General features: G+C 63.6%; 54 protein-coding genes and 5 tRNA genes (2 of these 59 only partly in view). 36 read left to right on the top strand and 23 right to left on the bottom strand.

Features of this window, described 5'->3' with window-relative positions; translation table 11 throughout:
• Window positions 1–1,064, top strand: partial view of an ABC transporter ATP-binding protein gene (locus ACR65N_RS00580; RefSeq protein WP_440456093.1) — the 3' portion only. 745 nt of this gene lie to the left of the window's left edge; 1,064 of the gene's 1,809 nt are visible here — the last part of the coding sequence; the start codon falls outside the window, past its left edge; the stop codon is at window positions 1,062–1,064.
• A 16-nt stretch (window positions 1,065–1,080) separates the two neighbouring features.
• Here ACR65N_RS00580 and radC read toward each other — a convergent pair whose 3' ends face one another.
• From radC to ACR65N_RS00560, 4 genes are all read right to left on the bottom strand, one after another.
• Window positions 1,081–1,851 (bottom strand): RadC family protein, encoded by a 771-nt coding sequence (gene radC / locus ACR65N_RS00575; RefSeq protein WP_430308077.1) that lies wholly within the window; start codon window positions 1,849–1,851, stop codon window positions 1,081–1,083.
• A gap of 66 nt (window positions 1,852–1,917) precedes the next feature.
• The gene (map, locus tag ACR65N_RS00570; protein WP_440455357.1) at window positions 1,918–2,754 is read right to left on the bottom strand and encodes a type I methionyl aminopeptidase; all 837 of its coding nucleotides are present in this window, start codon (window positions 2,752–2,754) and stop codon (window positions 1,918–1,920) included.
• 33 nt (window positions 2,755–2,787) lie between these two features.
• Window positions 2,788–3,504: a DNA/RNA nuclease SfsA gene (gene sfsA, locus ACR65N_RS00565; RefSeq protein ID WP_440455356.1), complete on the bottom strand. Its 717-nt coding sequence runs from the start codon at window positions 3,502–3,504 to the stop codon at window positions 2,788–2,790.
• Window positions 3,505–3,522: 18 nt separating this feature from the next.
• Window positions 3,523–5,364 (bottom strand): PHA/PHB synthase family protein, encoded by a 1,842-nt coding sequence (locus ACR65N_RS00560; RefSeq protein WP_440455355.1) that lies wholly within the window; start codon window positions 5,362–5,364, stop codon window positions 3,523–3,525.
• A 137-nt stretch (window positions 5,365–5,501) separates the two neighbouring features.
• Between ACR65N_RS00560 and ACR65N_RS00555 the strand changes: the two genes are divergently transcribed.
• The 4 genes from ACR65N_RS00555 to recJ all read left to right on the top strand — a co-directional run bounded on the left by ACR65N_RS00555 (window position 5,502) and on the right by recJ (window position 10,581).
• Window positions 5,502–5,906, top strand: coding sequence for an SHOCT domain-containing protein (locus ACR65N_RS00555; protein WP_430308081.1), 405 nt, complete (start codon window positions 5,502–5,504; stop codon window positions 5,904–5,906).
• A gap of 99 nt (window positions 5,907–6,005) precedes the next feature.
• Window positions 6,006–7,226, top strand: a complete 1,221-nt coding sequence (locus ACR65N_RS00550; RefSeq protein ID WP_440455354.1) for an LL-diaminopimelate aminotransferase — start codon at window positions 6,006–6,008, stop codon at window positions 7,224–7,226.
• A 76-nt stretch (window positions 7,227–7,302) separates the two neighbouring features.
• On the top strand, window positions 7,303–8,622 hold the full coding sequence (locus tag ACR65N_RS00545) for a homoserine dehydrogenase (protein ID WP_440455353.1): 1,320 nt from the start codon (window positions 7,303–7,305) through the stop codon (window positions 8,620–8,622).
• A gap of 156 nt (window positions 8,623–8,778) precedes the next feature.
• Window positions 8,779–10,581: a single-stranded-DNA-specific exonuclease RecJ gene (recJ, locus tag ACR65N_RS00540; protein ID WP_440455352.1), complete on the top strand. Its 1,803-nt coding sequence runs from the start codon at window positions 8,779–8,781 to the stop codon at window positions 10,579–10,581.
• 121 nt (window positions 10,582–10,702) lie between these two features.
• Here the strand turns inward: recJ and ACR65N_RS00535 are convergent.
• The 3 genes from ACR65N_RS00535 to ACR65N_RS00525 all read right to left on the bottom strand — a co-directional run bounded on the left by ACR65N_RS00535 (window position 10,703) and on the right by ACR65N_RS00525 (window position 12,429).
• Window positions 10,703–10,777, bottom strand: a tRNA-Glu gene (locus ACR65N_RS00535).
• 174 nt (window positions 10,778–10,951) lie between these two features.
• Window positions 10,952–11,026 (bottom strand) — tRNA-Glu (locus ACR65N_RS00530).
• Between the two features lie 203 nt (window positions 11,027–11,229).
• On the bottom strand, window positions 11,230–12,429 hold the full coding sequence (locus ACR65N_RS00525; RefSeq protein ID WP_440455351.1) for an MFS transporter: 1,200 nt from the start codon (window positions 12,427–12,429) through the stop codon (window positions 11,230–11,232).
• Window positions 12,430–12,536: 107 nt separating this feature from the next.
• On the opposite strand from ACR65N_RS00525, the gene ACR65N_RS00520 reads away from it, so the two are divergent.
• Window positions 12,537–13,445, top strand: coding sequence for a LysR family transcriptional regulator (locus ACR65N_RS00520; RefSeq protein WP_440455350.1), 909 nt, complete (start codon window positions 12,537–12,539; stop codon window positions 13,443–13,445).
• 52 nt (window positions 13,446–13,497) lie between these two features.
• Here ACR65N_RS00520 and ACR65N_RS00515 read toward each other — a convergent pair.
• The 3 genes from ACR65N_RS00515 to gloA all read right to left on the bottom strand — a co-directional run bounded on the left by ACR65N_RS00515 (window position 13,498) and on the right by gloA (window position 14,930).
• Window positions 13,498–13,572, bottom strand: a tRNA-Glu gene (locus ACR65N_RS00515).
• Window positions 13,573–13,733: 161 nt separating this feature from the next.
• The gene (locus ACR65N_RS00510) at window positions 13,734–14,357 is read right to left on the bottom strand and encodes a hypothetical protein (protein WP_440455349.1); all 624 of its coding nucleotides are present in this window, start codon (window positions 14,355–14,357) and stop codon (window positions 13,734–13,736) included.
• A gap of 132 nt (window positions 14,358–14,489) precedes the next feature.
• On the bottom strand, window positions 14,490–14,930 hold the full coding sequence (gloA, locus tag ACR65N_RS00505; RefSeq protein ID WP_440455348.1) for a lactoylglutathione lyase: 441 nt from the start codon (window positions 14,928–14,930) through the stop codon (window positions 14,490–14,492).
• A 212-nt stretch (window positions 14,931–15,142) separates the two neighbouring features.
• Here gloA and ACR65N_RS00500 point away from each other — a divergent pair, with 212 nt between their 5' ends.
• The 5 genes from ACR65N_RS00500 to ACR65N_RS00480 all read left to right on the top strand — a co-directional run bounded on the left by ACR65N_RS00500 (window position 15,143) and on the right by ACR65N_RS00480 (window position 17,033).
• The gene (locus ACR65N_RS00500; RefSeq protein ID WP_430303451.1) at window positions 15,143–15,721 is read left to right on the top strand and encodes a cold-shock protein; all 579 of its coding nucleotides are present in this window, start codon (window positions 15,143–15,145) and stop codon (window positions 15,719–15,721) included.
• The gene (locus ACR65N_RS00495) at window positions 15,721–16,212 is read left to right on the top strand and encodes a DUF192 domain-containing protein (RefSeq protein WP_440455347.1); all 492 of its coding nucleotides are present in this window, start codon (window positions 15,721–15,723) and stop codon (window positions 16,210–16,212) included. Before ACR65N_RS00500 ends, ACR65N_RS00495 begins: the two co-directional genes overlap by 1 nt.
• Before the next feature lie 84 nt (window positions 16,213–16,296).
• Window positions 16,297–16,373 (top strand) — tRNA-Pro (locus tag ACR65N_RS00490).
• A gap of 222 nt (window positions 16,374–16,595) precedes the next feature.
• Entirely contained in the window at window positions 16,596–16,901 is a 306-nt protein-coding gene (locus tag ACR65N_RS00485; protein ID WP_430303453.1) for an ETC complex I subunit, read from the top strand.
• 55 nt (window positions 16,902–16,956) lie between these two features.
• Window positions 16,957–17,033, top strand: a tRNA-Arg gene (locus ACR65N_RS00480).
• A gap of 257 nt (window positions 17,034–17,290) precedes the next feature.
• Here ACR65N_RS00480 and ACR65N_RS00475 read toward each other — a convergent pair.
• The gene (locus tag ACR65N_RS00475) at window positions 17,291–19,174 is read right to left on the bottom strand and encodes an MFS transporter (protein ID WP_440455346.1); all 1,884 of its coding nucleotides are present in this window, start codon (window positions 19,172–19,174) and stop codon (window positions 17,291–17,293) included.
• A gap of 327 nt (window positions 19,175–19,501) precedes the next feature.
• On the opposite strand from ACR65N_RS00475, the gene ACR65N_RS00470 reads away from it, so the two are divergent.
• Complete coding sequence (locus ACR65N_RS00470) at window positions 19,502–19,828, top strand: hypothetical protein (protein WP_440455345.1); 327 nt, start codon at window positions 19,502–19,504, stop codon at window positions 19,826–19,828.
• Window positions 19,829–20,180: 352 nt separating this feature from the next.
• On the opposite strand, the gene ACR65N_RS00465 is transcribed toward ACR65N_RS00470, so the two are convergent.
• Window positions 20,181–20,333 (bottom strand): hypothetical protein, encoded by a 153-nt coding sequence (locus ACR65N_RS00465; RefSeq protein WP_440455344.1) that lies wholly within the window; start codon window positions 20,331–20,333, stop codon window positions 20,181–20,183.
• Between the two features lie 445 nt (window positions 20,334–20,778).
• Here ACR65N_RS00465 and ACR65N_RS00460 point away from each other — a divergent pair, with 445 nt between their 5' ends.
• Complete coding sequence (locus tag ACR65N_RS00460; protein ID WP_440455343.1) at window positions 20,779–21,450, top strand: hypothetical protein; 672 nt, start codon at window positions 20,779–20,781, stop codon at window positions 21,448–21,450.
• Between the two features lie 94 nt (window positions 21,451–21,544).
• Here the strand turns inward: ACR65N_RS00460 and ACR65N_RS00455 are convergent, their stop codons facing one another.
• The 4 genes from ACR65N_RS00455 to ACR65N_RS00440 form a co-directional block, all read right to left on the bottom strand.
• Window positions 21,545–22,318, bottom strand: a complete 774-nt coding sequence (locus ACR65N_RS00455; protein WP_430303458.1) for an amino acid ABC transporter ATP-binding protein — start codon at window positions 22,316–22,318, stop codon at window positions 21,545–21,547.
• 11 nt (window positions 22,319–22,329) lie between these two features.
• Window positions 22,330–23,487, bottom strand: a complete 1,158-nt coding sequence (locus ACR65N_RS00450; protein WP_430303460.1) for an amino acid ABC transporter permease — start codon at window positions 23,485–23,487, stop codon at window positions 22,330–22,332.
• A gap of 2 nt (window positions 23,488–23,489) precedes the next feature.
• Window positions 23,490–24,686 carry an amino acid ABC transporter permease gene (locus ACR65N_RS00445; RefSeq protein WP_440455342.1) on the bottom strand — a complete coding sequence of 399 codons (1,197 nt, stop codon included), beginning with the start codon at window positions 24,684–24,686 and terminating at the stop codon, window positions 23,490–23,492.
• Between the two features lie 103 nt (window positions 24,687–24,789).
• The gene (locus ACR65N_RS00440; protein WP_440455341.1) at window positions 24,790–25,812 is read right to left on the bottom strand and encodes an amino acid ABC transporter substrate-binding protein; all 1,023 of its coding nucleotides are present in this window, start codon (window positions 25,810–25,812) and stop codon (window positions 24,790–24,792) included.
• A gap of 373 nt (window positions 25,813–26,185) precedes the next feature.
• Between ACR65N_RS00440 and ACR65N_RS00435 the strand changes: the two genes are divergently transcribed.
• A complete protein-coding gene (locus ACR65N_RS00435) occupies window positions 26,186–27,376 on the top strand; it encodes a cystathionine beta-lyase (RefSeq protein ID WP_440455340.1) in 1,191 nt (396 codons plus the stop codon).
• A 24-nt stretch (window positions 27,377–27,400) separates the two neighbouring features.
• Here ACR65N_RS00435 and ACR65N_RS00430 read toward each other — a convergent pair whose 3' ends face one another.
• Both ACR65N_RS00430 and ACR65N_RS00425 read right to left on the bottom strand, forming a co-directional pair.
• On the bottom strand, window positions 27,401–28,567 hold the full coding sequence (locus tag ACR65N_RS00430; RefSeq protein WP_440455339.1) for an FAD-dependent oxidoreductase: 1,167 nt from the start codon (window positions 28,565–28,567) through the stop codon (window positions 27,401–27,403).
• 13 nt (window positions 28,568–28,580) lie between these two features.
• Window positions 28,581–28,826, bottom strand: coding sequence for a zinc-finger domain-containing protein (locus ACR65N_RS00425; RefSeq protein ID WP_440455338.1), 246 nt, complete (start codon window positions 28,824–28,826; stop codon window positions 28,581–28,583).
• Window positions 28,827–28,983: 157 nt separating this feature from the next.
• Here ACR65N_RS00425 and ACR65N_RS00420 point away from each other — a divergent pair, with 157 nt between their 5' ends.
• From ACR65N_RS00420 to ACR65N_RS00390, 7 genes are all read left to right on the top strand, one after another.
• Window positions 28,984–29,763: an alpha/beta fold hydrolase gene (locus ACR65N_RS00420; protein ID WP_440455337.1), complete on the top strand. Its 780-nt coding sequence runs from the start codon at window positions 28,984–28,986 to the stop codon at window positions 29,761–29,763.
• Window positions 29,764–29,887: 124 nt separating this feature from the next.
• Complete coding sequence (gene cysE / locus ACR65N_RS00415; RefSeq protein WP_440455336.1) at window positions 29,888–30,712, top strand: serine O-acetyltransferase; 825 nt, start codon at window positions 29,888–29,890, stop codon at window positions 30,710–30,712.
• A gap of 150 nt (window positions 30,713–30,862) precedes the next feature.
• Entirely contained in the window at window positions 30,863–31,066 is a 204-nt protein-coding gene (locus ACR65N_RS00410; RefSeq protein WP_430303468.1) for a DUF3126 family protein, read from the top strand.
• 338 nt (window positions 31,067–31,404) lie between these two features.
• Window positions 31,405–31,758, top strand: a complete 354-nt coding sequence (gene clpS, locus ACR65N_RS00405; RefSeq protein WP_430303469.1) for an ATP-dependent Clp protease adapter ClpS — start codon at window positions 31,405–31,407, stop codon at window positions 31,756–31,758.
• Window positions 31,759–31,767: 9 nt separating this feature from the next.
• On the top strand, window positions 31,768–34,287 hold the full coding sequence (gene clpA / locus ACR65N_RS00400; protein ID WP_440455335.1) for an ATP-dependent Clp protease ATP-binding subunit ClpA: 2,520 nt from the start codon (window positions 31,768–31,770) through the stop codon (window positions 34,285–34,287).
• Between the two features lie 93 nt (window positions 34,288–34,380).
• Window positions 34,381–35,154, top strand: a complete 774-nt coding sequence (locus ACR65N_RS00395; protein ID WP_440455334.1) for an AzlC family ABC transporter permease — start codon at window positions 34,381–34,383, stop codon at window positions 35,152–35,154.
• Window positions 35,151–35,492 carry an AzlD domain-containing protein gene (locus ACR65N_RS00390; RefSeq protein ID WP_430303472.1) on the top strand — a complete coding sequence of 114 codons (342 nt, stop codon included), beginning with the start codon at window positions 35,151–35,153 and terminating at the stop codon, window positions 35,490–35,492. The genes ACR65N_RS00395 and ACR65N_RS00390 overlap by 4 nt, the downstream gene beginning before the upstream one ends.
• Before the next feature lie 39 nt (window positions 35,493–35,531).
• Here the strand turns inward: ACR65N_RS00390 and ACR65N_RS00385 are convergent, their stop codons facing one another.
• Genes ACR65N_RS00385 through ACR65N_RS00370 form a run of 4 tightly spaced genes read right to left on the bottom strand, consistent with a single transcriptional unit; the run spans window position 35,532 to window position 38,374 of the window.
• Window positions 35,532–35,963 (bottom strand): HIT family protein, encoded by a 432-nt coding sequence (locus ACR65N_RS00385; protein ID WP_440455333.1) that lies wholly within the window; start codon window positions 35,961–35,963, stop codon window positions 35,532–35,534.
• 22 nt (window positions 35,964–35,985) lie between these two features.
• Window positions 35,986–37,173: a GNAT family N-acetyltransferase gene (locus ACR65N_RS00380; RefSeq protein ID WP_440455332.1), complete on the bottom strand. Its 1,188-nt coding sequence runs from the start codon at window positions 37,171–37,173 to the stop codon at window positions 35,986–35,988.
• Entirely contained in the window at window positions 37,170–37,907 is a 738-nt protein-coding gene (locus ACR65N_RS00375; protein WP_440455331.1) for a glycerophosphodiester phosphodiesterase, read from the bottom strand. Before ACR65N_RS00375 ends, ACR65N_RS00380 begins: the two co-directional genes overlap by 4 nt.
• Window positions 37,904–38,374 (bottom strand): RidA family protein, encoded by a 471-nt coding sequence (locus tag ACR65N_RS00370; protein WP_440455330.1) that lies wholly within the window; start codon window positions 38,372–38,374, stop codon window positions 37,904–37,906. The genes ACR65N_RS00375 and ACR65N_RS00370 overlap by 4 nt, the downstream gene beginning before the upstream one ends.
• A 113-nt stretch (window positions 38,375–38,487) precedes the next feature.
• Here ACR65N_RS00370 and ACR65N_RS00365 point away from each other — a divergent pair, with 113 nt between their 5' ends.
• From ACR65N_RS00365 to lpxB, 14 genes are all read left to right on the top strand, one after another.
• On the top strand, window positions 38,488–39,321 hold the full coding sequence (locus tag ACR65N_RS00365; protein WP_440455329.1) for a cell envelope integrity EipB family protein: 834 nt from the start codon (window positions 38,488–38,490) through the stop codon (window positions 39,319–39,321).
• Window positions 39,322–39,552: 231 nt separating this feature from the next.
• A complete protein-coding gene (rpsB, locus tag ACR65N_RS00360; RefSeq protein WP_430303478.1) occupies window positions 39,553–40,332 on the top strand; it encodes a 30S ribosomal protein S2 in 780 nt (259 codons plus the stop codon).
• Window positions 40,333–40,572: 240 nt separating this feature from the next.
• Window positions 40,573–41,499: a translation elongation factor Ts gene (tsf, locus tag ACR65N_RS00355; protein WP_430303479.1), complete on the top strand. Its 927-nt coding sequence runs from the start codon at window positions 40,573–40,575 to the stop codon at window positions 41,497–41,499.
• Window positions 41,500–41,597: 98 nt separating this feature from the next.
• Complete coding sequence (gene pyrH, locus ACR65N_RS00350) at window positions 41,598–42,323, top strand: UMP kinase (RefSeq protein WP_430303480.1); 726 nt, start codon at window positions 41,598–41,600, stop codon at window positions 42,321–42,323.
• A gap of 52 nt (window positions 42,324–42,375) precedes the next feature.
• A complete protein-coding gene (gene frr, locus ACR65N_RS00345) occupies window positions 42,376–42,936 on the top strand; it encodes a ribosome recycling factor (RefSeq protein ID WP_430303481.1) in 561 nt (186 codons plus the stop codon).
• Window positions 42,937–42,991: 55 nt separating this feature from the next.
• Window positions 42,992–43,735, top strand: coding sequence for an isoprenyl transferase (locus tag ACR65N_RS00340; protein WP_440455328.1), 744 nt, complete (start codon window positions 42,992–42,994; stop codon window positions 43,733–43,735).
• Window positions 43,735–44,568 (top strand): phosphatidate cytidylyltransferase, encoded by an 834-nt coding sequence (locus ACR65N_RS00335; RefSeq protein WP_440455327.1) that lies wholly within the window; start codon window positions 43,735–43,737, stop codon window positions 44,566–44,568. Before ACR65N_RS00340 ends, ACR65N_RS00335 begins: the two co-directional genes overlap by 1 nt.
• Window positions 44,569–44,599: 31 nt before the next feature.
• Window positions 44,600–45,721 (top strand): RIP metalloprotease RseP, encoded by a 1,122-nt coding sequence (gene rseP, locus ACR65N_RS00330; RefSeq protein ID WP_440455326.1) that lies wholly within the window; start codon window positions 44,600–44,602, stop codon window positions 45,719–45,721.
• Between the two features lie 186 nt (window positions 45,722–45,907).
• A complete protein-coding gene (gene bamA, locus ACR65N_RS00325) occupies window positions 45,908–48,235 on the top strand; it encodes an outer membrane protein assembly factor BamA (protein ID WP_430303485.1) in 2,328 nt (775 codons plus the stop codon).
• 49 nt (window positions 48,236–48,284) lie between these two features.
• Window positions 48,285–49,346, top strand: coding sequence for a UDP-3-O-(3-hydroxymyristoyl)glucosamine N-acyltransferase (gene lpxD, locus ACR65N_RS00320; RefSeq protein ID WP_440455325.1), 1,062 nt, complete (start codon window positions 48,285–48,287; stop codon window positions 49,344–49,346).
• The gene (gene fabZ / locus ACR65N_RS00315; protein WP_430303487.1) at window positions 49,339–49,806 is read left to right on the top strand and encodes a 3-hydroxyacyl-ACP dehydratase FabZ; all 468 of its coding nucleotides are present in this window, start codon (window positions 49,339–49,341) and stop codon (window positions 49,804–49,806) included. The genes lpxD and fabZ overlap by 8 nt, the downstream gene beginning before the upstream one ends.
• Window positions 49,803–50,618: an acyl-ACP--UDP-N-acetylglucosamine O-acyltransferase gene (gene lpxA, locus ACR65N_RS00310; protein WP_430303488.1), complete on the top strand. Its 816-nt coding sequence runs from the start codon at window positions 49,803–49,805 to the stop codon at window positions 50,616–50,618. The genes fabZ and lpxA overlap by 4 nt, the downstream gene beginning before the upstream one ends.
• 4 nt (window positions 50,619–50,622) lie before the next feature.
• On the top strand, window positions 50,623–51,507 hold the full coding sequence (locus tag ACR65N_RS00305; RefSeq protein ID WP_440455324.1) for an LpxI family protein: 885 nt from the start codon (window positions 50,623–50,625) through the stop codon (window positions 51,505–51,507).
• The gene (lpxB, locus tag ACR65N_RS00300; RefSeq protein ID WP_440455323.1) at window positions 51,504–52,673 is read left to right on the top strand and encodes a lipid-A-disaccharide synthase; all 1,170 of its coding nucleotides are present in this window, start codon (window positions 51,504–51,506) and stop codon (window positions 52,671–52,673) included. Before ACR65N_RS00305 ends, lpxB begins: the two co-directional genes overlap by 4 nt.
• 185 nt (window positions 52,674–52,858) lie before the next feature.
• On the opposite strand, the gene gltA is transcribed toward lpxB, so the two are convergent.
• Window positions 52,859–54,148 (bottom strand): citrate synthase, encoded by a 1,290-nt coding sequence (gltA, locus tag ACR65N_RS00295; RefSeq protein WP_430303491.1) that lies wholly within the window; start codon window positions 54,146–54,148, stop codon window positions 52,859–52,861.
• 315 nt (window positions 54,149–54,463) lie between these two features.
• Between gltA and ACR65N_RS00290 the strand changes: the two genes are divergently transcribed.
• On the top strand, window positions 54,464–55,188 hold the 5' end (the start) of the coding sequence (locus tag ACR65N_RS00290; RefSeq protein ID WP_440455322.1) for a ComEC/Rec2 family competence protein. 1,423 nt of this gene lie beyond the right edge of the window; only the first 725 of its 2,148 coding nucleotides appear in the window; its start codon is at window positions 54,464–54,466; its stop codon lies beyond the right edge, outside the window.

The following is a 55,188-nucleotide window of genomic DNA, read 5'->3' as shown; positions in this document are numbered from 1 at the left end:
GGCATCCCTATACGCGGGCGCTGCTGTCGGCCGTGCCGAAACTCGGCTCTATGGAAGGCCAGGCTCAGCCGCTGCGCTTCCCCGTCGTCGACACGGTGACCGGCGTCACCACCGAACCGCAGCCAACAGTGACACGTCCTGGTCACCGCCAGCCGATCCTCGAGGTCAGGAACCTGGTCACCCGCTTCCCGGTGCGCTCCGGCCTGTTCTCGCGGCAGACTGGTGCCATTCATGCGGTGGAGAACGTTTCCTTCGATTTGCGCCAGGGCGAGACCCTGTCACTGGTCGGCGAAAGCGGCTGCGGCAAGTCGACCACCGGTCGCTCCATCATGCGGCTCATCGAGCCGACGGCCGGCGACATCCAGCTCGACGGCTACAAGGTCAACGGGCTCGGGACGCTGGAACTGCAGCGGATGCGCAAGAGCATCCAGATGATCTTCCAGGATCCCTTCTCCAGCCTCAATCCGCGCATGTCCGTCGGCCAGGCCATCTCCGAGCCATTCCTCAAGCACCGTCTCGGAAACAAGGCGGAAGCCACTGAAAAGACCGCTTATCTGTTAAAGCGTGTCGGCCTTTCTCCGGATCTGATGCGGCGTTTCCCTCACGAATTTTCCGGCGGCCAGCGCCAGCGCATCGCGATTGCCCGGGCGCTGTCGCTCGATCCCAAGGTCATTGTCGCCGACGAGAGCGTCTCGGCGCTCGACGTGTCGATCAAGGCGCAGGTCTGCAATCTGCTGCTCGATCTGCAGGAGAGCCTCGATCTGGCCTTCCTGTTCATCAGCCACGATATGGCCGTCGTCGAGCGGGTCAGCCACCGGGTCGCCGTCATGTATTTGGGGGAAATCGTCGAGATCGGACCGCGCGCCGCCGTCTTCGGCAACCCGCAGCATCCCTATACGAAGAAGCTGATGGCAGCGGTGCCGGTGCCGGATCCGGCGCGTCGCGGCATTCGTCGCGGCATCTCGGACGACGAGCTGAAGAGCCCGGTGCGGCCGGTCGGCTACGAGCCTCCGGTCCGCCAGTACCGCGAAGTGTCTGCGGGTCACATGGTGCAGGTCGCCTAGCAGTGCCAGATGGCGGTCAGATCAGCCTGAGGCCCTTCAGGCTGGCATGGCCGTCCTTGCCAATGATGATGTGATCGTGGACGGTGATTCCGAGAGGCTTTGCCGTATCGACGATGGTTCGCGTCATGTCGATATCGGCGCGCGACGGCGTCGGATCGCCGCTCGGATGGTTGTGGACGAGAATGAGCGCAGTCGCAGAAAGCTCCAGTGCCCGGCGCACCACCTCGCGGGGGTAGACCGGCGTGTGATCGACGGTGCCGCGGCCTTGCACCTCGTCGGCGATCAGCGCATTGCGCTTGTCGAGGAACAGGATGCGGAACTGCTCGCGCGCCTCGAAGGCCATCGCCGCGTGACAATAGTCGATCACTGCCGACCATGAGGCCAGCACCTGCTTGCCGCGCAGCTCGCTCTTCAGCACGCGCGGCCCGACGCTGGCGATCAGCTTCAGATCCAGTGCGACGGTGTCGCCCACCCCGCTCACCTCCTGCAGCAGAGCCGCGGGCGCCCCGAACACGCCGGCAAGATTGCCGAAGCGCTCGATCAGCGCCTTGGCGATCGGCTTGGTGTCGCGGCGCGGGATCAGCCGGAAGAGGATGAGTTCCAGGATTTCGTAATCGGCAAGCGCCGTGTCGCCATGCTCGCGGTAGCGGGCCCGCAGTCGCTCGCGGTGGCCATGATAGTGGGCGGCCTTGTCGTCGCTCTTGCCAAGCGACAGGTCCCTCTTGGCAGGCGTGGCCTTCGCCGGCTGCTCGGAGAAATAGCCCCGCTCGTCCGGAAACAGCTCCATCCGGTCCTCCGGCTCGTCATCAGCGTCTGGCGTCGTGGACGGAGGAACCGGAGGAGATGACATCGATCACCCGTTGAGAGGAGGAAGGCCGGGGCGGTCGAGGCCGCCCGGAGACAGCGTGAATATTTCGCAGCCGGTCGCCGTCACGCCAACGGCATGCTCGTACTGGGCTGACAGCGATCTGTCGCGGGTGACCGCCGTCCAGCCGTCGGCGAGTACCTTTACGTGCGGCTTGCCGAGATTGATCATCGGCTCGATGGTGAAGATCATCCCTTCGCGCAATTCCGGACCTTCGTCGGCACGGCCGTAGTGCAGGATGTTCGGGCTGTCGTGGAACAGTCGGCCGACGCCGTGCCCGCAGAAATCGCGCACGACCGAGCAGCGCTCGGCTTCCGCGTAAGCCTGGATGGCCTCGCCAATGGCACCGGTGCGGGCGCCGGGCCGGACGGCTGCAATTCCGCGCAGCAGGCATTCGTAGGTGACTTCCATCAGCCGCTCGGCGGCTCGTTTGACCTGGCCGACCGGATACATGCGGCTGGAATCGCCGTGCCAGCCGTCGAGCAGGTAGGTGACGTCGATGTTGACGATGTCGCCTTCGCGCAGCGGCTTGTCATCCGGCATGCCGTGGCAGACGACATGGTTGATGGAGGTGCAGACGGAGTACTTGTAGCCGCGGTAGTTGAGGGTAGCGGGAAGTGCCCCGTGGTCCATGCCGAACTCGAACACGAAGCGATCGATCGCACTCGTCAGAACGCCCGGCTGGACGATCGCCGCAAGCTCGTCGAGGCAGCGGGAGGTGAGCTGGCAGGCAGCGCGCATGCCGGCAAAATCCTCCTGGGTGTAGAGCCGGATGGCTCCCGTGTTCTTTTTTGGCGCAGTCGCAGCCTCGATATAGGTCACCATGATATCACACTTCTGTCTTGTCTCTCGTCGGTTTTAACCAGCGGGTCCGCGTTCGTCTATCGGGATCGGCCGGCTCGCCGAAATTCCCTCCGGCGTCACGCGGCAGGCGATGGCATAGGCCTCGACGCCCCGGCTGCGCGCCCGCTCGAAAGCCCGGCCGTAGGCGGGATCCAGTTCGGTACAGATCGACAGACGGTCGCAGTCGTCGCGCTGCACCACGTAGAGCATCGCCGCACGGAAACCGACCTCCACCATGTCGCCCAACTCCTCGAGGTGCTTGGCGCCGCGCGTGGTGACGGAATCGGGAAACTCAGCAAGCCTGGGCGTGCGGGTGAAATGCACGTTCTTGACCTCTATATAGGCAGGCGGCCGGGCCGGATCGAGAAGCAGCATGTCGATCCGCGAATTGCGTCCGTAGCGCTGCTCGCGCTTCAGGTCGGCATAGCCCACAAGCTCGCTCACCATCCCCATCCTCAGCGCCTCCTCGGCCACCCGGTTGGGCATCCCGGTGTTGATCCCGACGAGCGTGCCGTCGGCCTCGACCATCTCGAACATGTGGCGGTATTTGCGTGTCGGACTGTCGTGCTGCGACAGCCAGATCCGCGACCCCGGCGTCGTCAGCCCGCGCATCGAACCGGTGTTGGGACAGGAGCCGGTAATCGCCGTCCCGTCGTCGAGGATGGCGTCGAACAGGAAGCGCTTGTAGCGGCTGACGAGCCGCGCCGGCACCAAGGGCGGATCAAACTGCATGGCTGTCTTTGCGTCCGATCAGCTGCGGACCATGACATAGGTCCCGGGCGCATCGCAGAGCGGCGTCAGGGCCGTGCCGCCGGGTTGGCGCGCCGCCACCCGCTTGTCGCTCTGTCTTTCCATCCAGGCCTGCCAGTGCGGCCACCAGGAGCCGGGCGTTTCCGTCGCCGCAGCCAGCCAGTCATCGAACGAACCGGCGATCTTGTCGCTGGTCCAGTACTGGTACTTGTTCTTCTCCGGCGGATTGACGACGCCGGCAATGTGCCCGGAACCGCTGAGCACGAAGGTTGGGTCGCTGCCGAAATGCTGGCTGCCGAGAAACACCGACCGCGCCGGCGCGATATGGTCCTCGCGCGTCGCCAGGCTGTAGATCGGGATCGCCACGTCCTTCAGCGACACCGTCTTGCCGAACAGCTGCATCTCGTCCTGAGACAGCTTGTTCTGAAGGTAGCAGTTGCGCAGGTAGAAAGCGTGGTTCGCCGCCGTCATCCGGGTGGAATCGGAGTTCCAGTACAGAAGGTCGAAGGCCATCGGCTCCTGTCCCTTCAGATAGTTGGTCACCACGTAGGGCCAGATGAGCTCGGACGCGCGGAGCATGTTGAAGGCGCTCGCCATCTTCGAGCCGGCGAGATAGCCGGTGAGGCTCATCTGCCGCTCGATCGCGGCGATCTGCTCCTCGTCGACGAACACCTTGAGATCGCCCGCGTGGACGAAATCCACCTGCGTGGTGAAGAAGGTGGCGGCGCGGATGCGTCGGTTGCGGCTCTTGGCGTGGTAGGCGAGGGCGGCGGCAAGCAGCGTGCCGCCGACGCAGTAGCCGATGGCATTGACCTGCTTTTCGCCGGTCGCCGTCTCGATCGTCTGCAGCGCGAAATCGATGCCGTCGCGCACATATTCTTCCCAGGCCATCGTCGCATGGCTTTCGTCCGGATTGACCCAGGACACGACGAATACGGTGTGGCCCTGGTCGACGCACCACTTGATGAAGCTCTTCTGCGGCCCAAGGTCGAGGATGTAGTATTTGTTGATCCATGGCGGGACGATCAGCAGCGGCCGCTTGAAGACCGTCTCTGTCGACGGCTGGTACTGGATGATCTCGCAGAGCGGGTTGCGCGCCACCACCTTGCCGGGGGTCACGGCGATGTTGGTGCCGAGCTGGAAGTTCCGGGCATCCGTCTGCCGCAGCCGCAGTTCGCCGCCGCCGGCCGCGACATCTTCGGCCAGCTTCTGCATGCCGGCGACGAGGTTGGCGCCGTTGGTGGCCACCATCTGCCGGTAGACCTCCGGATTGGTCAGCGCGAAATTGGCCGGCGACAGCGCTGCCGTCAGCTGCTTCACATAGAAGGCCGCCTTGTGACGCGTATGCTCGTCGAGCCCGGCGGACCGCTCTACCAGCTTTTCGGCCCAGGTGGCGGTGACCAGGTAGACCTGCCGCATCAGCGCGAAGAACGGGTTGCTGCGCCAGTCCTCGTCGGCGAATCGCTTGTCCTTCGGCAGGCTGTCCGGCTCGCCCACCACCTGCTCACCCGATAGCCGGCTGAGCGTGTTCATCCAGATGCCCATGTAGGAGGACATCAGCAGCGATTGCGCCTCGAGCGTTCGCTGCGGCTCGGTCATCCAGTACTCGATGACCTTGGAGAGGGTCTTGACCATGTCGGTGAGTGGATCGACCACGTCGACGACTTCGCCGCGCTCGCGCGGGCCCAGCCATTCCGTCGCCGCCTTGCCGAGGTTTTCCGCCGCCCGCGCGATGTTCATCGCCAGCGTCTGCGGGTCCTTGACGAGATAGGCTTCGAAATCCGCCGGATCGAATCCGGTGAACTCGTCACCGGCACGGCTCGACTGGTCCTTGCCGCCCATGTAGGTTCCGCTCCCGGTTGCCGGAGACGCTCCGGTCCATGCTTGTTTTGGTTTTTACATTGTGCCCGAAAACGAATACAAGTTCCAGCGATAGCCGCCCGGAGGGGCGCATTCGGTAGCAGGGGTAGGTTGTGAAAATGGTTGATCGGACGTCCCGTTCGGTGCGTGGGCTCGTGGTTGTCGGCATCCTTGCGGCCGCCTCCCAGCTTGGCGCCTGCTCGAGCTCCACGTTCGCGCTCGATGACGGGATCCCCAACACGGCCCCGCCTGCGATCGTCGTCGGTTCGCGCGCGGCACCCCGGCCTATGGCTCTGACCAAGCAGAACAGCGGCACCTATCCGACATTCGGCAAGCCGATGACCGCCGCCAACACGCAGATCGAGGATGCCGAGGCGACCACCAGCGAGGCGCAGCTCTCCGCGCTTGCATCGGCGCGCGCCTCGGGTGCGGTGACCGAAGCCGAGTACGAGCGTCGTGTTGCCGAACTGCGGCGCCTGGCCGCCGAGCACGCTGCCGACGCCGAGAAGCAGATCGCCAATTAAGGCTTGCGTCAAAGCAGATTTGGCCGCAAATCAACTGCCGTGCCGCGCTCTGCGAGATGGGTCCGCGGCCTTGCGTTCAATGCCCTGAAGAGGTTCGCGATGGAAGAGTTCCATAAGGTCCGCAGACTGCCGCCCTACGTTTTCGAACAGGTCAACCGTTTGAAGGCAAGCGCGCGAGCCGGCGGCGCGGACATCATCGACCTCGGCATGGGCAATCCCGATCTTCCGACGCCGAAGGCCATCGTCGACAAGCTGTGCGAAGTGGTCCAGGATCCGCGCACCCATCGCTATTCCTCATCGAAGGGCATTCCCGGGCTTCGTCGCGCGCAGGCGGCCTACTACGCACGGCGCTTTGGCGTGAAGCTCAATCCGGAAACACAGATTGTCGCGACGCTCGGTTCCAAGGAGGGCTTTGCCAACATGGCGCAGGCGATCACTGCGCCGGGCGACGTGATCCTGTGCCCCAACCCGACCTATCCCATCCACGCCTTCGGCTTCCTGATGGCCGGTGGCGTGATCCGCTCCATGCAGGTCGAGCCGGACGACAGCTTCTTTGCGCCGCTCGAGCGCGCCGTGAAGCATTCGATCCCGAAGCCGCTGGCGCTGATCATAAACTATCCGTCCAACCCGACCGCGCATGTCGCTTCGCTGGATTTCTACACGCAGGTCGTGGAATTCGCCAAGAAGCACGAGATCATCGTGCTGTCGGACCTTGCCTATTCGGAGATCTACTTCGACGACAACAATCCGCCGCCGTCGGTGCTGCAGGTTCCCGGCGCCATGGATGTTGCGGTCGAATTCACCTCGATGTCGAAGACCTTCTCCATGCCCGGCTGGCGCATCGGCTTTGCGGTCGGCAACGAGCGGCTGATCGCTGCCCTGACGCGGGTCAAATCCTATCTCGACTACGGTGCCTTCACGCCGATCCAGGTGGCCGCGACCCATGCGCTGAATGGCGACGGGTCGGATATTGCCGAGGTCCGCAACGTCTACAAGCGGCGCCGCGACGTGATGGTCGACAGCTTCGCCAAGGCCGGCTTCGACGTGCCGCCGCCGGCCGCGACAATGTTCGCCTGGGCAAAGGTCCCGGAAAAGTTCCGTCATCTCTGTTCGCTGGAATTCTCCAAGCTGCTGGTCGAGAAGGCCGACGTGGCCGTGGCGCCCGGCATCGGCTTCGGTGAGATGGGTGACGACTACGTGCGGCTGGCACTGGTGGAGAACGAGCACCGCATCCGCCAGGCGGCGCGTAACATCAAGAAGTTCCTGTCGACGGCGGACGAGACGATGCACAACGTCATCTCGCTGAACGCCCACCGCTGAACCTTCCAGCTTTCGTGTCCACCTTCGATGGGCGGCCCCTGGTGCCGCCCGCATCATCTCGATCAGGATAGTATCTATGGCAGACGCCCTCAAAATCGGTCTTGCGGGTCTGGGAACCGTTGGCGCGTCGCTGGCGCGCATTCTGCAGATGCGGGCAAGCGAACTGGCAATCACCTGCGGCCGGCCGATCGAGATCACCGCCGTCAGCGCCCGCGACCGGACACGCGACCGCGGCTTTGACCTGTCGACGGCGGAATGGTTCGAGACGCCGGAAGCCATGGCCGAGCGCGGCGACATCGACGTGCTTGTCGAGCTGATCGGTGGTGCCGAGGGTGCGGCCGACCGCTCAGTGCGGGCAGCGCTTGCCCGCGGCCTGCACGTTGTCACCGCCAACAAGGCGCTGCTTGCCCGCCACGGGGTGGAATTTGCCCAGCTTGCCGAACAGAAGGGCGTCCTCCTCAACTTCGAGGCGGCCGTTGCCGGTGGCATTCCGGTGATCAAGGCGCTGCGGGAATCGCTGACCGGCAACACGGTCAGCCGCATCTACGGCATCATGAACGGCACCTGCAATTACATCCTGACGCGCATGGAGAAGGAGGGGCTGACCTTCGAGGCCTGCCTGAAGGAGGCCCAGCGGCTGGGCTATGCGGAAGCCGATCCGACCTTCGACATCGAGGGCAACGATACGGCGCACAAGCTGGCGATCCTGACGACGCTCGCCTTCGGCACTCAGATTGCCGCCGACGAAATCTATCTCGAGGGCATATCCAACATCTCGATCGAGGACATCCATGCCGCTGCCGATCTCGGCTACCGGATCAAGCTGCTCGGCGTCGCGCAGCGCACCGACAGCGGCATCGAGCAGCGCGTCCATCCGACCATGGTGCCGCATGACTCGGTCATCGCCCAGGTCGATGGCGTCACCAACGCCGTGGCAATCGAGTCCGACATCCTCGGCGAACTGCTGATGGTCGGCCCGGGTGCCGGCGGCAATGCCACGGCATCCGCCGTGCTCGGCGATATCGCCGACATCGCCAAGAGCCGTCCCGGCGAGCAGCGGGTGCCGGTACTCGGCACGCCGGCAGCGTCGCTGTCGCCGTACCGCAAGGCGCAGATCCAGAGCCATGAGGGCGGCTATTTCATCCGCCTGACCGTGCTCGACCGCGCTGGCGTGTTTGCCAATGTCGCGACCCAGATGGCGCAGAACGGCATCTCATTGGAATCCATCGTCCAGCGGGCAAATGGAGCCGCGGCGAGCGAGGCAAAGACCATCATCCTTGTCACCCATGCGACGACAGAGGATTCGATCCGCAAGGCCGTCTCCGGCATCAAGGGCGAGAACTATCTTGCCAGCGAGCCCCAGGTGATCCGCATCGAGCGCCCCAAGGCCTTCTGAGCCTCCAGCCCTCACTCCGGCGCTTGCCCGCCGACCGTACGCTCCAGGGCTCGCGCATCGTCGCGGCCCTGGACGGGCGGACGCCCGAGACGCTTCCATCGGCTTGCGAAAGCCTCTAGAAGCGGTGCATGCCGTCCGCCATCAGACAAGAGCCCCATGACAGAACCGGTTGACCCCGTCTCCCGCGCCTTTCTCGGCGTCGAGAACTCCACCAGTGGCCAGCGGTGGGTGTCGAGGCTCGACCAGGCGGCACAGAACCGAGCGCTGGCGATGACGCAGGTGCACGGCCTGCCGGAGCTGATCTCGCGGGTGCTCGCAGGGCGCGGCGTTGCCGTCGACGATGCGCCGGCCTTCCTGGACCCGACCATCCGTTCGCTGATGCCGGATCCGCACACCTTGATCGATTGCGACAAGGCCGCAGCCCGGCTCGCGGAGGCGGTCGGCAAGCGGCAGCGGGTGGCGATCTTCGGCGATTACGACGTCGACGGCGCGGCATCCTCTGCGCTGATGTCCCGCTTTCTCACCCATTTCGAGGTGCAGTCGGAGATCTATATTCCCGACCGCATCTTCGAGGGCTATGGCCCCAACCCAAATGCCATCCGCCAGCTGATTGCCGGCGGCGCGCAACTGATCGTCACCGTAGACTGCGGATCGACGAGTCACGAGGCGCTGCAGGCTGCGGCGGTGGAAAACTGCGACGTTGTGGTCATCGACCACCACCAGATGGGGCACGAGCTGCCGCCATCGGTGGCGCTCGTCAACCCGAACCGTCAGGACGATCTGTCGGGGCAGGGGCATCTGTGTGCCGCCGGCGTCGTGTTCATGGTGCTGGTGGCAACCGCCAGGCTGCTGCGCGAGCAGGGCGACGCGCGGGCGCGCACGCTCGATCTTCTCGGCTGGCTGGACCTTGTGGCGCTGGCCACCGTCTGCGACGTGGTGCCGCTGAAGGGTCTCAACCGGGCCTATGTGGTCAAGGGCCTGATGACCGCCCGGCACATGGGCAATGCCGGGCTTGCCGCGCTGTTCCGCAAGGCCGGGCTTGGCGGCCCGGTGACGCCGTATCATCTGGGATTTCTGGTCGGCCCACGCATCAATGCCGGCGGCCGAATCGGTGATGCGGCGCTTGGCAGCCGGCTTCTGACGCTCGACGATCCGACCGAAGCGGACGTCATCGCCGAGCGGCTGGACGAGCTCAACCGCGAACGGCAGGCAATGGAGGCGGCGATGCTCGCCGAAGCCGAGGCCGAGGTCATCGCTGAATACGGCGATGGCGAGAACGCGTCGGTGATTGTCACCGCCCGCGACAACTGGCATCCCGGCATCGTCGGCCTACTGGCGGCGCGGCTGAAGGAAAAGTTCAAGCGACCGGCCTTTGCCATCGCCTTCGATGCGTCGGGCCGCGGCACCGGCTCCGGCCGCTCGATCCCCGGCTTCGATCTCGGCCGCATGGTCCGTGCCGGCGTCGAGGAGGGGCTGCTGGTCAAGGGCGGCGGCCATGCGATGGCGGCAGGCCTGACGGTCGAGCGCGCCAATCTCGGCCGGCTGCGCGCCAGCTTCGAAGCCCTCGCCGAAACCGTCGTGCCCGGTCTTGTCGGCAACCACGTGCTGAAGATCGACGGTGCTCTGTCGGCATCCGGTGCAACAATTGCCCTCATCGACCTTCTGGAACAGGCAGGGCCGTATGGGTCGGGCCACAGTCAGCCGATCTTCGCAGTGCCGTCGCACCGGATTGTCGATTCGCGGCTGATCGGGACCGCGCATGTGAAGGCGACGCTGCAATCGATGGATGGCACGCGGCTCGACGCGATCGCCTTCCGCGCCGCCGATACGCCGCTCGGCCAGATGCTGCTGTCGTCGCGCGGCAGCCAGGTGCACGTCGCGGGCTGCCTGAGCGCCGATCACTGGCAGGGCAGCCGCCGCGTTCAGCTGCGGATCCTCGACGCGGCGCGGGCGCTGTAAGCCGCTGCCGGTGCGGAATCGGAGGGTATTAGAAGTACGGATACGCTGCAGGCCAAGGCCCGTGGCGGACTGCTTCGGTCAGAGCAATCCGCGGTCGCGCGATCATAGAGAACGGAAAGGGTGGCACGCCCTAGGGGAGTCGAACCCCTCTTCCCAGAATGAAAATCTGGTGTCCTAACCGATAGACGAAGGGCGCGTGCCGTGGCGCCCTTATAGGGGCGCAAATGCGGTCCCGCAAGCACCTAAATGACGATTGGGTGACGTCCCAGCGAGATTTTTCAAGCGCCGTTTCGGCAGCAACGCGCCGACGCTCGGAGACGCTCTTCTGCGCTTCCGTAGCGGGGAAAGTGTCGATGTTCTGGAGAAGAAGTGGCACGCCCTAGGGGAGTCGAACCCCTCTTCCCAGAATGAAAATCTGGTGTCCTAACCGATAGACGAAGGGCGCGTGCGCTTCGTGGTGGCGCCCTTATACGGGCAGAATTTTCCGTTGCAAGAAGAAAAAACGCAAATCGCCCCGTAGCAGGTTCCAGCGCTCAGCCGAGACGGTGGAAAACTTCGACGCTGGCGCCGCCATGCTGCCGAGCAGACCGGATCGATTCCGCCGATCTGCCGCAACGAGATGTTTCCGGCGCCAGCCGTTGGTGTGGTTCAGGCGCGGTTGTCGGTCGGCTTCATGCGCGCGACCAACAGCGCCGTCAACACCGCGAGGATGCCGATCGCGGCGGCGACGTAGCCGATGTTCTCGATGCCCAGATGCTCGATGACCGCACCGCCGATGATCGCGCCAAGCCCGATGCCGGCATTCGCCATCGAGACGTTGAGCGTTCCAGCCAGCGCCTGGGCATGCGAGGCGGCCTTCATCACCCGCACCTGGCAGATCGGATAGAGGGCGGTGTTGGCGATGCCCCAGGCGGCCAGCGCGACGATCAGCAGCGCGTGCGACCCGGAAAATGGCGTGGTGGCCGCCATGCCGAGCGACAGGACAAGTGTCGCGACACCGGTTGCCGCCAGCGGACCGCGTCCGACGAAATGACCGCCCAGCCAGTTGCCGCCAAGGCCGAGGACGCCGAAGCCCATCAGCCACCAGCCGACCTGCGAGGTCGGGATGCCGGCGACCTTTTCGAGCGTATCGGCAAGGTAGGTGTAGGCGGTGAACATTGCGGTGAAGACAAGGACCGACAGCACGATATTGCCGAGGAAGAATCGATCTTTCAGAATGCCGGCCTGGGCTGCTGCGCCGACATTCTGCGGGCGGGCGATGGCTGGCATGACGACGGCGAGCAGGCCGGCCATCAACAGCGAGATGAAGGCGAGCACCCAGAACGTCCCGCGCCAGCCGACCGCATCGGCGGCAAGCGTGCCAAGCGGAATGCCGAAGACCATGGCCGCGGCGATGCCCATGTAGACCTGCGAGATCGCCTTGCCGGCGCGCTCCGGTCCGACAAGATCGCCGGCGGTTTCGCTGGCCGTGCCCCAGAACACCGGAAGTGCCAGCGCCGGAAGGAAGCGGCCGAGGCCAAGCACCCAGATGTTTGGCGCAGCCGCCGCAGCCACGTTGGAGATGGCAAACAGCACGAGGATCGCAACGAACAGCCGCTTGCGCTCGAGGTGTGAGAGGATCGCGGTCAGAAACGGGCCCGCCAGCATCACGGTGAAGGCAAACAGCGTGACCAACTGGCCGGCGAGCGACACGGGAATGTCGAGGTCGCGGGCAAGACCCGGAAGCAGGCCGACGATGATGAATTCGGTGGTGACGATCACGAAGGCGCAGATCGCCAGCAGCAGGACGGGAAGGCTGTTGCCGCTCGTTCGAGCGCTTCGGGCTTGGGCGGACGTGGTCATCGACATGGCAGGCTCCTGAAAGGCAGTCTGCTGCATACTGATGACTGGCATTCTCGTCTCGCGGCATTATTTCACCACTTGAGTGACTAAAATTCCAGAATGAGGCGCCTCACATGTATCCGTCCGAACGCCTGAAGGGCATCGATACCTTCGTCCAGGCCGCCGATACCGGCAGTTTCACGGCGGCGGCCGAGCGGCTGAACCTCAGCAATTCGGCAGTCAGCAAGAGCGTTGCGCGCCTGGAGGCCCGGCTCGGCCGCCGGCTGTTCGAGCGTACGACCCGGCGGTTGACGCTGACCGATGCCGGCGCTGCCTTCTATGCCATCTGCGTGCGGGTGCTGGCCGAACTGGGGGAGGCCGAGGCGGTGCTGGCCGCTCACGAGAACGAGCCCGTTGGACGGTTGAAGATCAACGTGCCCGTCGCCTACGGCCATATGCAGGTGATGCCGCTGATCCTGCAGCTGGCCGAGCGCTACCCGCAGCTGATGCCGGATATCCGCTTTACCGACCGCTTTGTCGATCTGGTGGAGGATAATGTCGATCTCGCCGTGCGGATCAGTGCCACCGAGACCTGGCCGGAGGCGCTGGGGCGGCGTTATCTCGGGGCCGAGCGGCTGATCTTTTGCGCGGCACCTCAGTTCATCGAGCGTCAAGGCCGGCCTTCCAGCATCGATGAACTGCATCGCTACGACAGCGTTCTTTACGGCCGGGCGGACGGAACGACGCTGCCCTGGCGGCTGCCAAGGGAGGGCGGTACCATCGAGCGCAAGCCGATGGACGGGCGGATAGTCGTCGGCAGCGCCGAAGCGCAGGTGGCGGCGGTGAAGGCCGGCTTCGGCATTGCGCAGCTCGCGACCTGGCTGATCGAGGCGGAACTGCGAAGCGGAGCGCTTGTCGATGTGCTGCCGCAGAGCGCCGTGGACGGGCTGCCGCTGCATCTCGTCTGGCCGCTCAGCCGCCAGCTCGTGCCGAAGGTCGACGCGCTGATCACGCTGCTGGCCGAGCGCCTGCGGATCGCATGAAGGCGCGGTCGGGGCCGACCACTCAAAATCAAATGAAATGAAGAAGGAGAAGTGGCACGCCCTAGGGGAGTCGAACCCCTCTTCCCAGAATGAAAATCTGGTGTCCTAACCGATAGACGAAGGGCGCGTGCGCTTCGTGGTGGCGCCCTTATAGGGGCGTGTTCCTCGGCTGGCAAGCGCCTTTTTCAAAGATCTGCAAGATTTTTGACGGGAGAATGGGCGAAGGTCGAAGGGAACTTTCCAGTGGCAGCGCAGCTGCTTACGCGGCTCGTCTCCACCAGTTTCTCATTACCAGAGCCCGTCTTCCGGCTTGCCCGCCGGATTGGCGGCGGATGGTGCCGCGGCGGGCGGCGCCTCGGCCGTCTGCCGCGCACTGAACATGCTGCCGCTCATCGGGTTGATGTTGCGCACCGGCGCATAGGCCGGCACGCCATTGGCTTCCGCCACCTGCGCGTTGGCGAGCGCGAAGATGCTGTTCTGGTTGGCCTGCACGCCGGTCGGCTGATGGATCGCTTCGCCGAGATCTGCCGGTCCGGGTGCCGCTCCGGCTGCGGCGGCGGCAGGATTGGCCGAGGCGACCGTCGCCGCCTGCTGGCCGAGACTGCGTGCGGGATGCCTGCTTGGTGCCGGTGCCGCTCCGCCGGCACTCGATGCGACCATCGGATCGACGTAGCCGGGCGCCTTCTGCGGCTTGCCGGCCGCAGCTATCACCGCCTTCGCGCTGTCCGGCTTCTGCGGCTTCACGTCTTGCGCCAAAGCGGTGTCGACGCTTGCTGCTTCGTTCGCCTCAGGACCCTTTGCGCTTCTGGCAAGCAGGCTGCTGCAGCCGCTCAGCGACAGCGCGGCGAGGGCTGCTGTAAGCAGCAGCAGCGACGGACGGTAAAGACGGGTTTGGCGAGAGGTGGCCGGCATGGCAATATCCGCTGTGGATCGACAGGATGACCCACATTAGCCGGCGAAGCCTGCGTCAGGCTTGGCGGTGCACGCCTCGCCTGACTGCGGTTGTGCGGGAGGGCCTGACGTGGCCGCTCCCTTTTCTGCCGGTTACCAGCTGCCGGTGTTTTGCATCGACTGCCAGGGTTCTGCCGGTGCAAGAGCCGGGCCCTTCTGCAGGATCTCGATGGAGATGCCGTCCGGCGACTTGACGAAGGCCATGTTGCCGTCGCGTGGCGGACGGTTAATGGTCACGCCCTTGTCCATCAGCTGCTGGCAGAACGCGTAGATGTCGTCGACCTCATAGGCGAGGTGACCGAAATTGCGGCCGCCGGAATAATCCTCGGTGTCCCAGTTGTAGGTCAATTCGAGCAGCGGCGCCTTGATCGAGTGGCCGGCATCGGCGTCGTCCGGGGCGGCGAGAAAGATCAGCGTGAAGCGGCCCTTTTCGTTTTCCGTGCGGCGAACTTCGGTCAGCCCGAAGATCCGCGTGTAGAAATCGAGGGAAGCATCGAGGTCCTTGATTCGGACCATGGTGTGCAGGTAGCGCATGGGTCGCAATCCTCCTAAAGCGTGCGTGCATGGGTGTCGTCCAAGCCCGTGGGATATGCGGCAGACAACAGCCTCAGGCAAGCAGCATGGACTACAAAGAAGGAGATAAAGCGTGGGCGGGGGCTTGCGCTGGACGAACCGCGCGATGTTAACATATCCTCTAAGAATCAGTTAACCGTGCCATCGTAACGCGTAATCCAGGGGCTGGCAGAATGACGGACAAAATGTCATCGAAGGGCATCGCGGGTTTCGAGGAGCTCGCTGGAGAGCCGGTCGAACTGATCGAGATCACCGGCATCGTCAAATGGTTCGATGTCGCTAAGGGCTTCGGCTTCATCGTGCCGGACAACGGCATGCAGGACGTGTTGCTGCACGTCACCTGCCTTCGCCGCGACGGATACCAGACCATCCTGGAAGGCACGCGCATCGTCGCGCTGATCCAGCGCCGTGACCGCGGCTACCAGGCATTCCGTATCCTGTCGATGGACCAGTCGACAGCCATCCACCCTTCTCAGATGCCGCCGGTGCGCACGCACGTCCAGGTGACGCCGACGAGCGGCCTGGAGCGTGCTCTGGTCAAGTGGTTCAATCGCACCAAGGGCTTCGGCTTCCTGACGCGCGGCGAGGGCACCGAGGACATCTTCATTCACATGGAAACGCTGCGCCGGTTCGGCCTCACCGAGCTGCGGCCGGGCCAAGTCGTGCTCGTCCGCTTCGGGCCGGGCGACAAGGGATTGATGGCAGCCGAAATTCATCCGGATGGGCCGGCGGTCCTGCCGCGGGCGCACTGATGCGCGGCGCGTTGAACAACCTGTTGCACGGCGTTCGCCTGATCTGCGCCGTCATTGCGCTTCTGGCGTTCGGCATGTCGGTGGCCGCCGCACAGGTGCGGTTCGACAAGCAGCCCTTGACTATCGAGACCGGCGCCGGTGCCCGCCACCAGTTGACCGTCGAGCTTGCCGTCGATCCGCAGCAGCGCGAGCAGGGCCTGATGTACCGCAAGCAGATGCCGACCGACCACGGCATGCTGTTTGATTTCGACGAGGCACGGCCGGTCTCGATGTGGATGCGCAATACGCTCATTCCGCTCGACATGCTGTTCCTCGATGATAAGGGCGTCGTCACCCATCTTCATGAGGGTGCGGTTCCGCTGTCGGAAGCGATCATTTCCTCTGGTGGGCCCGTCCGATACGTGCTGGAACTGAACGGCGGGGCGATAAAGACGCTTGGAATCAAGCCCGGCGATCGGGTCGTCAGCCGGCAGATCGGCAGTGCCGGGTAGACCGGCCTTAACTGTCTGTCGATCTTTGGATTTTAGAGTTGCGGGAGGCAGGGGAAGCGTGTATCCCGCTTCTCGTCGTCGGCACGGAGTGTAGCGCAGCCTGGTAGCGCATCTGGTTTGGGACCAGAGGGTCGGGAGTTCGAATCTCTCCACTCCGACCATCGACGGCTTCAGGTTTTCGACCGTCCGTCGATTGCCGAACCGCCGTTCGACAGGACGGCGATGCAACCCGGCGGACGATCAGCCGTTACCGGCAACGGACCGCGAGCCTTCATCGAAAAAGGCGCGCTGTCGGAATGGTGCAGGATCGACACGGCAGAAGCCGGATGAGCCTGCGAGTGTAAATGACGCCTGCAAGACGATGCAGAAGGAGCGTTAGAGCAATGACCGCCAAGATCTATCGTCCCGCAAAATCCGCAATGCAGTCCGGCAAGGCGAAGACGCATCTCTGGGTGCTGGAATTCGACCAGGAAGAGCCGCGCCGGATCGACCCGATCCTCGGCTACACCTCTTCCTCCGACATGCAGCAGCAGGTACGCCTGAACTTCGAGACGCTGGAGCAGGCGCAAGCCTATGCCGAGCGCGAAGGCATCGAATACCGGGTGATCATGCCGAAGGAAGCCGCCCGCCAGGTCGTTTCCTACTCGGACAATTTCAAGTACAGCCGCCTGCAGCCCTGGACCCACTGACTGCAATTTCTCTTCGGACGCCACCAGCCTCGCGCTGGGGCGGATACCGGCATCCGGCCCCTTAGCTCAGCTGGATAGAGCACCTGCCTTCTAAGCAGGTTGTCGCAGGTTCGATTCCTGCAGGGGTCGCCAGCCACCAGCTGACTTAATGACATGGTGGTGCGATGGGCGGTATGGAGGTGCAACTCTGTTCCGTCCGACATGCGTACGTGCTGCCTCTCGCTGCTTGAGCGATCGCATGCGCCATAAGCCCTGTGACCACGGGCGCCGCTCCACCCCTATCACCAGCCACTGCCGCTCGTGTCACCATCGCTCCGCAAATGCTGGTCCAAGAAAGAAAAAAGCCCGGCTTGGTGCCGGGCTTTCCAGATGCAGTGGTGGCGAAATCCTCAGTCGGCGTGGATATCGCGGTCCTTGGTTTCCGGCAGGAACAGGATGCCGATCACCAGCGTGATGCCGGCAAACACGATCGGATACCAGAGGCCGTAGTAGATATCGCCCTTGGCAGCGCTCATCGCGAAGGCCGTTGCGGGCAGCAAGCCGCCGAACCAGCCGTTGCCGATGTGGTAGGGCAGCGACATGCCGGTGTAGCGGATGCGGGTCGGGAACATCTCGACGAGCAGTGCCGCGATCGGCCCGTAGACCATCGTCACGTAGATGACGAGAACGGTGAGGATGGCGATGATGGCCACCCAGTTGACCGCATTGGGGTCGGCGACCATGGTGAAGTTGCCGCTGCCCGGGACCGAGTAGACGGCCATTTCCGTGACGCCGGCGGCTTCTTCGGCCGTCAGCAGCTTCTGGGTGACGAGGTCGGCTCCGGAGACGGACTGCTTTTCGCCGGCGCGGATGGTGGCCGGGTTGAGCTGCAGTTCCGGATTGGCGGCAGCGAACGCGTCGAGCTTGGCGTCCGGCACCTTGGTCACGCCGCGCACCAGCGGGTAGCCGCCGGCCTGCAGCGCAAGGTTTACCTGCTTTTCGAAGTTGATCCCCATCGCCCGTGCATTGGCTCCGGCGCTGAGCGCGTCGTAGCTGGCGACGGTTGCCGTGCCGATCTTGACCGAAGCAGGCGCTCCTGCCGGGCCATCGACGATGTCATAGGGAACCGAGTTGCGGGTGAGGAACGAGGTGGCGATGTCGCACGAGGTGGTGAACTTCGCCGTGCCGGTAGGGTTGAACTGGAACCGGCAATCGCCCGGAGCGGCCGTCACCGTAGCCCGAACATTTTCCTGTGCCGTGGCCAGTGCCGGGTTGCCGTACTTGGTCAGTCCGGCGAACAGCGGGAAATAGGTGACCATTGCCAGGAACAGGCCGGCCATGATGATCGGCTTGCGGCCGATCTTGTCCGACAGCCAGCCGAAGAAGACGAAGAAGCCGGTGCCGAGCAGCAGCGAGCAGGCGACCATGATGTTCGCCGACTGGCCATCGACCTTCAGAATGTTCTGGAGGAAGAACAGCGCGTAGAACTGGCCGGAATACCAGACGACGGCCTGGCCGACGACGGCGCCGAACAGCGCGAGCAGGGCGATCTTGGCGTTGCGCCACTGGCCGAAGGCCTCGGTCAGCGGAGCTTTCGAACCCTTGCCCTCTTCCTTCATCTTCTTGAAGGCCGGCGATTCGTTCATCTTCAGGCGGATCCAGACGGAAACGCCGAGCAGGATGACCGAGAGCAGGAACGGCACGCGCCAGCCCCAGGCGGCGAAGGCTTCACGTCCGAGAAGCATCTGGACGCCAAGGATGACCACCAGCGACAGGAACAGGCCGAGCGTTGCGGTCGTCTGGATCCACGAGGTGAAGAAGCCGCGCCGTCCGTGCGGTGCATGTTCGGCTACGTAAGTCGCTGCGCCGCCGTATTCACCGCCGAGCGCCAGGCCCTGGAGCATGCGCAATGCGATGAGCAGGATGGGCGCGAGAATGCCGATGGTGCCGGAGCCGGGCAGGACGCCGACCAGGAAGGTCGACAGACCCATGATCAGGATCGTCACCAGGAAGGTGTATTTGCGGCCGACGAGATCGCCCAGCCGACCGAAGACGAGGGCGCCGAAAGGACGCACCAGGAAGCCCGCGGCGAAAGCCAGCAACGCAAAGATGTTTCTGGTGGTCTCCGGATACTGGCTGAAGAACGCCGCGCCGATATAGATGGCCAGCGAACCGTACAGATAGAAATCGTACCATTCGAAAACGGTGCCGAGGGACGAGGCGAAGATGACCTTCTTCTCCTCTTTCGTCATTGGGCCTTGCCGCGTCGCGGCCGGCATCGTGATGTTTGCCATGAAATCTCCTCCCAACGCATTCGGACCGCGGGAACCGCCGACATCCGAAGAAATGCGCAGTTGAAAAATATCACGTTTGCAGCCGGAGCAGAGGGCTACTTTGGTCTACTGCCGACACGCGGCCGCGGGCTTGTGCCAGGAGCTGAAGTTGCCTGCCGGCGATCTGCGGGGGGAGAGACCATGGCGCCGGGCTTCCTCCCGCCTGCCGCGAACAGTGCCGGTCGGCTGACAGGTGCAAATATCCCAAAGAAACTTCAGGAACATTCCAAGCATCTCCCTGTTTGACAGAGGCAGACATCGAGAACGATGCGACACGGAGGAAATAGAATGATTAAGATTATCCTGGCGAGCACCTTTGCCCTTGGTCTTTCGACGGCAGCCATTGCTCAGTCGAGCTCGGGCGGCGGAAGCGGCGCCGGCGGCACCAGCGGTGGCGCAAGCACCGGCTCCAGCGGATCGAGCAGTGGCTCGGCAACCGGCGGCGCAGGTGCCGGCACGGGTTCCAGCGGCACCAGCGATTCGACCGGTTCCGGCAATGCGGCCGGTGGCGGTTCCAACTGCGGCCCGTCAACCTCGAACACCACCCAGTCGGCCAATACGGGCAATGCTCCCGCTGGCACCGAGACCAAGGTCGGTCAGGCTCCGACCTGCTGATTTCGAAGCGGGGAGAGGCGCGCAGCGTCTCTCCCTTACTGTCGACGTTTCAGTCGACCGATTGAGACGGACTTACAAGCCATCACCGAGCGAGGCGGCCAAGTCGATGCCGCCGGTGGATCCTGCCAAGATCCGCTTCCTCGCAGAGCTTCCGGCTCTTGAACTCTTCGACATCGATTCCTATTTCACTGTCATCACCCGTATAGATGACCTCCTGCCGCGGCCATGCCCGGCGTTCGAGGCTGTCCGGGTTTCAAAGAGGGCGCTCCCCGCAAGGGTCGAGCGCCCTTTTTGTTTGATCGGGAAGGCCGGCCTGCGTCGCGGCCACACGCGGCCCGCAGCAGCTGGACTGTCACCAGCCGCCGGTCTGCCGCCAGTAGGCGAGGAAGGCGAGGACGGCCACCGCTGTCAGGACGCGCGACGTGAGGCGCATGAGACGCTGCGGCGTCTGCGACGGCAGGCTCTGCGCCCGCTCGGTTGAAGTGTCGAAAGGTCCGGATGCCATTGATTGCTACGGCGTGAATGGACGTTTTTCAGCGTTCGCGGACAATGGGTGCACGTTCGCCCCTCCGCTTTCCCCCGATCCTCCACCATCCGTCATGGATGCGGTCGGATCCGTCTCGTTCACAACTCACCGTCTCCCTTGGTTGTCGTCACTGTGTCGTAAGTGCGCATAAGCGCAAGCACAAATGGCGCGCAGCGGGGCGGCGACAAGCATTTGAGGGGCGAACGGGACCATGTGTTGCACAGATGCGACGGGTTCATGGTTAACGCCGGATAGCGTGGCCTCTGATCCGTCCGATCGTCTGCAAGGCTACCCTGCTGCCAGTTTTCGGCTTATTGTGATACATGCTCACGTCGCTGCCGGTGATTTGCCGGCTGGCGGAGGTATGAATTTGAAGCCTTGCGGCACCGCTTGGGAGGAAGCGGTGTCCGGATGAGGGAATGGCATGACAAGACTTTCTTCGGCTGCGATGGCCTGCGGCTGGTTGGCTGCTGCGGCGCTCGGTGCGTCGATGCTGGTCGCGCCTGCATGTGCAGACGACGGGCTGCTGATCTGGACCCCGACGAAAAATTCCGACACCGCCTATAATGCCCGGCTTGGGACCCGCGTTCCCGGCTGGACGAACGCCTCGGCAGGCGTCGATGTCGGTGTGGCATCGGCGGTCAAAGGCGGACGAGTCGATACGCCGGTGAAGGTATGGGGGCGGGTGACCGCCAGTCAACTGCAGATGCCGGCCTATCAGTTGCGCCGGGACATCGATGTGCGGATGAACGCGCTGACCGGCGGTGCTGCCGCCGAGGTCAGCACCTCGAACAAGCGCATTGTCAGCGGCTCACTGGATCTCGAATTGCGGCGCACTGTTGGTCTCACCTATGACGGCATCGCGCAGCAGTGGAGCGGCCTCAACGTCAATCAGGCGGTCCGTCTCTCCACACCGGCCTACGGCACGGCGCTGGTGGTGAAGGCCGGCGCCATCGATGATTTCAAGCGGCTGGGCGCCGGCATGGCGCTTGAGCAGTCGCTGACCAAATCCATCTCGATTACCGGCAGCCTGGAGCGCGCCGTCGGATCGGACCTGTTGGCCGGCATCAATGCCCGCTACTCGCTGACCTGGTAGGCACCTGCGGTAAGGCAAGGCGGCCTGCCGCACGAAGAAAGGGCGCCCTGGAGCGCCCTTTGTCATATCCGTTGTCTGCTTCAGACGATCGCCGTCAGTGGAGGATCTGGCTGAGGAACAGCTTGGTCCGTTCGTGCTGCGGATTGTCGAAGAACTCCGCCGGCGAGTTCTGTTCGACGATCTGCCCCTGGTCCATGAAGATGACCCGGTTCGCCACCTGCCGCGCAAAGCCCATTTCATGGGTCACGCACAGCATGGTCATGCCGTCTTCGGCAAGGCTGACCATGGTATCGAGCACTTCCTTGACCATTTCCGGATCGAGTGCCGAGGTCGGTTCGTCGAACAGCATGATCTGCGGCTTCATGCACAGCGAGCGGGCGATCGCCACGCGCTGCTGCTGGCCGCCGGAAAGCTGGCCCGGATATTTGTGCGCCTGCTCGGGGATCTTCACCCGCGTCAGGTAGTGCATCGCCACTTCCTCGGCTTCCTTCTTCGGCATCTTGCGAACCCAGATCGGTGCCAGCGTGCAGTTTTCCAGGATCGTCAGGTGCGGGAAGAGGTTGAAGTGCTGAAACACCATGCCGACTTCGCGGCGCACTTCGTCGATCTTCTTGAGGTCGTTGGTCAGTTCCTTGTCGTCGACGATGATGGTGCCCGACTGGTGTTCCTCGAGGCGGTTGATGCAGCGGATCATCGTGGATTTGCCCGAACCCGAAGGGCCGGCGATGACGATGCGCTCGCCGCGCATGACCTTGAGGTTGATGTCGCGCAGCACGTGGAAATCGCCGTACCACTTGTTCATGCCGATGATCTCGATGGCGACGTCGGTCGCCGATACGGCCATCTTCTTTGCCTGGGCTTCTGCCATGAGCTTTCCCCTTAGTGTTTATGTCCGGTGTCGAGGTGCCGTTCCATGAACAGCGAGTAGCGCGACATGCCGAAGCAGAAAATCCAGAATACGAAACCGGCGAACACGTAACCGGTGACCGGTGTCACCGGCGTCGCCCAGTTCGCGTCCGACTGGTTGAGGTTGACGATGCCGAGAAGATCGAACATGCCGATGATGGAGACCAGCGAGGTATCCTTGAACAGCCCGATGAAGGTGTTGACGATACCCGGGATGACCAGCTTCAGGGCCTGCGGCAGGACGATCAGCCGGGTCTTCTGCCAGTAGTTGAGGCCGAGCGAGTCCGCACCTTCGTATTGTCCCTTGGGGATCGCCTGCAGGCCGCCGCGGATGACTTCCGCCATGTAGGCCGACGAGAACAGCGACACGCCGACCAGCGCCCGCAGGAACTTGTCGAAGGTCCAGCCGTCGGGCAGGAACAGCGGCAGCATGATGCTGGCGAAGAACAGCACGGTGATCAGCGGAATGCCGCGGATCACCTCGATGAAGGTGACGCAGAGCGTCTTGATCACCGGCAGATGCGAGCGTCGTCCGAGCGCCAGCAGGATGCCGAAGGGCAGGGATACCGTGATCCCGAAGAACGACAGGATGAGCGTCACCATCAGCCCGCCCCAGAGCTGCGTCTCGACCACCCGCAGGCCGAAATAGCCGCCGATCAGCAGGAAGAACGCGACGAAGGGCAGGATGATGAACAGCAGCAGCGCGTTCAGCTTCTTGTAGGGAGCCTTCGGGATGAGCATCGGAATGAGCATGACGACGAACATCGCCATGACGAGCATCGGCCGCCAACGTTCGTCTGCCGGATAGCGTCCGAACATGAACTGCTCGAACTTGGCCGAGACGAAGGCCCAGCAGGCACCGGACTGTCCGTCCGGCAGCACGCCGCCCTGGGTAACCGTGGCGCAGGCCGTCCGGTCGGTGCCGGTCCAGGCGGCGTCGATGAACAGCCACTGGACGATCGGCGGGATGATATAGGCAAGGAAGGCGATCCCCAGCAGCGTGAGGATGGCGTCCTTCGGCGTGGCGAAGAGCTTGGTGCGCAGCCAGTGCGTCAGGCCCGTCTGGCTTGACGGAGCGGCGGACGCTGCGACCATCTCCTTGCGGACGAAAGTCAGATCACGTGTCGACATGTTCATCGCTCCACCAGCGCCATTTTCGCGTTGAACCAGTTCATGACCAGCGCGGTCGTGATGGACAGGGAAAGGTAGATCACCAGCCAGATGGCGACGACCTCGACGGCCTGTCCGGTCTGGTTGAGCATGGTGCCGCCGACCGAGACGATGTCGGCGTAACCGACGGCAACCGCCAGAGACGAGTTCTTCGTCAGGTTGAGGTACTGGCTCGTCAGCGGCGGAATGATGATCCGCATCGCCTGCGGGATGATGATCAGCCGCGTCGTGGTGCTGGGGCGAAGGCCGAGTGCGCTTGCCGCCTCGGTCTGGCCGCCGGCGACGGCCTTGATGCCGCCGCGGACGATTTCGGCAATGAACGACGCCGTATAGAAGGACAGCGCCAGATAGAGAGACAGGAATTCAGGCGCGACGACAGAACCGCCCGACAGATTGAAGCGGCCGGCAATCGGGTAGTCGAAGGTCAGCGGCGAGCCGAGCGCCAGGAAGGTCGCGAGCGGCAGTCCGATGATCAGCAGCGTGCCGGTGATGCCGGTGCGGAACGGCTGGCCGGTGCGGGCCTGGCGCGCCTTCGCCCAGCGATAGATGATAACCGTGATGACGATGCTGACCAGCAGCGCCAGCGGCATCAGCCAGGTTCCTTCGCCCCAGATCGCCTTGGGGAAGAACAGGCCACGATTGTTGAGATAGGAGCCAAACGGCAGGTCGAGCGAATCGCGGGCCTGCGGCAGGATCGTGATGACGCCCTTGTACCAGAAGAAGATGACCAGCAGCGGCGGCAGGTTGCGGAAGATTTCCACGTAGACCTGCGCCAGCTTGGAGATCAGCCAGTTGCTGGAAAGACGCGCGATGCCGACGATGAAGCCGATGATCGAGGCTGTGATGATGCCGGCGATGGCGACCTGCAGCGTGTTGAGGATGCCGACGATCAGCGCCCGGCCATAGGTCGAATCGCTGCTGTAGGCGATCAGCGACTGGCCGACATCGAAGCCGGCGCGGCCCTTGAGGAAGCCGAAGCCCGACGAGATGTTGGATCTCTGGAGGTTGTGGATCGTGTTCGACACGATGATCCACACGAACAGCGCCAGGATGGCGACCGTGAGGACCTGATAGAAAATTCCCCGTACTTTCGGATCATAGAGGAGTGACGTCGTGCCGCCACTTCCGGACCGCTGCGCGCGGAGCCCCTTGCCTGCCATAGGCACATTTCCCTTTTATATGCTCTTTGCGAGCTTATTTTAGTGCGAAGGGAGGCCGAGCCATGCTCCGCCTCCCTCTTTAGTGCTTCAAGAGTGACGCGGATCAGCGAACCGGCGGAGCGTACTGCAGGCCGCCCTTGGTCCAAAGCGCGTTCTGGCCACGCTCGATCTTGAGCGGCGAGCTGGCGCCGACGTTACGCTCGAAGGATTCGCCGTAATTGCCGACATTCTTGATGATGTTGTAGGCCCACTCGTTGGTCACGCCTAGGTCGGTACCGATCTTGGTGCCTTCTTCGGAGCCGAGCAGACGCTTGATGTCCGGGTTCGGGCTGTTCTTCTGCTCGTCGACGTTCTTCGACGTGATGCCGAGCTCTTCGGCGTTGACCATGGCGTAGTGAACCCAGGTCACCACGTCGAACCACTGGTCGTCGCCCTGGCGCACGGCCGGGCCAAGCGGCTCCTTGGAGATGACTTCCGGCAGAACGACGTTCTCGTCCGGAACCTTCATCTTCAGACGGATGGCGTAGAGGCCGGACTGGTCGGTCGTGTAGACGTCGCAACGACCCGAATCGTAGGCCGAAGTTGCGTCGGCTTCCTTTTCGAAGACCACCGGGTTGTACTGGAGGTTGTTCGACTTGAAGTAGTCGGCGAGGTTGAGTTCGGTCGTCGTGCCCTGCTGGACGCAGACTGCGGCGCCGGAAAGCTCGAGAGCCGACTTCACGTTGAGGCTCTTCTTCACGATGAAGCCCTGGCCGTCATAGTAGTTGACGGTGCGGAAGTTGAAGCCGAGCGAGGTGTCGCGGCTGATCGTCCAGGTCGTGTTGCGCGTCAGGACGTCGACTTCGCCCGACTGCAGGGCCGGGAAACGGTCCTTCGACGAAAGCGCGACGTACTTGGCCTTCGACGCGTCGCCGAAGACGGCCGATGCGATGGCGCGGCAGTAATCAACGTCGATGCCCGACCATTCGCCCTTGTCGTCAGGGTTCGAGAAGCCCGGAATGCCGGCGCTGACGCCGCAGGTGACGAAACCCTTCGACTTTACGTCCTGCAGTGTCGCAGCGGAAGCGACGGAAGCCGCTCCCATGACCGCTGCGCCAATTGCGGCCGACAGAATTGCCTTTTTCATTTTTCCCAACCTTTGTCTGTTGCTTTTTATTCGACCCGTAGTCCCGCCGCTCAACCCCGCATGGGGGCTGGGCAGGACCGCTCGCTTGAGGCCTCCCGATACGAGCTGGGCCTATCACAGTCGGAAATTTGGGCAGGGGTCAAGTCTTGCACTAAAATTTCGCGCCTTAGATCCGACAAATTGCCGTGCGCTGTTGATATATTGGGCGTAACGCGGTTTTTTGGGCAGTCGCTGCTGAAAGTCTCGACAGTACCTGATGTCACGCGCTCGGACCTGTGGACAGAGTGGCTTTCTGACAGGGTCTTTAAGGGGTTGACCGGCGCCGGGCGCCGCTTCAGAAATCGGGCTTCGTTACATTTGGAAGCCGCACCCCATGAAAGACAAATCGTCCCTGTTGGCCGCCGCTGGCGACAATACCCGTCTCGCCCATCTCGGTCACGATCCGTCGAGCTTTCACGGCTTCGTCAACCCGCCGGTCGTGCACGCCTCTACCGTTCTGTTTCCCAACAGCCAGGCGATGGTCGACCGCAGCCAGAAATACACCTACGGGACGCGCGGCACGCCGACCACCGATGCGCTGTGTGAGGCTTTGGACGCGCTTGAGGGTTCCGCCGGAACGATCCTCGTGCCATCGGGACTGGCCGCCATCACCATCCCCTTTCTCGCCTACCTGTCATCCGGCGATCACGCGCTGATCGTCGATTCGGTCTACACGCCGTGCCGCCATTTCTGCGACACGATGCTAACCCGCATGGGCGTCGAGGTGGAGTATTACGATCCGCTGATCGGCGCCGGGATCGAGACGCTGATCCGCCCGAACACGCGCCTCGTGCACACCGAGGCACCTGGATCCAACACCTTCGAAATGCAGGACATTCGCGCCATCGCCGAGGCCGCGCACCGGCATGATTGCGTCGTCACCATGGACAATACCTGGGCGACGCCGCTGTATTTCCGGCCGCTCGATTTCGGCGTCGACGTCTCGATCCACGCGACGACCAAATATCCGTCCGGGCATTCCGACATCATCATGGGATCGGTCTCTGCCAACGAAAAGCACTGGCCGCGCCTGCACGACGCGCAGATCACGCTCGGCACCTGCGGATCCCCGGACGACAGCTACCAGATCCTGCGCGGGCTGCGGACGATGGGCGTGCGGCTGGCACATCACCAGGCAAGCGCGCTGGAGCTGGCGCGCTGGCTGGAGACCCGGCCGGAGGTGGCACGCGTGCTGCACCCGGCGCTCGAAAGCTTTCCGGGCCACGACATCTGGAAACGCGACTTCAGGGGTGCGACCGGCGTCTTCTCGATCGTTCTCAAGGCAGACCACGCGGACCATTTCAAACCGAAGGCGCATGCCTTCCTCGATGCGCTGTCGATCTTCGGGCTCGGTTATTCCTGGGGCGGCTACGAGAGCCTCGCCGTCCACGTCAACCTCAGCGACCGGCGCATCGCCAAGGCGCCGTCGGAAGGCCCGGTGATCCGTCTGCAGATCGGCCTCGAGGATGTCGCGGATCTGCGCCGGGATATCGAGGCCGGATTTGCCGCAGCGGCATCCGTCTGATCGACCGGGAACGATCCCCGGCGTTCAGACGCCGGGGTCGTAGCCGTAGAGCCAGTCGAGATCCGCTGCCAGCGCCGCCGCCGGGCGAAGCGACAGGACCACGTCGCGCCCCAGCCTCAGCGGCCCCTTCAGGTGATAGGCGAAGCGGTTGAAGCTGCCGCGGGCGCGGACCTTGGCGACGCGCGGTTTGCGGATCATCTCGTAGTCGACGAGTGCCTGTCCAATATCGCCATCTGCGGCGATGCGGGCGGCAAGCTCCCAGGCGTCCTCGATCGCCATAGCCGCACCTTGCGCCGCGAACGGCATCATCGCATGCGCGGCATCGCCGATGAGCACCGCGTCGCGACGGTTCTGCCAAGCGCCGTCGCCTACCTCGTAGAGCGGCCAGAACCGCGCATCGGAAGCTCCTGCGAGCATCTCGACCACCTTCGGATGCCAGTGGCGGAACGTGTCGAGCGGCAGATGCGTCGGCCCGGCGATCGCCTGAGCATCCCAGGTATGCCCGGGGCTCGAACCCGCAGCAATGGCGACGACATTGTAGCCGCCGGTCTCGGCCAGCGGATAGCAGACGATGTGCGCCGACGGCCCGAGCAGGGCCGTAACGGCAGTCGGTGACAGGAATATCGGGGAGTGGCTGGAGGCAAGAGTGAACCGCCAGGCGATGTTGCCGGAAAATCGTGTCCGGGGTGCCGCCGGGATGCCGTTGCGGGTGGCCGACCACACGCCGTCTGCACCGACGATGACATCCGGTCTGGTGCCAATCAGCGCATCCAGGATGCCGGCAGATGGCATCTCCAGGCGTTGCCCGAGATGCAGGGTGCAGAGCGGCGAGGATGTGACCGCATCAAGCAGTGCCGCCTGCAGGCTCGACCGATGCAGCACGCCATAGGGAGCGCCCCATCGCTCGCGGGCAAACCGGCCGGCGGGCACAGAGGCGAGGGGCCGCAGGGAGGTGCCGGACGCAAGCGCGATCTGCTCCGGCTCGTTCCAGATCCGTTCGAGCGCCGGAAGAACGTCGAGTCGGCCAAGGATGCGGGCGGCGTTTGGCGAGATCTGTAGCCCTGCGCCGGCCTCCACGAGTTGCGGCGCCTGCTCGATCACATGGCAGCGGATGCCGCGGCGCGACAGGGCGAGTGCGGCGGTGAGCCCCGCCATGCCGGCGCCGATGATCGCCGCGTTTCCGACGCGCATATCGGCGGCCGCGTCAGGCTGCCTTGACTTGGAAGGTGCAGCCCGGCGGATTGGTCTCGTTGGCCTTGAGGGCCGGATTGTAGCGATAGAGGGTCGAGCAGTAGGAGCAGACCTTCTCGTTGTCGTCGCCCATGTCGATGTAGATGTGCGGGTGATCGAACGGCACGTTGGCGCCGGTGCACATGAATTCCTTGACGCCGACCTCGATGAACCGGTGTCCGTCGTCGTTCTGGAAATGGGGAATGCCGTGACCGGCCATGATCGTCTCCGATGCTATTGTTTTGCGCCGGACATTACAGAGGCGCTCAGTGAAAGTGTAGGGGGAAGACGATGGAGAAGGGCGAAATTTGCAGCGGTGACGGTTCAAGCTTCAGCGCGCTTGGCTTATGGTCCGCCGGCAAAAGGAAGACGTCCCGATGAATCTCAACGCCCCAGAATTTTCTGCCTTCACTCACCAGGGCTTGTCGCTTGCCTATTTCGACGACGGCAATCCGGCCGGCGATCCGGTCCTGCTGATCCACGGCTTTGCCTCCACCGCCAGCGTCAACTGGGTCTACCCAGGTTGGCTGAAGACGCTCGGTGAAGCCGGCTACCGGGTGATCGGTCTCGACAACCGCGGTCATGGAGCAAGCGACAAGCCGCGCGATCCCGAAGCCTATCGTCCCTGGGTGATGGCCGAGGATGCCATGGCACTGCTCGATCATCTGCAGATCCCCTCGGCGCATCTGATGGGCTATTCGATGGGCGCGCGAATCTCCACCTTCGCGACGCTTGCACATCCGGACAGGGTCCGCTCGATGGTACTCGGCGGCCTCGGCATCGGCATGACCGATGGCGTCGGCGACTGGGATCCGATCGCCGACGCGCTTCTGGCGCAGGACGCCGACGCAATCACCCATGCGCGTGGAAAAATGTTCCGCACCTTTGCCGACCAGACGAAGAGCGACCGCGAGGCACTGGCGGCCTGCATCCGCGGCTCCCGCGATCTTGTCGCGCGTGCCGACATGGCGCGCATCGAGGCGCCGACGCTGGTGGCCGTCGGCACCAAGGACGACATCGCCGGATCCCCTCAGGAACTCGCAGCCCTGATGCCGAATGCCCGGGCGCTAGATATCCCCAACCGCGATCACATGCTGGCCGTTGGCGACCGGGTGTTCAAGACGGCCGTGCTGTCGTTCTACGAGGAACTCGGCTGACGAAAATGCGCAAGGTGAACGCCCATTCCCGCCCAATACGCGCGGGAACGGGCATTCGCCATCATTGGCGTTGTGCGCAAGATTGTTCTATATAATGAACTCTCCCGAAAACGAGGGTACCGCCATGGTGGCACGCACTGACATTCGGCCGACGGAAGCGCTGGCTTCGATCGATCCCATCTGGGACACGCTGCACGAGGAGGCAAAGCTCGGCGCCGAGCGCGACCCGTTGCTAGCTGCCTTCCTCTATTCGACGGTGCTCAACCACCGCTCGCTCGAGGATTGCGTGATCCACCGGATCTGCGAACGCCTCGACCATCCCGACATGCAGGCCGTGCTGCTGCGCCAGACATTCGAGGAGATGCTCGAGGACTGGCCGGAGTGGAGTTCGATCCTGCGCGTCGATATCCAGGCGTACTATGATCGCGACCCGGCCTGCATGCGGTTCATCGAGCCGGTGCTCTATTTCAAGGGCTTCCACGCCATCCAGACGCATCGGCTGGCGCACTGGCTGCTGAAGCGCGATCGCCGCGACTTCGCCATGTATCTGCAGAGCCGCTCCTCGAGCGTCTTCCAGACCGACATCAATCCCGCTGCGCGCATCGGCAAGGGTGTCTTCCTCGATCACGCCACCGGCTTTGTCGTTGGCGAGACGGCGGTGATCGGCGACAACGTCTCCATCCTCCACGACGTGACGCTCGGCGGTACCGGCAAGGAGGGCGCCGAGCGTCACCCGAAGATCGGCAATGGCGTGCTGATCGGCGCTGGCGCCAAGATCCTCGGCAATATCGAGATCGGCCACTGTTCGCGCGTCGCGGCGGGCTCGGTGGTGCTGAAGGCGGTCCCCCCGAACACCACGGTTGCCGGCGTGCCGGCGAAGGTGGTTGGCGGTGCCGGCTGTTCGGAGCCCTCGCGACTGATGGACCAGATGCTGCGGTCCGAGGATTGAATCGGCGCGTCCGGGCGCTATCTGGGGCGGACAGACGGTTGGGCGGACTGGCGGGCGAGACGGGCGGGGAAGACGGTTCGCCGTTCTTTACTTTCGCGCTTGTCCCGTGCCAAAAGCCCCCGCAACGCGAACGCTGACGGAGAGACACCAGTGAAAGCCGAAGAAATCAAGAAGCTCGACGCCTATTTCAAGCGGGTCTTCAACCCGACGATGAGCGTCAAGGCACGGCCCCGCAAGGACGATTCCGCCGAAGTCTATGCCGGCGACGAATTTCTCGGTGTCGTCTATGTCGACGATGAGGACAACGAGCTTTCCTACAACTTCTCGATGGCGATCCTCGACGTCGATCTCTGATCCGAACCGAGACCTGGATCACTTGGAAGGCGGGTTCCTCTGGAGCCCGCCTTTTCTGTTGCTCGCATGCCGCAGCGCCGCAACCGGCCGCATGACCGCAGTTTCGCCATCGCCGAGGGTGACAGTCGGCGGCTCTAGCGCGCCGGCGGATCCCTGATTCGCGGGGCCGCTGGCGTCCGACGCTTTTCCCGCCTGGAACCAGCCCCGCATGCAATAGTGATTGCGCGTCTCTGCAAGGGGCTTAAAATCACGCGATGACGAACTAAATAAGGGCATCTGATGTTCGGCTTGAACAGGACCCCCAACGGACCGGCCGGACAACTGGGGAATGAAGAAAGATGATCGCACTGCCGATCTTTATGCAAAACGAAAAGGACGCCAACGGAGACAACGCTAATCGCGGCACGTCGGTGATTACCCGCACGCAGCCGAAGACGAAGAAGCCTAGTCTCTACCGCGTCCTGATACTGAATGACGACTACACCCCAATGGACTTCGTCATTCACATTCTGGAGCGTTTCTTTCAGAAGGACCGCGAAGCGGCCACTCGCATCATGCTGCACGTTCACAATCATGGCGTCGGCGAATGTGGGGTCTTTACGTATGAGGTCGCTGAGACCAAGGTGAGTCAGGTCATGGATTTCGCCCGTCAGCACCAACATCCGCTGCAATGTGTCATGGAAAAGAAGTGAGGAACCGACGTGCCAACATTTTCGCCTAGTCTCGAAAAGGCGCTGCATCAGGCACTGACCTTCGCCAACGAGCGGCACCACGAATATGCGACGCTGGAACACCTGCTGCTCGCTCTTCTTGATGATGCCGACGCCGCGGCCGTCATGGGTGCCTGCAACGTCAATCTTGATGTCCTGCGCAAGACCGTGTCGGACTACATCGACAACGAACTTGCCAACCTCGTCACCGGTTACGACGAGGATTCCAAGCCGACATCCGGCTTCCAACGCGTCATCCAGCGCGCCGTCATCCACGTCCAGTCGTCCGGCCGCGAGGAAGTGACCGGTGCCAACGTGCTTGTCGCGATCTTTGCAGAGCGCGAAAGCCATGCGGCATTCTTCCTGCAGGAGCAGGAGATGACCCGCTACGATGCGGTCAACTACATCAGCCACGGTATCGGCAAGCGTCCGGGCGCGTCCCAGGTCCGCTCGCCGCGTGGTGCAGAGGAAGGCGAGGCGGAAGCCAAGCCCGGCCGCGACCAGGACGAGGGTTCGGCCAAGAAGCCGCAGGATGCCCTGAAGGCCTACTGCGTCAATCTCAACGAGAAGGCCAAGACCGGCAAGATCGATCCGCTGATCGGTCGTCACTCGGAGGTCAACCGGACCATCCAGGTGCTGTGCCGCCGCTCCAAGAACAATCCGCTCTATGTCGGTGATCCGGGCGTCGGCAAAACGGCGATCGCCGAAGGTCTCGCCAAGCGTATCGTCGAAGGCAAGGTGCCGGAAGCACTCGCCGATGCGACGATCTTCTCGCTCGACATGGGCACGCTGCTCGCCGGCACCCGCTACCGCGGTGATTTCGAGGAGCGCCTGAAGCAGGTCGTCAAGGAACTCGAGGAGTATCCGGGCGCCGTTCTGTTCATCGACGAGATCCACACGGTGATCGGTGCCGGTGCCACCTCCGGCGGCGCCATGGATGCCTCGAACCTGTTGAAGCCGGCCCTGTCTTCGGGCGCCATCCGCTGCATCGGTTCGACCACCTACAAGGAATACCGGCAGTTCTTCGAGAAGGACCGGGCACTCGTCCGGCGCTTCCAGAAGATCGACGTCAACGAGCCGTCCATCGACGACGCCATCGAGATCATGAAGGGCCTGAAGCCCTATTTCGAGGAATACCACAAGCTGCGCTACACCAACGACGCCATCAAGTCGGCGGTGGAGCTGTCGGCCCGCTACATCTCCGACCGCAAGCTGCCGGACAAGGCGATCGACGTGATCGACGAGACCGGTGCGGCGCAGATGCTGCTGCCGGCGTCGAAGCGCCGCAAGCTGATCACCGAGAAGGAGATCGAGGCAACCATCGCCACGATGGCACGGATCCCGGCCAAGACCGTCTCCAAGGACGACGAGGCTGTTCTCGCCAACCTGGAGAAGGAGCTGCGCTCGGTCGTCTATGGCCAGGATACCGCGATCGAAGCTCTTTCGACGGCGATCAAGCTTGCCCGTGCGGGTCTGCGCGAGCCCAACAAGCCGATCGGCTCCTACGTCTTCTCCGGCCCGACCGGCGTTGGCAAGACGGAAGTCGCCAAGCAGCTGGCGACCTCGCTCGGTGTCGAGCTGCTGCGCTTCGACATGTCGGAATACATGGAGCGGCACACGGTTTCGCGCCTGCTCGGTGCACCTCCCGGCTATGTCGGCTTCGACCAGGGCGGCCTTCTGACCGACAGCGTCGACCAGCATCCGCATTCGGTGGTGCTGCTCGACGAGATCGAGAAGGCGCATCCGGACATCTACAACATCCTGTTGCAGGTGATGGACCACGGCTCTCTGACGGATCACAACGGCAAGAAGATCGACTTCCGCAACGTCATTCTGATCATGACCACCAATGCGGGCGCATCGGAAATGGCCAAGGCCGCCATCGGCTTCGGCTCCTCGAAACGCACCGGCGAAGACGAGGAGGCGCTCAACCGCCTGTTCACGCCGGAATTCCGCAACCGTCTCGATGCGACCATCCCGTTCGCACCGCTGCCGACGGCCGTCATTCATCAGGTCGTCCAGAAGTTCGTCATGCAGCTGGAAACCCAGCTCTCCGAGCGCAACGTCACCTTCGACCTGCACGAGGATGCGATCGCCTGGCTGGCCGAGAAGGGCTATGACGAACGCATGGGCGCACGGCCCCTGTCGCGCGTCATCCAGGAGCACATCAAGAAGCCGCTCGCCAACGAGATCCTGTTCGGCAAGCTGCGCAAGGGTGGCGTCGTCCGCGTTACCGTCGGCAGGAAGGACGACGGCAAGGATGGGCTGATGCTCGAATGCCTGTCGGAAACCGCGCCGGTGAAGCCGAAGCCGGAAGCCGAGGTCGAGGCTGCCGAAGAGGACAAGCCGGCAACCAAGGCAAAGGCGAAGGTCGCCAAGCCGAAGGCGAAGCCCGCCGGCGGCAAGGACAAGGTCGCCAAGGCCAAGGCCGACGATGAAGACGTGCTGACCGAGGAGCCGGTCAAGCCGCGCAAGGGGCAGACCGTTCCGCGGGTGCCGAAGAAGAAGTAAGGCTTTCCAGCCCAGATGACGTCGTGCCGGGGATCTTCCCCGGCATCTTTTTGTTCAGCCGTCCGATCGAGGCGGCACATCCCGGACTGAACAATGCCTGCTGCCGCACCAGACGCGCGTTCCAGCCTCTCCTGGGTTCTTTCGGGCATGCGCGGCATCTTCACCCTGCCGGCACTGATCCTCATGACATCCTTTGTCGGCTTCAGTGCCTTTGCACTCGAATCCGGCATCACCCGCGACCAGGCGGTGTTCATGACGCTTGCCGTGTGGGCGCTGCCGGCAAAGATGATCCTGATCGGCACGATGGCGGGCGGCGCGCCGCTTGCCGCATCGTTTCTGGCCGTCACTCTCTCGTCGATCCGCATGATGCCGATGGTCGCCTCGATCATGCCGGACATGAAGAACGACAGGAGCCCGACCTGGCTGTTGATCTTCCTGTCGCATTTCGTCGCCATCACCTCCTGGGTGTTTGCCATACAGCATCTGAACGACGTGCCGCGCGACAAGCGGACGGCCTATTTCGGCGGCTTCGCCATCACCCTGACACTGGTGAATGCGCTGATCGTCGCCGTCTGCTACGGCATCGTCGCGCAGTTTCCGCCGCTGGTGGCGGGCGCCCTGTTTATGCTGACGCCGGTGTATTTCTTCGCCTCGATCTGGGCCTCGGCCCGACATACCGTGGTCAAGCTGGCTTTCGTCGTCGGCGTGGTGATGGGGCCGGCGATGGCGCTGATCGAGCCGGAATTCGACATCCTCTATGCCGGCATCGGCGGAGGGACGGCAGCCTATTTGATCGACCGGTTCTTTCTGCGCGCCCGTCGGAATGCCAAGCCCGCACCGGCATCCGCCGTGGAGGATACGCTTTGAGCGACGCCTGGTGGTGGACCTACCTCGTCATCGTCGTCGCCGGCTGGCTGGCGACCGATCTCTGGCGCTGGCTGGGGGTGATCGTCGGCAACCGGCTGGATGAGGATTCCGAGGCGTTGCACTGGGTGAGGGCGGTTGCAACCGCCCTGGTCATGGCGGTGACGGCAAAGCTCGTCGTCTTCCCGACCGGCACGCTTGCCGGCTCGCCGCTCTGGCTGCGGCTGGCGGCGCTGGGGATCGGTTTCCTGGCATTTCTGCTGACCGGCCAGAAGGTCGCGGTTGCCGTCGCGACCTCGATGCTGCTGCTTGTCGGCGGCCTTTACGTGCTCGGCTTCTGACCCCGGACGCTCCGGCTTGTCAAAGCTGTCCGGACGCCATCAGGAGGCGAGGGCGGCACGCAGCTTTTCGGCATTGGCGGCAAGGACGCCCTGATCCTCCATCGTGCCGGAATGCGGCTTCAGCGGCTCGCCTTCGCGCCGCGGGATCACGTGGAAGTGCAGGTGGAAAACGGTCTGTCCGGCGGCCGGTTCGTTGAACTGGGCGACCACAACGCCATCAGCCTCGAAGGCTTGCTTGGCAGCCACCGCCAGCTTCTGCACCACCGGCATCATGTTCAGGAGGACGGCGGGATCGGCATCCAGCAGGTTGCGCGACCCGGTCTTCGGGATCACCAGGAGATGGCCCGGCGCCTGCGGCATGACATCCATGAATGCGAGCGTATGCTCATCTTCGTAAACCTTGTGGGAGGGGATCTCGCCCTTCAGGATTTTGACGAAGATGTTGTTCTCGTCATAGGCTTGCGTCGTCATCGGTCGCTCTCCCGTTGAACTGTTAGTCGTCCTGTTGCCGTTCTCCCTTGCGGAAGGGGCTGTGCTCGGTCAAGTAGTCGCTCGCATGATCCACCTCGCGGCGCTCCCGGCGCAGGTAGTCGGCGATCGCCTTTCGCAGCCCCGGATGGGCGATGTAGTGGGCCGAATGGGTGGTGACGGGAAGATAGCCGCGGGCAAGCTTGTGCTCCCCTTGGGCGCCCGCCTCGACACGCTTCAGCCCCTTCGCCAGGGCAAAATCGATGGCCTGATGGTAGCAGACCTCGAAATGCAGGAAGGGATGATCCTCGATGCAGCCCCAGTGCCGGCCGAACAGGGCTTCCTCGCCGATGAAATTGATGGCGCCGGCGATGTAGCGCCCGTCGCGCTTGGCCATCACCAGCAGGATGTCGTCGGCCATCCGCTCGCCGATCAGCGAATAGAACTGCCGGGTGAGGTAGGGTCGGCCCCATTTGCGGCTGCCGGTATCCATATAGAAGGTGAAGAACTGGTCCCAGATGTCTTCGGTGAGGTCGCTGCCGGTCAGCCAGTCGATGGTGATCCCGTTTTCCAGCGCCGCGCGGCGCTCCTTGCGCAGGTTCTTGCGCTTCGACGACGACAGCTGCGCCAGGAACGCCTCGTGGTTCTCGTAGCCTTCGTTGATGAAGTGGAACTGCTGGTCGGTGCGGTGCAGGAAGTCGGCCTCCTCGAAGGCCGGCAGTTCTTCCTCGCGCAGGAACGTCACATGCGCCGACGAGATGCCGAGCTGCCGGGTGACTTCCGCAAGACCCGCAGCGAGCGTCAGCCGCAGGCCCTCCGATCGCGGTCCGTCGAGCGTTAGAAGCCGCGGGCCGCTTGCCGGTGTAAAGGGGATGGCGCATTGCAGCTTCGGATAATAGCTGCCGCCGGCTCGCTCGAAGGCGTCGGCCCAGCCGTGGTCGAAGACGTATTCGCCCTGGCTGTGGTTCTTCAGGTAGCCGGGAACGGCACCGAGAAGGGACCCCTCCTGATCCTGCAGCAGGAGATGATGGCCGAGCCATCCGGTCTTTTCCGTTGCCGAACCCGATTCCTCGATCGACGACAGGAAGGCATGCGATAGGAAGGGATTGTAGGCAACCTCTCCTCCGCGCCGCGTTCCCGACAGCTGCGACCACACATCTGGATCGACTGCCGAGAAGCTTTTTTCGACGCGGAGGATGAGATTGTCTGTCATGCGGCGGGAGTTGGGCTTTCTCTCGGGTCGAAACCCTCGAAGGTCATCTGGTCTGCATGATTATAGGTATGGGTGCGGGCGTTTTCATCCCTCACCGTCCAGGTAATCATCGGCACGCCGCGTGACCGCTGGCCTTCGCTGAAGCTGTTGGGCAGATCGCTCCACTTGTAGGAGATGAAGTCGAGGCCGAGCTGCATGGCCTCGTCGTGCTCGAAGAACTTCTCGGGCGTTGCTCCCTCTGCCGTCAGGCCGACGGGATAGGGGCACTCGGCAGCCTTCAGCGAGCGCAGCAGGTGGAAGTCGAAGCTCATCAGCGCCACCTTGCCCTGATAACCCTCCAGCACGTCGAGCACGCTCTCGACAAAGCCGTCATCCTGCTCGGCATCGATGCCCTTGAGCTCGATCACCAGCGGCACACGACCTTTCACCAGCGAAAGCATCTGCTTCAGCGTCGGGATACGGTCGGTGGTGCCGCCGACGGAGAGGGCGCCGAGTTCGTTCGCCATGCGTTCGCGCACGTCGCCGACGATGCCGCAGAGCCGCTGCAGGTCATGGTCGTGAAAGACCATCGGCACGCTGTCGGCCGACAGCTGCACGTCGCATTCGATCGCGAAGCCGGCCTCCACCGCCCGAGAAAACGCCGAAAGCGTGTTTTCCCAGACCGCGTGGTTCAGGTCGTGATAGCCGCGGTGGGCGACGGGGACGTCGCGGATCCAGTCAGCCTTGCTGCTCACGCCTCGACCTCCAGGATGGCATCGACCTCGACGGCGGCGTTGAACGGCAGGGCGGCCATGCCGACGGCGGCGCGCGCATGCTTGCCGGGCTCGCCCAGCACGTTGGCCACCAGGTTGGAGGCACCATTCATCACCAGGTGCTGCTCGACGAAGCCGGGCGCCGATGCGATGAAGCCGTTGAGCTTCAGCACCCGGCGGATCTTGCCGAGATCGCCGCCGAGCGCCGCTTTTGCCTGCGCCAGGATGTTGATGGCGCAGAGTTCCGCAGCCCGCTGGGCGGTTGCCACGTCGACGTCGGATCCGACGAGGCCGGTGACGGCGACCTTGCCGGCTTCCATCGGCAACTGTCCGGAAATGTAGAGCGTGTTGCCGCTCAGCGTGTAGGGCAGGTAGTTCGCTGCCGGGGCCGCCGCGACCGGCAATTCAATCCCCAGTTCCTTCAGGCGGTCTTCGATCGCTTGCGACATTTCATCCTCCGGCTTGCATTGTAAAAAAGACTCGTTTCCGTCAGAGATGACGTTAAGCCTTACTCGACGGCGTTCATATAACATCGTGCTTCGAGTTCCATAGGAGATTGTGGATGTTGCGAACGAGCTTCGGAGCCGTCCTGCTTGCCGGTACCTTCCTGGCGTTTCAAGGCCCTGCCTCGGCCGGGGTCGAGGCGGCGCGTGCCCTCATTCCCCACCGGGCCGTCTACGAACTGAAGCTGAAGGACGTGTCCGACCGCTCAGGCATCGAAGGCATGTTCGGCCGGATGGTCTACGAGTTCACCGGCTCGCCCTGCGCCGGCTTCACCACAAGCTTCCGCTTCGTCACCAAGATCGATACCGGCGAAGAGATGCGGGTGACCGACCAGCAGACGACGACCTTCGAGAATCCCGGCGCCCGGCAGTTCCGTTTCGACACGAAATCCTTCACCGACGAGAAGCTCGACAAGCAGGTGGCCGGCGAGGCGAACAACGCCGAGAACGGCATCAAGGTTGATCTGGCCAAGCCCGACCATCGGCAGGTAGACCTGACGCCGGCGCAGTTTCCCACCGAGCACATGCTGCAGGTGATCGACAATGCCCGGGCCGGAAAGCGGTTCTTCGAGGCGCGGATCTTCGACGGGTCGGAGAATGGCGACCAGAGCCTGCTGGCCAGCACCGTCATCGGTGCGCCGCAGACGCCGAGGCAGGACGATCCAGACGCCAAGAGCGCCGGCGACTTTGCCGGCAAGCAGTACTGGCCGGTCACCATCGCCTACTACAACGAAGAGGCGAAGGCGGATGCGGTGCCCGTCTACCGCATGTCGTTCAAGCTCTACGACAACGGCATCACCCGCGACCTGACGATGGACTACGGTGACTTCGTGCTGTCAGGCACGCTCGCCAAGCTGGAAGTCTTCGACAAGGCGCCGGAGACCTGCCGCTGAGACTGGCCGGATCGGTCACGCCCTCGGCTGCCGAACCCGAACCCGGCGCACCGTTGGCGGCTATTTTGCCCGAAACGCTTGCATTTGCGCCGCAAGACGGTTATGCGCAGCACCATTCCACACGCGAGGCTTGGGATTGATCGGGAGAAATCCGGTCCGTTCCGCCGGTGGTCGCTTTCGAAGCGGCTGTTCGCCTCGCGGGGGTTAAACCGGAAACTAGGAGAAAAAGGCATGGCATTGCCTGATTTCAGCATGCGTCAGCTTCTTGAAGCTGGCGTTCACTTCGGCCACCAGACTCACCGCTGGAACCCGAAGATGAAGCCGTACATCTTCGGCGATCGTAACAACATTCACATCATCGATCTGGCTCAGTCCGTACCGATGCTGTCGCGCGCCCTTCAGGTGATTTCCGACACGGTAGCCCGTGGCGGTCGCGTCCTGTTCGTCGGCACCAAGCGTCAGGCCTCCGAACTGATCGCCGATTCGGCGAAGCGTTCGGCCCAGTACTACGTCAACTCCCGCTGGCTCGGCGGCATGATGACCAACTGGAAGACCATCTCGAACTCGATCCAGCGCCTGCGCAAGCTCGACGAGATCCTGGCTTCGGAAGCTTCGGGCTTCACTAAGAAGGAGCGTCTGAACCTTGAGCGCGAACGCGAGAAGCTGGACAAGGCTCTCGGCGGTATCCGCGACATGGGCGGCACTCCGGACCTGATGTTCATCATCGACACGAACAAGGAAAAGATCGCCATCGATGAAGCCAAGCGCCTGGGCATCCCGGTCGTCGCCATCATCGACTCGAACTGCGATCCGGACCTGATCGATTACCCGATCCCCGGCAACGACGACGCTTCGCGCGCCATCGCTCTCTATTGCGACCTGGTTGCCCGTGCAGCCATCGACGGCATCGCCCGTCAGCAGGGCGCGTCCGGTCGTGACCTCGGCGCTGCCGCCGAAGCTCCGGTCGAGCCGGCTCTGGCCGACGAAGCTGGCGCCGAAGCTCAGGCTTAAGGCTCCGCAAGGCGGGCGGATCGCCGCCCGCATCGAAGACGGATGGGGGAGGTCGCCTGTGTTGGCGATCTCCGCATCCAAGGCGTCCGGCGCCGGCGGAACCCATGTTCTGCCCAAGTGGCGAGAGCCGCGCCGATGGCCATTCATTACGCTGTCATACATCTGGGTACATTCGTGCCCCAAACGGGCGCCGGCCCTCGTACTCCGGCAGGCGCACCCCTGATTGGACAAGAGGCAAACATGAGCGAAATCACAGCCGCAATGGTGAAGGAACTGCGCGAAAAGACCGGCGCAGGCATGATGGATTGCAAGAAGGCGCTCGCCGAAACGAATGGCGACATGGAAGCTGCGGTCGACTGGCTGCGCGCCAAGGGCATCGCCAAGGCCGACAAGAAGTCGGGCCGCACCGCCGCTGAAGGCCTGATCGGCATCGCTTCGGCCGGCACCAGCGCCGTCGCCGTCGAGCTGAACTCGGAAACCGACTTCGTCGCCCGCAACGATGCCTTCCAGGCCCTCGTCCGCGGCATCGCGTCGGTCGCGCTTTCGACCGACGGTTCCGTCGAAGCCACCAGCGCCGCCACCTATCCGGCAACGGGCAAGACGGTTGCCGACACCATCAAGGATGCGATCGCCACCATCGGCGAGAACATGACCCTGCGTCGCGCCGCCAAGCTTTCGGTCGAAGAAGGCGTCGTCGCCACCTACATCCACAATGCTGCAGCCGACGGCCTCGGCAAGCTCGGCGTTCTCGTCGCGCTGAAGTCGACCGGCAACAAGGATGCGCTGACCGCCATCGGCCGTCAGGTCGCCATGCACGTCGCAGCGACCAACCCGCTGGCCGTCCGTCCTGAAGAAGTCGACGCTTCGGTCGCCGAACGCGAACGCAATGTCTTCATCGAACAGGCGCGCGAATCCGGCAAGCCGGAAGCCATCATCGAGAAGATGGTCGAAGGCCGCATGCGCAAGTTCTACGAGGAAGTCGCACTTCTGTCGCAGGCCTTCGTCATCAACCCGGACCTGACCGTCGCTGCTGCCATCAAGGAAGCTGAGAAGGACGTCGGCGCGCCGATCGAAGTGACCGGCATGGTTCGCCTGCTGCTCGGCGAAGGCGTCGAGAAGGAAGAAAGCGATTTCGCCGCCGAAGTGGCAGCAGTCGCCAAGCACTGATCGCGATCAGTCAAAACCTGTGAATGCCGGGGGCATCGCGTGACAATGCGATGCCCTTCGTGTATCCGGCACTCGGTGCGATCCTCGAAGGAGTTTCCATGTCCCCCACACACCCTCTCTACAAACGCGTGCTGCTCAAGGTCTCCGGCGAGGCCCTGATGGGGAGCCAGGGCTTTGGCATCGACGTCGCTGTGGCCGACCGGATTGCTGCCGATATCGCCGAAGCGGTGCAGATGGGCGTCGAGGTCGGGCTTGTCGTCGGTGGCGGCAACATCTTCCGCGGCGTGGCCGTTGCCTCCAAGGGTGGCGACCGGGTGACCGGCGATCACATGGGCATGCTGGCAACCGTGATCAACGCGCTGGCGCTGGCGACCTCGCTGCGCAAGTTGGACATCGAGACGGTCGTTCTGTCAGCCATCGCAATGCCGGAAATCTGTGAGAGCTTCTCCCAGCGCCGCACGCTGCACCACATGGCGCAGGGCCGCGTGGTAATTTTCGCCGGCGGTACCGGGAACCCGTTCTTCACGACCGACTCGGCCGCTGCACTGCGCGCCGCCGAAATCGGCGCAGAGGCGATCTTCAAGGGAACGCAGGTCGACGGCATCTACTCGGCCGACCCGAAGAAGGATCCGACCGCGACGCGCTTCGAAACGCTGACCCATGGCGAAGTACTCGGCAAGGGGCTTGCCGTGATGGACGTTGCCGCGGTTGCCGTGGCGCGCGAGAATTCCATTCCGATTATCGTCTTCTCGATCCACGAGAAGGGCGGTTTCGGCCAGATCTTGACCGGCGGTGGTCGCAAGACCATCGTCAACGACAACTGATGACGGGCGCCGGTCGTTTGACTGGCGCAGCCTTTGCAGAACGGAGCGGAAGATGAGTGGACCCGTTGACCTTAACGACATCAAGCGGCGCATGGACGGCGCGATTTCGGCCTTCAAGAGCGACATAGCTTCGCTGCGCACCGGCCGCGCCTCTGCCAACATTCTCGACCCGGTGGTGGTCGAAGCCTACGGATCGCGCGTGCCGCTGAACCAGGTCGCCAACATCACGGTGCCCGAGCCGCGCATGCTCGGCGTGTCCATCTGGGACAAGTCGATGGTCAATGCGGTCGATCGTGCCATCCGCGAATCGAACCTCGGCCTCAACCCGATCGTCGACGGCCAGAACCTGCGCATCCCGCTGCCCGAGCTCAACGAAGAGCGCCGCAAGTCGCTCGTCAAGGTCGCGCACGACTACGCCGAGAAGAGCAAGGTCGCCATCCGCCACGTTCGCCGTGACGGCATGGAAGCGCTGAAGAAGGCTGAAAAGGATGGCGATCTCGGTCAGGACGACAGCCGCGCGCAGTCGGAAAGAGTGCAGAAGATGACCGACGACACAATTTCCGAGATCGACCGCTTGCTTGCGGAAAAGGAAAAGGAAATCATGCAGGTCTAGGGCCGGCCCCGCCTGACATCGTGTTTGAAAAGCCGGCGAAACGAGTGGACAGTCCATGATCAGCGGTGAAATGCCACCTGTGCCGAAGCATGTTGCGATCATCATGGATGGCAACGGACGCTGGGCAAGCGAGCGCGGCCTGCCGCGCTCCGTCGGCCACAGCAAGGGCGTCGAAGCCGTTCGCCGGACGGTCAAGGCTGCCGGCGACGCCGGCGTCGACTTCCTGACGCTGTTCGCATTTTCGTCGGAAAACTGGTCGCGGCCGCAGAGCGAGGTATCCGACCTGATGGGCCTGCTGCGCCGCTTCGTGCGTCGGGATCTGGCCGAGCTGCACAAGTCGAACGTCCGCATCAAGATCATCGGCGACCGGACCGACCTGCGCGGCGACATTCTTCCGCTGCTGCTGGAGGCGGAGGAAACGACCCGCAACAATACCGGACTGACGCTGGTCATCGCCTTCAACTACGGTTCGCGCGACGAGATCGCCCGGGCGGCGTTCCGCCTGGCGCGCGAGGTCGAGGCCGGACGCCTGAAGGCCGATGCGATCACGCCGGAGCTGATCGGCGCCCATCTCGATACGGCAGGCATCCCCGACCCGGACCTCATCATCCGCACGAGCGGCGAGGAACGCCTGTCGAACTTCCTCCTGTGGCAGGCCGCCTATGCCGAATTCGTCTTCCTGCCGCAGTACTGGCCCGATTTCGGCGCCGATGCCTTCAACGAGGCGCTGCGGATCTTCGCCTCGCGTGACCGGCGGTTCGGTGGGCTCTCCGCCAAGACTGCGGCGGTGGCCGGCTGATGTCCTCAGAGCTGCGAAAACGGATCCTCTCCGCCATCGTCCTGGCGATCGTGGCTCTTGCGGCCACCTGGGCCGGCGGCTTCCCGTTCCGCCTGCTGTCGGCGCTCATCGCCGTGCTCGTCTACTATGAATGGTCGCGCATGACGCGGCTTGCCGACGTCGACTTCCGCGGCAATGCTCTCGGCTGGCTCGCCATTGTCGCCATCGCCCTCAACCTGGCGTTCGGCGATGAGGGCCTAGGCGTTCCGCTGGTCGGCGGCTTCACCCTCACCGCACTCGTCTGGCTCGCCGTTCGGCGCAGCACCGGCTGGCTCCCGGGCGGCATCCTCTATTCCGGCCTCAGCGGCGTTTCGCTCGCGGCGATCAGGGCAGCAGATCAGCCGGGCCTGCTGGCAATGCTGTTCGTCTTCGCCGTCGTCTGGGCGACCGACATCCTTGCATATTTTGTCGGACGCGCGCTGCGCGGCCCGAAGCTTGCCCCGCGAATCTCTCCCGGTAAAACCTGGTCCGGCGCGATCGGTGGAACCGTGTCGGGCATTGTCGCCGGAAGCGCGGTATCGTTTGCCTTCTTCCCGTCGCTGTCGCTGCGCACCGTCATCATTGCCTTCCTGCTGTCGGTCTCCAGCCAAATCGGCGACCTTTTCGAGAGCTTCATCAAGCGCCGTTTCGGCGCCAAGGATTCGAGCCACCTCATCCCCGGACACGGTGGCGTGATGGACCGGGTCGACGGCCTCGTTTTCGCCGGGTTCACGGCTTTCCTACTTGCAATCATGCATGCGGCATGGTCGGAAGAAGCCGGAACTTCGGTTGCCGCCTTCCTTTTCGGGTTGTGAGCGGCCACCCTTCTCGGAGCATTGGACTGAAATGGCGGTACTCGCTTTCCTGACGGGCTACATCATTCCTTTCGTGCTCGTGCTGTCGCTCCTCGTTTTCGTCCACGAAATGGGCCATTACCTGGTCGGTCGCTGGAGCGGCGTGCGGGTTACTGCGTTTTCGGTGGGGTTCGGGCCTGAAATCGTCGGTTTCACCGATCGCCACGGCACGCGCTGGAAGCTGTCGGCCATTCCGCTTGGCGGCTATGTGCGATTCTTCGGTGACGAAGACGCGTCGAGCAAGCCGGATGCCGAAGGGCTTTCGCATCTGACCGAGGCCGAACGGGCGCAGACGCTTGCCGGTGCCAAGCTGTGGAAGCGCGCAGCCACCGTCGCTGCCGGTCCGATCGCCAACTTCATTCTCGCCATCGTCATCTTCGCGGTGCTGTTCACCGTCTACGGCAAGATGGTGGCCGACCCGGTCGTCGCAGAAGTGCGGGCTGACAGTGCGGCGGCCGAGGCCGGCGTTCTGCCAGGCGACCGGCTGGTGGCGCTGGACGGCGCGGCTGTCCGCACCTTCGACGATGTCCGCCGCTACGTGAGCATCCGTCCGGAAACCGCGATCACCGTGACCGTCGAGCGCGACGGCCAGAAGCTCGACCTGCCGATGGTCCCGAAGCGCACCGAGACCACCGACCAGTTCGGCAACAAGGTCGAGCTCGGCCTGATCGGCGTCGTCACCAACGAAGAGCGCGGTCATTTCCGTCTCGTCACCTATTCGCCGCTGCAGGCAGTGGGCGAGGGCGTCAAGGAAACCGGCCACATCATCACCGGCACGTTCCGCTATATCGGCAATCTCGTCACCGGCCGCATGAAGCCGGACCAGCTTGGCGGACCGGTGCGCGTTGCCCAGGCATCCGGCCAGATGGCGAGCCTCGGCTTTGCTGCCGTGATCCAACTTGCAGCCGTCCTGTCGGTCTCCATCGGCCTGTTGAACCTGATGCCGGTGCCCGTCCTCGATGGTGGGCACCTGGTCTTCTACGCCATCGAGGCGGTCCGGGGAAAACCCTTGGGCGCCGGTGCGCAGGAGATTGCTTTTAGGGTCGGACTGGCTATGGTCCTCAGCCTGATGGTCTTCGCGACGTGGAACGACATCAGTAACCTGATCGGCTGATATGAAATGGAAACCAACTATTTACCTTGTTTTGAAGTCGTCGTGGCCATTGGGTCACGGTTTCAAAGGAAGTAAATAGAAATTAACGGCCTACCTTGCTTGTAGGGCAAAAGCAGGTAAAACGACACACGTGGCCGGAGTCGGGTGCCACCCGCCGAGGGACAACGGGAAAAGGTAAGAATTGAAATGAAAGCTGGTTCAAAGTTTTTGAACGCAGTGTCGGCGTTTGCGCTGTCTGCTGGGGTTGTCGCGTCGGGCGCAGGTGTTGTCGTACTTGGTTCGCCATTGTCCGCCGAAGCTGCAGTCATCCAGCGCGTCGATGTGCGGGGCGCTCAGCGGGCAGGCGAGGAAGCCGTTCGCTCCAACCTGACCATTCGCCCGGGTACCAGTTTCTCGAACTCTGACATCGATGAATCGGTTAAGCGGCTCTACGCGACCGGCTACTTCACCGATGTGAAGATCTCCGTTTCCGGCAGCACGTTGGTCGTCAACGTCAATGAGAACCTGCTGGTGAACCAGGTCGTGTTCAACGGCAACCGCAAGATCAAGGACGACAAGCTCACGACCGTCGTCCAGACTCAGCCGCTCGGCCCCTACAGCGATGCTCTCATCAGCGCCGACATCCAGCGCCTCAAGGAAGCCTACGCCCAGATCGGCCGCAACGACGTGGAGATCACCACGCAGACCGCACCGGTCGGCCAGGGTCGCGTCAACGTTGCGTTCGTCGTCAACGAGGGCGACCGCACCAAGATTTCCGACATCAACTTCGTCGGCAACCAGGCCTACAGCAACAGCCGTCTGCGCGACGTGCTGGTGACCAAGGAATCCGGTCCGCTGTCGTTCCTGACCCGCAAGGACGTCTATACGCAGGACAAGCAGCGCGCCGACGAGGAAGCGCTTCGCCAGTTCTACTACAACCACGGCTATCCGGACTTCCGCATCGTGTCGTCCGACGCAGCGCTGGACGAGTCGAAGAACGAATACACGATCACCTTCACCGTCGACGAAGGCCCGCGCTACCGGTTCGGCGACGTCAATGTCGAATCGACGGTTCCCGGCATCAACGGTCAGGATCTGACGGGTCTGGTGCAGACGACGTCGGGTGACGTCTACAATGCCCGCGACGTGCAGAAGTCGATGGAAGCGATCTCCAAGAAGGTGGCCGAAGCGGGCTATCCCTTCGCCCGGGTTACCCCGCGCGGCGACCGCAACTTCCAGAACAGCACGGTTGGCGTATCCTACCTGATCGACCAGGGCGAGCGTGCCTATGTCGAGCGTATCGACATCCGCGGCAACACCCGCACCCGTGACTACGTCATTCGCCGCGAGTTCGATCTCAGCGAAGGCGATGCCTTCAACCAGCAGATGGTCACCCGCGCCAAGCGCCGCCTGGAAGCGCTCGGCTACTTCAGCAAGGTCAATGTCGGCACGCAGCCTGGCTCTTCGCCGGATCGCGTCGTCATCGTCGTCGATGTCGAAGACCAGTCGACGGGCTCCTTCGGTGTCGGCATCGGCTACGCCGGTGACGACGGCGTCGTGCTCGAAGCGTCGGTCGAAGAAAAGAACTTCCTCGGTCGCGGCCAGTACATCCGCGTCGCCGCAGGTGGCGGTCAGGACGATGCCCGGACCTACTCGCTGAACTTCACCGAGCCGTACTTCCTGGGCTACCGCCTGGCAGCCGGCTTCGACGTGTTCAAGAGCCAGACGTCGAACAACGACTACTACACCTACAACGAACAGGGCTTCACCCTGCGCGTCACGGCGCCGATCACCGAAGAGCTGGCGACGACGTTCCGCTACACCTACAAGCAGATCGAGTACGAAGGCGACGGCAACTGGACGACCAACCTGTCGCAGCCGTATCAGGAACTGGTGAACGGCGGCAAATACGAGCAGTCGATCATCGGCCAGACGCTGACCTACAACACGGTCGACAGCATGACCCTGCCGCGCGAGGGCATCTATGCCACCGCAACGCATGAATTTGCAGGCGTCGGCGGCGATTCCGAGTACTACAAGATCTACGGCCGCGCCCGCTACTTCCACCTGCTGTCGGACGAACTCGACATCATCGGTCAGCTGGCCGTTGGCGCGGGTCATGTGGTGAAGACCGGCGATGACCTGAACGTCTTCGACCAGTTCACCCTGGGCGGCCGTCAGGTTCGTGGCTTCGAAAGCGACGGTATCGGTCCGCGCATGCCGAACGGCGATACGATCGGCGGCACGACCTACTTCACGGCCTCCGCTGAAGTCAGCGTTCCGATGCCGGCCGTTCCGGAAGACTTCGGTCTGCGTGCAGCCGTGTTCGCCGATGCCGGTACGCTTTATGGCAACGAAGTGGCCAATGCCACCGGTGTGCTGGGTACCAACAGTTCGTGGCGTGCATCCGTCGGCGCCGGCATCACCTGGGCTTCGCCCTTCGGTGCTCTGCGGTTCGACTATGCAATGCCGGTCGCCAAGGAAGACTTCGACCAGGAGCAGCGCTTCCGGTTCAGCATGGCGAACCAGTTCTGACATCTGCCGCCCAGAACTGCGGACCGAAACTGTTCTGGAGCTTTGGCTGATGGACAACAACGACTTCTTCCCACCGCACGCCGGTGTGGGGCTGCGTGAACTCGCAGCCCTGATCGGTGCGGAACTCGCCGACGAGGCGCATGCGGACCGGATCATCCGGTCCGTTTCGCCGGTTGCGCGGGCAGGCGAGGGCGACCTCTGCTACATCCTCTCGCGCAAGCACAAGGATGAACTCGAGACCTGCAAGGCCTCGGCCATCCTCGTGGATGCCGCCCTGCGGCCGATGATCCCCGATCATATTCCCGTCCTGCTGACCTCGAAGCCGAGCACGGCTTTCGCGATGGCCGGCGCTTTCCTGTATCCGAAGGCGGCCCGCATTCCGCCGATCGTATCGGACAGCGGCATCTCACCCGCCGCCTATATCGATCCTTCCGCACGCCTTGAGCCGGACGTCACGGTAGAGCCGATGGCTGTCATCGGCGCCGGCGCTGAAATCGGCTCCGGCTCGTATATCGGTGCAGGTTCGGTGATCGGCGCAGGCGTTCGGATCGGCCGCGACTGCTCGGTTGCCGCCGGCGCCTCGGTCGTCGCAGCATTGATCGGCAACAATGTCATCATTCACAACGGCGTGCGGATCGGCCAGGACGGCTTCGGCTTCGCGCCGGGACCGCGCGGCATGCTGAAGATCGTCCAGATCGGCCGCGTGATCATCCAGGACAATGTCGAGATCGGTGCCAACAGCACCGTCGACCGCGGCGCGATGGACGATACGGTGATCGGCGAGGGCACCAAGATCGACAATCTTGTGCAGGTTGCCCACAACGTGCGCATTGGTCGGCATTGCGCGATCGCGAGCGGTGCTGGTATAGCGGGCTCCTCAACGATCGGAGACGGCGTCCAGATCGGTGGAGCGGTCGGCGTTAATGGTCACATCACCATTGGCGACGGTGTGCAGATTGCCGCCATGAGCGGCGTGATCGCATCCCTGCCGCCCGGCGGACGGTACGGCGGCATCCCGGCCCGGCCGATGCCGGACTTCATGCGCGACGTTGCCGAGATGATGGCGCGCTCGGACGAGCGCGCGAAGAAAAGAGGAGAACGCAATGATTGATCAGGAGAAGACGGCGCTCGATTCCGTCGACATTCTGGAGATCATGAAGCTCTTGCCTCATCGGTATCCGTTTCTTCTGGTCGACAAGATCGTCGACATCAACGGCGACGAAAGTGCGGTCGGCATCAAGAACGTGACGGCCAACGAGCCGCATTTCGTCGGCCATTTTCCCGAGCGACCGATCATGCCCGGCGTTCTGTTGATCGAAGCCATGGCCCAGACGGCTGGCGCGATCTGCGCTCGCAAGCAGGGCGAGGGCGGCAAGCTCGTCTATTTCATGACTATCGACAACGCCCGTTTCCGCCGGCCCGTGGTGCCGGGGGATCGCGTCGAGATCCATGTCGTCAAGCAGAAGCAGCGCGGCAATATCTGGAAGTTCCATTGCGATGCCAAGGTTGACGGATCGCTTGTTGCGGAAGCCGATATCGGCGCCATGATCCGCCCGAAGGATGACGAATGAGCAGTATCGCCTCCAGCGCCCGGATCCATCCGCTGGCCGTTGTTGAGGAAGGCGCGGTGATCGGCGAGAACGTCGTCGTCGGCCCTTTCAGCCATATCGGTGCCCGCGTCGTCCTGAAGGATGATGTGCAGGTCATCTCCAATGCAGTCGTCGACGGCCTGACCGAGATCGGGCGCGGTAGCAAGATCTTTCCGATGGCGGTGATCGGCGGCGTATCGCAGAGCCTGCACGAGGCTGGCGCGGAATCGCGGCTTGTCGTCGGTGAAAACTGCACGATGCGCGAAGGCGTGACGATGAACACCGGTACGGTCGGCGGCGGCGGGATCACCAGCGTCGGCGACAACTGCCTGTTTCTCGCCAATTCCCACGTGGCGCACGATTGCCGGCTCGGCAGCGGCATCATCCTGTCGAACAACGTGATGCTCGCCGGCCATGTTCATGTGGGCGACCGCGCCATCCTCAGCGGCGGCTGCGCCGTGCACCAGTTCAGCCGCATCGGCCGCCAGGCGTTCATCGGTGGCCTCTCGGCGGTCAACTACGACGTCATTCCCTATGGCATGCTGAACGGCAACCCGGGCGTGCTCGGCGGCCTGAACGTCGTCGGCATGAGCCGCGCCGGCATCGACCGGTCGGTGATCCATCAGGTCCGCCGCGCCTTCAAGCAGATCTTCGACGGCGAGGGTTCGGTCCGCACCCGCGCCGCAGAGGTTCGCGAGGAGTATCTGGATTGCCCGGAGGCTCTGGAGATCATCGATTTCATCGGCGCCGAAAGCGACCGTGCGATCTCCTCGCCGTATCGCGGCAAGGCCTGATCCGATGGGCGCCGCTCCGGCAGCGAACCCGGAGGGGCGCCTGGCCATCGTCGCCGGCAACGGCTTCCTGCCGCTCTATGTGGCGGAGGCGGCGCGCAGCGCCGGCGATGATCCCGTGGTCATCCTCCTGAAGAACGAGGCGGATCGGGATTTCTCCGGTTTCGATCATGTCGTTGCGGGCGTCGGTGATTTTGCCGGTATCGAGAAAATCATTCGCGAACGCGGCGTTCGCCGCATCGTCATGTCGGGCGGCGTCAAGCGCCGGCCGGAATGGCGCGACATCCATCCCACCTGGCGGGCGCTGTCGAAAATGCCCGCCGTTGTGCGCACGCTGCTGGCCGGCGGCGACGACACCGTGTTGCAGATGGTCATCAAGCTGTTCGAGGGCATGGGCTGCCGGGTCGTTGGCGTGCACGAGATCGCCCCTGATCTTCTGGCGCAGACCGGCGTCCTGACGAAACAATCCCCCAATGCCGACGACCGCCGCGACATCGAGATCGCAGCGCACGCCGCGCGTCTTCTCGGCGGGCTGGACGTCGGCCAGGGAGCCGTCTGCGTCGGCGGCCGGATCGTCGCGCTGGAGGGCGCGGAGGGGACCGACCAGATGCTGGAGCGGGTGGCCGATCTTCGGCGCACAGGCAGGATTTCCGCCCGGCGCCGCGGCGTGCTCGTCAAGCTCTGCAAGCCACAGCAGGATGTGCGGGCCGATCTGCCGACGGTTGGACCCTCGACGGTGCGCCTGGCGATCGCCGCCGGTCTCGCCGGCGTCGCGGTCGAGGCCGGGCGGGCACTGGTGATCGACCGGCCGGCGATGCTGGCACTGGCGGACGAGGCGGAACTGTTCGTCTGCGGTCTTGATGCCGGGCTGCCGCGGGAGGGGCTCGCATGAGCGCGCGGCCGCTGAAGATCGCGGTCGTTGCCGGCGAGGTCTCCGGCGATCTTCTGGGTGGTGATCTGGTCGCGCATCTGAAGCGCGCCCATGACGGCCCGGTTGAACTGATCGGCGTCGGCGGCGAGAGCCTGCAGGCGCAGGGTCTTCAGTCGCTCTTCGATTTCTCGGAATTGTCGATCATGGGCGTGACGCAGGTGCTGAAGCGCCTGCCGCTGCTGCTGCGGCGGATCCGCCAGACGGCAGACGCCATTATCGCCGCGCGTCCTGACATTCTGCTCATCATTGACAGCCCGGATTTCACCCACCGTGTGGCCAAACGTGTGCGCGCCAAGCTGCCGGACCTGCCGGTCGTCGACTATGTCTGCCCGAGCGTCTGGGCCTGGAAGGAATACCGGGCGAAGGCGATGCTTGGCTATGTCGACCATGTGCTGGCGCTGCTGCCCTTCGAGCCTGAGGCGATGCGCCGTCTCGGCGGCCCGAAGACCGATTTCGTCGGCCACCGCTTGACCGTCGATCCGGCTGTCGTGACGGTGAGGGCGCGCCGCGCGGCCCGGCCGCTGGCGGAAGGCGACAAGACCATTCTGTTGCTGCCCGGCTCGCGGTCGACCGAAATTCGCGCGCTGATGCCGGAGCTGAAGGCGACGGTAGATCTGCTGTCGGAGCGAAATCCCGGCATGCGCTTTCTGCTGCCGACGGTTCCGCGCCAGGCTGACCTGGTTCGCGACCTGCTGCGGGACTGGCCCGTACAGCCGGAATTTTCGAGCGACGTTGCCGGCAAATGGCGCGCCTTTGCCGAAGCCGACGCAGCGATCGCCGCGTCCGGCACCGTGACGCTGGAACTCGCGCTCTGCGGCGTACCGGCAGTGTCGATCTACAAGGCGGACTGGCTGATCCGGCTGATGGCCAAACGCATCAAGGTGTGGTCCGGCGCGCTGCCGAACCTGATCGCCGACCAGCCGGTGGTTCCCGAACATATCAACGAGCTGGTGCGGGCAGGCTATCTCTGCCGCTGGGCCGAATGCCTGTCGAGCGAAACGCCGCAGCGCCGCGCGATGCTGGAAGGCTTCGACTTCGTCTGGCAGAGGCTGTCGACCTCCGTGCCGCCCGGCGAGGCCGGAGCCGGCCTGGTGCTGCAACTGCTTTCCGACAGGCAGCGTCTCTAGATCATTCCACTGACGTTAGACGGACCCTGTGCAGCGATTCGCCGGCGCGATCGGCCGGCATGGGCGAGCTAAGCGCGATTTCTGCGCTTGGCTCACTTACAAGGTGCGGCACAGAGGTCTCGAAACAGCAAAAAGCCCGGAGCATGGCTCCGGGCTTTTTTGTATTCCGCTGTCGAGCCGAGTGATCAGCGCTTGGCGACCGGCACGTAATCGCGCTGCGCGGCGCCGGTGTAGAGCTGGCGCGGACGACCGATGCGCTGCTGCGGATCCTCGATCATTTCCGCCCACTGGGCGATCCAGCCGACGGTACGGGCCAGCGCGAACAGCACGGTGAACATGGTCGTCGGGAAGCCCATCGCCTTCAGGGTGATGCCCGAATAGAAGTCGATGTTCGGGTAGAGCTTCTTCTCGATGAAGTAGTCGTCCGTGAGGGCGATCTTCTCGAGCTCCATGGCAACCTGCAGCAGCGGGTCGTCATTGTGGCCGAGTTCGGCCAGAACCTCATGCGTAGTCTTCTGCATGATCTTGGCGCGCGGATCGTAGTTCTTGTAGACGCGGTGGCCAAAGCCCATCAGGCGGAACGGATCGTTCTTGTCCTTGGCGCGGGCGATGTATTCCGGGATCTTGTCGACCGTGCCGATTTCCATCAGCATGTTGAGCGCCGCTTCGTTGGCGCCGCCGTGTGCGGGACCCCAGAGGCAGGCGATGCCGGCCGCGATGCAGGCGAACGGGTTGGCACCCGAAGAGCCGGCGAGACGTACGGTCGAGGTGGAGGCGTTCTGCTCGTGATCGGCGTGCAGGATGAAGATGCGGTCCATGGCACGCGCCAGAACCGGGTTCACCTTGTACTCTTCGCACGGCACGGCAAAGCACATGCGCAGGAAGTTCGACGCGTAGTCGAGATCATTCTGCGGATACACGAACGGCTGGCCGATATGGTACTTGTAGGCCATCGCCGCGATCGTCGGCATCTTGGCGATCATCCGCAGCGAGGCAACCATGCGCTGGTGCGGATCCGTGATATCGGTCGAGTCGTGGTAGAAGGCCGAAAGAGCGCCGACCGTGCCGACCATGACGGCCATCGGGTGGGCGTCGCGGCGGAAGCCGGTGAAGAAGCGGCTCATCTGTTCGTGCACCATCGTGTGATGGGTCACGCGGTGGTCGAAATCCTTCTTCTGCGCAGCCGTCGGCAGTTCGCCGTACAACAGCAGATAGCAGGTTTCCAGGAAGTCACCCTGCTCGGCCAGCTGCTCGATCGGATATCCGCGATGCAGCAGGATACCTTCGTCGCCATCGATGAAGGTGATCTTGGATTCGCAGGAGGCCGTCGAGGTGAAGCCGGGGTCGTAGGTGAAGGCGCCGGTCTGCTTGTAGAGCGACGCGATGTCGATCACGTCCGGCCCGATCGTCCCGCTTTTTACGGGAAGATCGACCTTCTTATCTCCCAATCCAAGATGTGCGCTTGTGTCCGTCATGCTGATCCTCCGATGGGCGGAATGGCGCAAAATGCGCCAGAAGAATGAAGCGTCTCAAAGTAGCTATATGATCTGATGCGCGCTGCCAAGCACTGGTGAAGGCTAATTGTGCGGCGCGAAAGAGGGGCGGGCAAGGGCACTTTCGGCATCATCTGGAGCGTCTTGCGGGGGTTGCTGGACTTTAATCGATCCAAACGCCCGCCGTGGTCCGCGTGATGACAAAAGCGTCATTGACCACCCCTGATAATCGGGTGCAGATTGTCGATCGGTTAAGAGGGCGGCGGTGAATTCAAGCAAATTCTCCGGGGGGCTCGATTGTCGCAGCATGACGCGCAGATCGCAGATGAGCGACACCTGCCGGCGATGCCACGGGCGCCGCCGGACGCATCTCCTGTTCCGACGGTGCCTGAAAACCACGGGCCGGCCGCCGAGTTCCAGACCTCGGTAAAATCCTGGCCGAACACCCACCTTCGGCTTGCCTCTGGGCGGCAGGCGGTGCTTCGCCTGGGAGCGCTCGGTGCCGAAGAAATCGCCCATGGGCGGCTGTTTCTCGCCGTTCCGCTGCTGCTGGGGCTCGGCATTCTCCTCTGGTTCGGACTGCCCCTGGAACCGCCGGCATTTGTCGGCTGGCTCGCAGTCCCCTTGCTCCTCCTGGCGCCAGTCGCCGCTGCCCGCGGCCTGCAGGGGACGGCACGCGGTGTGGCGGCGCTCGCCTTTATCATCGCCGGCATGGGGCTTGCGGCGCTGGAGACCTGGCGGCAGACGACACAGGTGCTCGACAGCGCGGTGACGACCAGGATCGAAGGCATCGTCGAGCGACGCGAGGCGGCCGGCGATGGAAGCTGGCGCTATGTGGTGCGGCTGACTGCCACCCGAGATCCGCAACTCGTTCGCCCGCCGGACCGGGTGGCGGTGCTGGCAAGGGGGCAGGAGGCGAGCATCGCGCCGGGGATGGTGCTGACCGGTCGGGCACGGCTCTCGCCTCCGTCGGGTCCGGCACTGCCCGGGCTGACGGATTTCGGCTTTGCCGCTTTCTTCGA

The organism is Rhizobium sp. SAFR-030 (genome assembly GCF_059415005.1).
The sequence above is the reverse complement of the archived record's forward strand: the minus strand, read 5'-3'. Positions and strand labels throughout refer to the sequence as shown.

Excerpts from the sequence above, each read along its gene's own strand:
- ACR65N_RS00365 (WP_440455329.1), top strand. The coding sequence starts at position 38,488 with ATGTTGCGAACGAGCTTCGGAGCCGTCCTGCTTGCCGGTACCTTCCTG.
- lpxD (WP_440455325.1), top strand. The coding sequence starts at position 48,285 with ATGGACAACAACGACTTCTTCCCACCGCACGCCGGTGTGGGGCTGCGT.
- gltA (WP_430303491.1), bottom strand. The coding sequence starts at position 54,148 with ATGACGGACACAAGCGCACATCTTGGATTGGGAGATAAGAAGGTCGAT.
- ACR65N_RS00335 (WP_440455327.1), top strand. The coding sequence starts at position 43,735 with ATGTCCTCAGAGCTGCGAAAACGGATCCTCTCCGCCATCGTCCTGGCG.
- ACR65N_RS00440 (WP_440455341.1), bottom strand. The coding sequence starts at position 25,812 with ATGAAAAAGGCAATTCTGTCGGCCGCAATTGGCGCAGCGGTCATGGGA.
- ACR65N_RS00485 (WP_430303453.1), top strand. The coding sequence starts at position 16,596 with ATGACCGCCAAGATCTATCGTCCCGCAAAATCCGCAATGCAGTCCGGC.
- ACR65N_RS00455 (WP_430303458.1), bottom strand. The coding sequence starts at position 22,318 with ATGGCAGAAGCCCAGGCAAAGAAGATGGCCGTATCGGCGACCGACGTC.
- clpS (WP_430303469.1), top strand. The coding sequence starts at position 31,405 with ATGATCGCACTGCCGATCTTTATGCAAAACGAAAAGGACGCCAACGGA.
- ACR65N_RS00555 (WP_430308081.1), top strand. The coding sequence starts at position 5,502 with ATGGTTGATCGGACGTCCCGTTCGGTGCGTGGGCTCGTGGTTGTCGGC.
- ACR65N_RS00545 (WP_440455353.1), top strand. The coding sequence starts at position 7,303 with ATGGCAGACGCCCTCAAAATCGGTCTTGCGGGTCTGGGAACCGTTGGC.
- ACR65N_RS00305 (WP_440455324.1), top strand. The coding sequence starts at position 50,623 with ATGGGCGCCGCTCCGGCAGCGAACCCGGAGGGGCGCCTGGCCATCGTC.
- ACR65N_RS00525 (WP_440455351.1), bottom strand. The coding sequence starts at position 12,429 with ATGTCGATGACCACGTCCGCCCAAGCCCGAAGCGCTCGAACGAGCGGC.
- radC (WP_430308077.1), bottom strand. The coding sequence starts at position 1,851 with ATGGAGCTGTTTCCGGACGAGCGGGGCTATTTCTCCGAGCAGCCGGCG.
- fabZ (WP_430303487.1), top strand. The coding sequence starts at position 49,339 with ATGATTGATCAGGAGAAGACGGCGCTCGATTCCGTCGACATTCTGGAG.
- frr (WP_430303481.1), top strand. The coding sequence starts at position 42,376 with ATGAGTGGACCCGTTGACCTTAACGACATCAAGCGGCGCATGGACGGC.
- ACR65N_RS00435 (WP_440455340.1), top strand. The coding sequence starts at position 26,186 with ATGAAAGACAAATCGTCCCTGTTGGCCGCCGCTGGCGACAATACCCGT.
- lpxB (WP_440455323.1), top strand. The coding sequence starts at position 51,504 with ATGAGCGCGCGGCCGCTGAAGATCGCGGTCGTTGCCGGCGAGGTCTCC.
- ACR65N_RS00470 (WP_440455345.1), top strand. The coding sequence starts at position 19,502 with ATGATTAAGATTATCCTGGCGAGCACCTTTGCCCTTGGTCTTTCGACG.
- ACR65N_RS00560 (WP_440455355.1), bottom strand. The coding sequence starts at position 5,364 with ATGGGCGGCAAGGACCAGTCGAGCCGTGCCGGTGACGAGTTCACCGGA.
- recJ (WP_440455352.1), top strand. The coding sequence starts at position 8,779 with ATGACAGAACCGGTTGACCCCGTCTCCCGCGCCTTTCTCGGCGTCGAG.
- ACR65N_RS00500 (WP_430303451.1), top strand. The coding sequence starts at position 15,143 with ATGACGGACAAAATGTCATCGAAGGGCATCGCGGGTTTCGAGGAGCTC.
- rseP (WP_440455326.1), top strand. The coding sequence starts at position 44,600 with ATGGCGGTACTCGCTTTCCTGACGGGCTACATCATTCCTTTCGTGCTC.
- tsf (WP_430303479.1), top strand. The coding sequence starts at position 40,573 with ATGAGCGAAATCACAGCCGCAATGGTGAAGGAACTGCGCGAAAAGACC.
- ACR65N_RS00520 (WP_440455350.1), top strand. The coding sequence starts at position 12,537 with ATGTATCCGTCCGAACGCCTGAAGGGCATCGATACCTTCGTCCAGGCC.
- ACR65N_RS00395 (WP_440455334.1), top strand. The coding sequence starts at position 34,381 with ATGCCTGCTGCCGCACCAGACGCGCGTTCCAGCCTCTCCTGGGTTCTT.
- ACR65N_RS00450 (WP_430303460.1), bottom strand. The coding sequence starts at position 23,487 with ATGTCGACACGTGATCTGACTTTCGTCCGCAAGGAGATGGTCGCAGCG.
- ACR65N_RS00370 (WP_440455330.1), bottom strand. The coding sequence starts at position 38,374 with ATGTCGCAAGCGATCGAAGACCGCCTGAAGGAACTGGGGATTGAATTG.
- ACR65N_RS00380 (WP_440455332.1), bottom strand. The coding sequence starts at position 37,173 with ATGACAGACAATCTCATCCTCCGCGTCGAAAAAAGCTTCTCGGCAGTC.
- ACR65N_RS00340 (WP_440455328.1), top strand. The coding sequence starts at position 42,992 with ATGATCAGCGGTGAAATGCCACCTGTGCCGAAGCATGTTGCGATCATC.
- ACR65N_RS00385 (WP_440455333.1), bottom strand. The coding sequence starts at position 35,963 with ATGACGACGCAAGCCTATGACGAGAACAACATCTTCGTCAAAATCCTG.
- gloA (WP_440455348.1), bottom strand. The coding sequence starts at position 14,930 with ATGCGCTACCTGCACACCATGGTCCGAATCAAGGACCTCGATGCTTCC.
- map (WP_440455357.1), bottom strand. The coding sequence starts at position 2,754 with ATGGTGACCTATATCGAGGCTGCGACTGCGCCAAAAAAGAACACGGGA.
- ACR65N_RS00465 (WP_440455344.1), bottom strand. The coding sequence starts at position 20,333 with ATGGCATCCGGACCTTTCGACACTTCAACCGAGCGGGCGCAGAGCCTG.
- sfsA (WP_440455356.1), bottom strand. The coding sequence starts at position 3,504 with ATGCAGTTTGATCCGCCCTTGGTGCCGGCGCGGCTCGTCAGCCGCTAC.
- ACR65N_RS00510 (WP_440455349.1), bottom strand. The coding sequence starts at position 14,357 with ATGCCGGCCACCTCTCGCCAAACCCGTCTTTACCGTCCGTCGCTGCTG.
- ACR65N_RS00495 (WP_440455347.1), top strand. The coding sequence starts at position 15,721 with ATGCGCGGCGCGTTGAACAACCTGTTGCACGGCGTTCGCCTGATCTGC.
- ACR65N_RS00550 (WP_440455354.1), top strand. The coding sequence starts at position 6,006 with ATGGAAGAGTTCCATAAGGTCCGCAGACTGCCGCCCTACGTTTTCGAA.
- ACR65N_RS00475 (WP_440455346.1), bottom strand. The coding sequence starts at position 19,174 with ATGGCAAACATCACGATGCCGGCCGCGACGCGGCAAGGCCCAATGACG.
- pyrH (WP_430303480.1), top strand. The coding sequence starts at position 41,598 with ATGTCCCCCACACACCCTCTCTACAAACGCGTGCTGCTCAAGGTCTCC.
- bamA (WP_430303485.1), top strand. The coding sequence starts at position 45,908 with ATGAAAGCTGGTTCAAAGTTTTTGAACGCAGTGTCGGCGTTTGCGCTG.
- cysE (WP_440455336.1), top strand. The coding sequence starts at position 29,888 with ATGGTGGCACGCACTGACATTCGGCCGACGGAAGCGCTGGCTTCGATC.
- rpsB (WP_430303478.1), top strand. The coding sequence starts at position 39,553 with ATGGCATTGCCTGATTTCAGCATGCGTCAGCTTCTTGAAGCTGGCGTT.
- lpxA (WP_430303488.1), top strand. The coding sequence starts at position 49,803 with ATGAGCAGTATCGCCTCCAGCGCCCGGATCCATCCGCTGGCCGTTGTT.
- ACR65N_RS00420 (WP_440455337.1), top strand. The coding sequence starts at position 28,984 with ATGAATCTCAACGCCCCAGAATTTTCTGCCTTCACTCACCAGGGCTTG.
- ACR65N_RS00460 (WP_440455343.1), top strand. The coding sequence starts at position 20,779 with ATGACAAGACTTTCTTCGGCTGCGATGGCCTGCGGCTGGTTGGCTGCT.
- ACR65N_RS00430 (WP_440455339.1), bottom strand. The coding sequence starts at position 28,567 with ATGCGCGTCGGAAACGCGGCGATCATCGGCGCCGGCATGGCGGGGCTC.
- ACR65N_RS00445 (WP_440455342.1), bottom strand. The coding sequence starts at position 24,686 with ATGGCAGGCAAGGGGCTCCGCGCGCAGCGGTCCGGAAGTGGCGGCACG.
- ACR65N_RS00425 (WP_440455338.1), bottom strand. The coding sequence starts at position 28,826 with ATGGCCGGTCACGGCATTCCCCATTTCCAGAACGACGACGGACACCGG.